Below are 57,671 nucleotides of genomic sequence, written 5' to 3'. Positions count from 1 at the left end.
GCGACGATGTCATCGGCCACGTCCATGGCCTCGTCGAGCGGGATGCGGTTGCCCGCGGCACGCATCAGACCGATGCCGTGCAGGATGTTCTCCTCGGACTTCGGCCCGAAGCCCTTGAGATCGCGCAACTGGTGGTCCTCGATGGCCTGGGCCAGCTGGTCGATCGAGGAGATCTCCAGCTCCTCGTAGAGGATCATGGCCTTCTTCGGCCCGAGCGCCGGGATCGCGGTCAGCTCCCGCACCCCGGCCGGGATCGCGGCGCGGGCCTCCTCGACGGCGGGCATGGTCCCGGTGTGCAGGTACTCGACCACCTTGTCGGCGATCGACCGGCCCACATTGGGGATGTCCCGCAGCGCCTTCGCGTCGAACTGCGAGATGTCGGCCGCGTGGCCGCCGATCGCCCGGGCGGCCTTCTCGTACGCACGCGCTCGGTACGCGTCCCCGCCCGTGATCAGGAGCAGATCGGCGTATTCGCGCAGGAGGGCTTCGACCTCCTCGTTGGAGCGAGCCATGACAGCGATTTTAGTCGGCTCTGGCGATCCCGGTGAGGTGGAGGGATCCTGGTGGCAGGAGCGAAACGGCGATCCGCGCGAGGCGGGTCGACCGGTTTCTGCCGTGTGTTTCCCCGGGTTTGGGGGAGGTCATGGACGTTGGATTCCTGAAGCCGTTGTTCGACCGCCCCGGTCCATGGGCGGGCGTGTACATGGACACTTCCCGCAGTACGGAGGACGCGCCCAGGCGGCGCAGGCTGCGGGAGCGGTTCGTGGCGGATCAGCTGACCGGCCAGGGCGCCGACCGCGCCACCTGTGACGCGGTGATCGAGCGGCTGGCCGGTGAGCAATGGGCCAGGGCGTCCGCGGGGCGGGCGCTGTTCGCGGCGGGCGGCGAGGTGGTGCTCGACCTGCCGCTGGCCACGTCCCCGATCGACGTGGTGACGTCCTGGTCGATGCTGCCGCGAGTGGCGCCGCTGGCCGCGTTCCGCGGTGAGTGGCCGGCCTGTCTGGTGGCCTTCGTCGACCAGGCGGGGGCCGATCTGGAGCTGCGGGACGACACCGGTGCCCGCCCGGCGGGGCGCGCCGGGGGTCGCAGAGCGCATGGCCGGGGCCACCGGTCGGTGCCCGCCGACCGCTTCGAGTGGCACTACCGCAACCGGGTCGGGAACACCTGGGAGCAGACCGCCGACCGCGTTGCCGACGAGCTGGTGCGGCAGTGGACGGACGGCGACGTCGACCTGCTGATCCTGGCCGGTGACCCGCGCGAGCGCCGGGCCGTACGCGACCGGCTGCCCGAGCCGCTGCGGGCCAAGACGGAGGAGACGCGCCACGGCAGCAGGGCCGCCGGCTGCTCCGAGCGACTGAACGCGGAGATCGACCACGCCCGCGCGGAGTACGCCCGCGCCCACCTGGAGACGGTCCTCGATCTCTTCCGCGCCGGGCGGGGCCGCCCCGGCGGACCGGCCCTGGGCGGACACGACGGCACCGGGCCGCCGAGCAGCGGGGCGGCGGAGGGCGTACCGGCGGTGGTGGAGGCCATGCGCCGCCATCAGGCGGCCACGCTGCTGCTGGGGCACGCGGGGGGCGATATGCGCCATGAGGTGTGGATCGGGCCGGACGCCGATCAGGTGGCCGTGCAGCGCTCCCAGGCGCGCGCCATGGGCGTCAGAACACCCGAGCCCGCCCGTGCGGACGACGCGCTGATGCGGTCCGCGACAGTGGCCGACACCGAGGTGCTGGTGGTGCCCGAGGGGCTCCAGGGACCGGCCGGGGGCCTGGGCGCGGTGCTGCGCTGGCACGCCTGACGAGGCGCGAGCGGCCAGCCACGGAGCGCTGGCGCCCCGTGCCCCGCGCTGTCCGCGCCACGCCTGGCCGTTTGGCCGGTCTGACCGTGCCGCGCGTGTCCGTGCCACACCGGCCGCGCCGGTCAGGCGGCGCCGGTCTGGCCCCGGCCACGCCGCGCTGGCCACGCTGCGCTTGGCTGTGCCGGTCTTGCCGTGCCGAGCCGGGCGTGTCCGTGTCGGGCTGGCTGTGCCGCGCCTGGCCGCGCCTGGCCGTGCCGGGCCGACCGTGCCGCGCGTGACCGTGCCGCGCTGGCCGGTCTGGCCGTGCCGCGTTGGCTGCTCCGCGCTGGCTGCGCTGGTCTGGCCGTGCCGTGCTTGGCCGCGCCGGTCTGGCTGCGTCGGGCCGACCGTGCCGGGCCGACCGTGCCGCGCGTGACCGTGCCGCGCTGGCCGGTCTGGCCGTGCCGCGTTGGCTGCTCCGCGCTGGCTGTGCTGGCCGTGCTGGCCGCGCTGGTCTGGCCGTGCCGTGCTTGGCCGTGCCGTGCTTGGCCGCGCCGGTCTGGCTGCGTCGGACTGGCCGTGCCGGGCCGGCCGCGCCGCGCGTGACCGTGCCGCTGGCCGGGTTGATCGCGCCGCGCTGGCGCGCTGGGCTGTGCCGCGCTGGCTGCGCTGGTCTGGCTGTGCCGGACTGGCTGCGCCGACCGCGCTGCGCGTGTCCGCGCCGCGCCTGGCCGCGCCTGACCGTGCCGCGCCCGACCGCTCCGCGCTGGGCCCGCGCCGTGCCAGTCCGGCCGTGCCGGGGGCACCGTGCCGGGGTGCGGCGCCGCGCGTTACCGCGGCGCCGCACCCCACCGCGCTATCCGCCGGAAGGGCATTCCTCGGCGGGGCTGGTTGACATGGCTCGCTCAGCTCTCTACCGTCCGTTGGTTGTTAGGAAACCTACTTAACCAATGCTCTGCCTGCCCTCAGGGAGACATCCGTGGTCCTCCGTCCGGCACCATTCCGGCGGCGGGCGCGAGCCCGCGTCCGACGCGCTCTGACCGCCTCGCTCGCCGTCGGCGGCCTGCTCCTCACCGTCTCCCTCACTACGGGCGCCGCACCCCCGCGCGGCGGACCGGCGGCGGGCGGCCCGACCCCGGTGACCCGGGTGGGCGCGGCCCCCGGCACCGCGACCCCGCTCGCGGGCTTCGCCACGCAGTCCTCGGCCAAGGTGCCGGACACCCCCGCGGCCATCTCCACCCCCGGCTACCCCGCGTCCGGCTGGCATCCGGTGGGGCCCCGGTCGACGGTGCTCGCCGGGCTGCTCGCGGCCGGTACGTACCCGGATCCGTTCTACTCGACCAACCTCGAGAAGATCCCCGCGGCCGACTTCACCGTCCCCTGGTGGTACCGCGGCGACTTCACCGTGGCCGACTCCTCCCGCCGCACCTATCTGGACGTCAGCGGTGTGGTGTCCGCGGCCGATGTGTACGTCAACGGCGTCCAGGTGGCCACCAAGGAGCGGATCGCCGGTGCGTACACCCGGCATGAGCTGGATGTCACCGACCTGGTCAGGGCGGGGACCAATACGGTGGCGTTCCGTGTCCAGCCCAATGATCCGCGCAAGAACCTCACGATGGGCTGGATCGACTGGCTGCAGCCCCCGCCCGACCAGAACATGGGCATCGTCCGCGACGTGCTGGTGCGCCGCGGCGGCCCGGTGGCCCTGCGCGACGCGCATGTGACGACCCGGCTGGACACCGACTCGCTCGCCTCCGCCGAGCTCACCGTCAAGGCGCGGGTCCGCAACGACTCCGCCTCGTCGGTCACCGCCACGGTCTCCGGCACGGCCGGCCCCGCGGCCATCAGCCGCACGGTCCCGCTCGCCCCGCACGAGACCAAGTCCGTCACCTTCACCCCCGCCGACTTCCCCCAACTGCGCCTGGACCGGCCCAAGGTGTGGTGGCCCGCCGGGATGGGCGACCAGCCGCTGTACGACCTCGACCTCACCGCCACCGTCTCGGGCACCCCCTCCGACACCGCCCACCACAGCTTCGGTATCCGTGACGTCAAGGCGCCGCTCAACGCCGACGGTGCCCGCCAGTACCGCGTCAACGGACGCCCGCTGCTGATCAAGGCGGGCGGCTGGTCCCCCGATGTGTTTCTGCGCTGGGACACCCGCTCGGTGGAGGACCGGCTGAAGTACACGCTCGACCTGGGGCTGAACACCGTCCGCCTCGAAGGCCATATCGAGCCGGACGAGTTCTTCGACCTCGCCGACCGCTACGGCGTCCTGACCCTTCCCGGCTGGGAGTGCTGCGACAAGTGGGAGGGCCAGGTCAACGGCGATGAGACGGGGGAGAAGTGGAACCCCGCCGACTACCCGGTCGCCGAGGACTCGATGGCCGCCGAGGCCGCGCGGCTGCGCGACCACCCCAGCGTCATCTCCTTCCTCATCGGCAGCGACTTCGCCCCCGACGCCACCATCGAGAAGAACTACCTCGACGCGCTCGAGGCCGCCGACTGGCCGAACCCGGTGATCCCCGCCGCCTCCGCCAAGTCCTCCCCGCGACTCGGGAAGTCCGGCATGAAGATGACCGGTCCCTACGACTGGGTCCCGCCGGACTACTGGTACGCCAAGCGGGAGGGCGGCGCCACCGGCTTCAACTCCGAGACCAGCGCCGGACCCGACATCCCCACCCTGGACACGCTCCGCCGCATGATGTCCCCGAGTGAACTGGAAACCCTGTGGCGGGACCCGTCGGCCAAGCAGTACCACCGGTCCCCGTCCGCCACCTTCGGTGACCTGAAGCTGTTCGACAACGCGCTGATCGGCCGCTACGGAAAGCCGACCGGGCTGACGGACTACGTGCGCAAGGCGGGGCTGGCGCGGTACGAGGCGGTGCGCGCCCAGTTCGAGGCGTACGCGCGCAACTTCTCCGACGCCTCCCGGCCCGCCACCGGCGTCGTCCACTGGATGCTGAACAGCGGCTGGACCTCGCTCCACTGGCAGCTCTTCGACCGCTACCTGGACCAGGGCGGGGCCTACTACGGCGCCAAGAAGGCCAATGAGCCCCTGCACATCCAGTACTCGTACGACTCCCGCTCGGTGGTCGTGGTCAACAGCGAGCACACCGCCGCCACCGGTCTCACCGCCCGGGTCAGCCTCTACACCCCCGACGGCACCCGGAAGTTCGACAAGAGCGCCACCGGCCTCCGGGTGCCGGGCGACGGCGGCAAGGCCACCGCGCTCACGGTCCCGGCCGACGTGAGCGGGCTGTCCGGCGCCTATCTGGTCAAGCTCCAGCTCACCGATGGCGCGGGCAAGGAGGTCAGCCGCAATGTGTACTGGCTCTCCACCGAGAAGGACGTACTGGACTGGGACAACACCGACTGGTACTACACCCCCACCACCTCGTACGCGGATCTGACCGGGCTCGACGACATGGCCGAGGCGCCGGTGTCCGCCACCGCCACCACGACCGGCGGGCCGGACTCCACCACCACGACCGTCACCCTGCGCAACACCGGGAGCGGGCGCACACCGGCACTGCTCGTGGACGCCCATCTGGTGAACGGCTCGGGCAAGCCGGTCCTGCCCGTTCGCTGGTCGGACAACGAGGTGAGCCTGTGGCCGGGCGAGTCGGTGACGCTCACCGCCACCTATCGCACGGCGGACCTCGGTGGTTCGGCCCCCTCGGTGCGGATCTCGGGCTGGAACACCGCCACCCGCACCGTCCCCGCGGCCGCCAAGGCCCGCTGACCACCCACGTCCTGAAATCGTGTCGAAAGGAATTTTTTCGGCGAGTCCGATGCATGGGGCAAGTTCACACTTTTGTATGCTTTCTCCAGCGCGTCGTTCCCCCGTGTCGGACAGTCACTGTCCGTACGCTCACGAAAGGGGCTCCATATGCACACCATGGAGGTTCGCCCGCCGGTACCCAGCCGTTCCAGCAGCAGATGGCGTCGATACGGTCGACTCGCCGCCGCCAACTTCGTCCGGGGCGCCTCGTACGCGTGCGGCACCGCGGCCATCGGTCTGATGGCGTGGTGGGTGCAGACCCGCTGACACACCCCACCCCGCCACCCCGTCCCGAGCCGGAGCCCCTGACCCCGATCGTCCGCGGTCCGCCGCGACGGCCACGCACGGCCGTCGCGGCGGCCGGATTACGCCTGAGGGTGCGGCTGCGAGCGGAAGCGGGGGAAGTGCATCCCCCGGTGCTCGGCGCGCGGGGCGCCGGGTCCGCCCAGACTGGTGCGCAGCTGGACGCCGTGCATGATCTCGATGATGCCCAGCGCGAGCAGCCAGATCCCGGCCACCACGGTGAGCGCCGTGATCGAGCCGAAGGGCGCCACGATCAGGATGATCCCGCCCAGGATGGTGAGCAGACCGAGGAACACCTGCCAGCCCCGGGCGGGCATGCCCTCACCGGAGATCGCCATGGCGGTCTGCATCACGCCCCGGATCAGCCAGGCGAAGCCGATCCACAGCGCGAGCAGCAGGATCGACTGGGCCGGACCCCGGAAGCAGAGCAGTCCCAGCAGCACGCTCAGCGCGCCGGTGACGAAGCTCATCACCCGCAGCTGCCTCGGGATATGCGAACCGAAGGCCCCGGCCAACTGGAAGATCCCGCTGATCAGCAGATACGCCCCGAACAGGGCGCCGATCACCACCAGGGAGGGACCCGGCCATGCCAGCACCATGATGCCGAGCGCGATCGCCACCAGACCCGCGGTCACCAGGACCTGCCAGGCGGCGTTGGACAGCATGTTCTGCATCGCGGCGTACGGGCTGCCCTCATCGGAGGGCCGCTCTCCCGGCCGGCCGTAGGGTTCCTCTCTCGGCTGCCCGGCGCCATGCGGACTGTCGGAGGAGTAAGTCATGGTCGTCCACCTCCTCGGGGGAACAAGATGGCCGTAACCCACAGATCCATCGTCCCTCCGTGCCCGTTCCAGCGCCTCGCGGGCGGTGGACCCGCATGGCAAGGTGGTGGTGAGGCCGTGTCCTGGTGCGCGTCATAGGGAGGCCCGCATGGACGACCGGGAGTTCTTCCAGACGGTGGCGGACCGCACCCAGCTGTCGCGGCAGGAGGCGGCCGATGTCACCCGCGCCACGCTCGAGACCCTGGCGGCCCGCCTGAGCGCGGGCGAGGCCCGCGAGCTCGCCCAGGAGCTGCCCGGACACCTCCGGGAGTCCCTTCGGCGCGGGCCGGGGGAGATGGAGGTCTTCGACCCCGAGGAGTCGGTCCGCAGGGTGCACGAGCGCACCGGGCTGTCCGAGCCGGAGGCCGACCGAGGTGTCCGGGCGGTCCTCGCCACGCTCCGGGAGGCCGTCTCCGCCGAGGAGTACGGCCACGCCATGTCCCAGCTCGGCAGCGAGTTCGCGAGGATGGCGGAGTCCGCGCGCTGACCCGCCCACGGGCGCTCGGCTCATCCGGCCCGCCAGCCGCTCCACCGCCCGACGGTGATCTCCACGACCGGCCCGCGCGGCGGCCGGTCCCCGTACTGGGCCGGGTAGGTGTCCACGAGCAGCCGGACGTAGTCCGAGGACACCGTCGACTCGTCCGCCGACGGCAGGACGCGGGCCGTGCCATCGGCGCGCGCCCACCACAGGTGGTCCCAGTTCTCGTCGTAGTCGTCCACCAGGAGGGATACGGCGGGGTGGGCGCGGATGTTGTCCAGGCGCTTCAGCCGTGTCGTCCGCTTCGGCTTGTGGTCGACGGCCGTCACCACGGTGTCACCGGCCAGTGCGAAGACCACCGGCACCAGATGCGGGCGGTCCTCGGCGCCGACCGTGGCCAGCCGGGCCAGCCGGGCCCGTGCGAAGCGCTCCCGCGCCTGCGCGCTCGTCAGCCGTGGCATCGCGACCCCCGGCGGCTCACTGGAACCGGGCGGCGATGCGGGCCATCGAGTCCAGCCGTGCGATCGTCTCCGCCTCCGGCATCGTCGGCAGGTAGAACAGCACCCGCTCCACCCCGATGCGCTGGTACCCCTCGGCCGCGTCGGCGTCCTCGGGCATCGCGTACAACGTCACCGGCACCTCGCGGCCGGCCACCTCGCGCAGCCGCTCCATCTGCGGGCGCAGCTCCTCGGGGGATCCGCTGTTGGCCAGCCAGGCGTCGCCGACGGCGGCGATACGGCGGAACGCGGCATCGCCGCCACCACCCACATAGATCGGCGGATGCGGCCGCTGGACCGGCTTGGGCCACTGGAAGACGGGGTCGAAGTTCACGAACTCCCCGTGGAACTCGGCCTTCTCCTTCGTCCACAGCTCGCGGATGGCCCGCAGCCGCTCGTCCATCAGCCGGCCCCGGGTGGACGGATCGGTCCCGTGGTTCTCCATCTCCTCGCGGTTCCAGCCGGCGCCGACCCCGAAGACGGCCCGTCCGTCCGAGATCAGGTCGAGGGAGGCCACTTCGCCGGCGGTGTGGATCGGGTCCCGCTGCACCACCAGGGCGATACCGGTCCCCAGCAGCAGACGCCGGGTGACTGTGGCGATCGCGGCCAGCGCCACGAACGGGTCGAGGGTGTGGTAGTAGACCTCCGGCAGGTCCCCGCCACCCGGATACGGGGTACGGCGCTCCACCGGGATATGGCTGTGCTCCGCGATGAAGAGCGCGTCGAAACCGCGCTCCTCCAGGGCCCGCCCCAAGGGGGCGGGCCGGATGCCCTGGTCGGTGACGAACGTGGATACGCCGAACTTCACTGCGGCTCCCTGGGACGGTGCGTGGACGATCTACGGGAACCACATGGGTACCCGGCTGCGCGGAAACCGCAACGGCGCGCACGAGTGACACGGCCGGGCGGCGGGCGGACCGGGCGGCGCGAGCCCTACGACCGGCGCTCGCCCGGACCTAGGGACCGGCCCTCGCCCGGACCGAGCAGGACACCACGCCCCGCGTAGAACCGCCCGAGGTCGCCCCAGGGGACCTCGGCGAAGCGCTGGGAGCCGTCCGGGAAGCCCGACGGGTTGTGCACGAGGAGATGGTCCGGGGTGGCGCCGACGGCCAGCACCAGATGGCCGCCCCGGTGCGGCGGCCGCGGGTCCAGGGTGCGGAGGGAGGGGTGGACGGACAGCATCGCGAGCCGCCCGGCCGCGAGATGTCCCGGCAGCTCCTCGGCCGGCAGCCGCGGCCGCGACTCGGCGAACAGCTCCCAGCGGCGCCGCGCGTAGGCGGCGAACGGGGCGTAGACGAGCCCGTCCACCCGGTCCGGGTGGCGCACATACGCCCCCGCCTCGACACACTCCTCGGCGAGTGTCACCGCGGGTGGCGCGGTGCCGCGCCAGTGGTCCAGCGCCATGCGCAGACACGCCATCCCGCACAGCCGCCACGACCAGAACGCGTACTCCTCCGGGCTCGCGGCCCCGGACTTCTGCCACAGCGGATCGTCGGCCGCCGACAGGGTGCCCGCGATGATGTCGGGCACCAGGCCGGGCGACTCCCACTGGGCGTAGTAGGGCACGGGGTGGATGAGGGAAACCGGGGTCTCGGGCATGTGCGCCAGTCTTCCCGAACTCCGCCCGCCGCGCCCCGGTCTCCGCTCAGCCACCCGTGGCGAAGCCCGGGAAGAGGGTCATGCCGCCGTCGACGTAGAGGGTGGTGCCCACCACGTAGTCGCACAGGTCCGAGGCCAGGACGACGGCGGCGTTGGCGATGTCCAGGGGGTCGCCGACGCGGCCGTAAGGGATGAGCTCCAGGAGGGAGTCGCGCGCCTCGGGGGTCTGCCAGGCGCTGCGGTTGATCGGGGTCTTGATGGCGCCCGGCGCGATCGCGTTCACCCGGATTTTGCGGGGTGCGAACTCCTGGGCCAGGGTCTGCGTCAGCATCGCCACGCCGCCCTTGGACGACGCGTAGTTCACATGGCCGGCCCAGGGGATGACCTGGTGCACCGAGCTCATGCAGATGACTTTCCCGGCCGCCCGCGACACCTCCGGGACCACGCCGCGCCGCAGGAACTCCTTGATGGCCTCCCGGGCGCACAGGAACTGGCCGGTGAGATTGACGGAGAGGACCTTCTGCCACTGCTCGAGCGTCATCTCGGTGGTGGGCGCGTCCCGCTGGAGCCCCGCGTTGGCGACCAGGATGTCGATGGTGCCCAGGCGGTCGACCATGGTGGACACCATGTCGACGACCTGGTCCTCCTGGGACACATCCGTCTGATGGGCGTAGGCGCGCACCCCGTGGCTCTGGATCTCGGCGACGACGGCCTCGGCGGCCGGCCGGTCGCTGGCGTAGTTGACCACCACATCGGCGCCGGACCGGCCCAGGGCGATCGCGGTGGCCTTTCCGATCCCCGAGTTCGCCCCGGTCACCAGCGCCTTCTGCCCCTTGAGGAGTTCCGGGACACGCACCGGAGGAGGACGATCGGGATTGCTGTTCACTGGCTCGGTCTCCTTCGTTGGTCCGTCACCCGCCGCCCCGACCCTCGCAGCCCGCCGGGGGAGCCGTAGCCCCCCACGGCGCCACGGTCACCCGCTAAGGCGACGCACATCGTTCCAGCGGCGCAATGTGGCGGCCGGCTCAGTTCGCCTCCGCGAGCGCCTGCGCGCGCAGGGTGGAGCAGGTGCGGTTGATGAGCCGTGAGACGTGCATCTGGGAGATGCCCAGCTGCTCGGCGATCCGGCCCTGTGTCATATCGCAGAAGAAGCGCATGTACAGGATCTGCCGCTCCCGGTCCGGGAGCCGGCTGAGGCCGGGGCGCACGGCCTCGCGGTCCACCACCCGATCGTACGCGGGCTCCTGGGCGCCGAGCGTGTCGGCCAGCGAGTAGCCGTCGTCGGCGCCGGTCAACTGGGCGTCCAGGGAGAGCGGGGTGAAGCTGCCCATGGCCTCCATGCCGGCGCGCACCTCCTTCTCGGTCAGCCCGGTGCGCTCGGCGATCTCCTGGGCCCGCGGCGGCCGGTCGTCCGCCGAGTGGGACAGCTCACGGTGGGCGGCCCGCACCCGGTTGCGCAGGTCCTGGACCCGGCGGGGGACGTGCAGCACCCACAGGTGGTCCCGGAAGTGGCGCTTGATCTCGCCGACGATGGTGGGCACCGCGAACCCGGCGAAGGCGGTGCCGTGTTCCGGGTCGTACCGCTTGACGGCCTTCACCAGGCCGAGCGCGGCCACCTGCTGGAGGTCCTCCAGGGATTCGCCGCGGTTGCGGTACTGCCGGGCCAGCCGCTCGGCCATCGGCATCCATGCCTCCACCACCCGACGGCGCAGCGCCTCCTTCTCCGGGCCGTCGGGGAGCCGGGCCATTTCCGCGAACTCGGCGCTGGTGTCCGGCGCGTCGTCATGCGGGTGCTTGGTGCGGCCGGTCTGGGGCCGTGTCATGTGCTGCGTCGCGGTCGTCACGGAACACACCTCCTGCGATGGGCTGACGGGTCACCTGGGACCGGGGGCGCATCGCGGGAGGTTCACGGGGACGTGCGGACGGGCGCGCCGCCGCGGTCTGGAGCGTCGCAGACTGCTCCCGCGGTGCGTGCCTACGGTCCGAAGCACGAATATCCGCCTGCCCTGGGCCTCCAGGGGCAAACAAAGTTCTTCCCGACCGGTTGACGACGTGGCACACCGGTGCGAACGCCCGTTTCGTAGGTCCGCCGTGGGGCAGGTCTCAGCCCAGCAGCGCGGCCACCGTCATCAGCACCGGCGGCGCGAGCAGGGTGGACAGCAGGATCGACTCACGGGCCAGGACGGTGGCGGTCTGATACCGGGAGGCGTAGGTGAACAGGTTCTGGGCCGCCGGTAGCGCGGAGGTGACGACGGCGGCGAACAGCGCCGGGCCGCTCAGTTGGAACACACCCGCCGCGATGGCCCACGCCACCACCGGCTGGGCGAAGGACTTCAGCGCCACCGACAGCAGCACCGGCCCGCGCTCCTCGCCGCGCCCGGGGAGCTGACTGCCCGGCAGCGAGATCCCGAAGGCCAGCAGTACGGCGGGCACGGCCATGCCGCCCAGCAGCGAGAGCGGTTCCACGACGGGCCCGGGGAGCCGCCAGCCCGCGGCGGACACCAGGACACCGGACAGCGAGCCGATCACGATGGGGTTCCGGAACGGGCTGGTCAGCCTGCGGATCAGCGAGGGGCGGGTATCGGGGCGGGAGAGGTCGATGACGGTCAGGGCGATCGGGGTCATGACGAGCTGCTGGAAGAGCAGCACCGGGGCGATCAGGCTCGCGTCGCCCAGGACGTACATCGCGATGGGGATGCCGAGGTTGCCCGCGTTCACATAGCTCGCGCACAGCGCGCCGATCGTCGTCCGGCCGACGCTCCACCGCCGTACGGCGCCGACGGCCACGAACGTGCCCGCGACCACGAAGGTGCTCAGGGCCGTCACCAGCAGCGGCGTGGAGACGACGACGGAGAGGTCGGCCTTGGAGAGCGTGGTGAACAGCAGCGCGGGGGAGGCCACATCGAAGGAGAGCTTGGTGAGCACCTCGCGGCCGTGGTCGCCCAAGGAGCGGCGGCGCCCGATGACATAGCCGGTGACGATGATGGTCGCGATGACACCGAAGCCGGTGATCACACCGCCCACTGGGCCTCCACCCCACCGTGGCCGGAGCGGCCCGCGCGGGGTGCCGCGGGGTCTCGTCCGCTCGTCGTGGTGGTCGAGGTCCAGGGCGCGGCGGTCATCAAGGGCGTCTTCCGGGGTGCGTAGGGTCAGCATGCACCCTACAAGTAATTCGGCGGCCGCGCTGTGACGTCGCTGACGAGCGGGGGTATCCGGGATCAGGTGATGGTGAGGGTGCGGCCCCGCTCGGCCAGGGAGCTGTTGCCCGCGAAGACCCGGATCTCGCCCTTCTGCAGCAGGAACCGGCCGTGCGGATCCTGGGTCCAGAAGCCCAGCTCCTCGGCGCTCAGCCGGAAGCGGACCGTGGTGGCCTTCCCGGGGCCGAGGCTGACCCGGCGGAAGCCACTGAGTCTGCGCACCGGTTGCACGATGCTCGCCACCGGATCGCGGATGTACAGCTGCACCACCTCATCGCCCTTGCGGCGCCCGGTGTTGCGCACCGATACCGCGACCTCGACGGTGTCGCCCTTGCGCAGCGCCTCGGCCCGGACGCGGCTGACGCTGAGCCGGGGTTCGCCGATGTCGAAGGTGGTGTAGCTGAGGCCGTGGCCGAAGGGGAACCGCGGTCCGTGGGCCAGGTCGAGGTACTTGGAGGTGTAGTGGTTGGCCCGGTCGTAGGGGCGTCCGGTGTTCTCGTGGTTGTAGTAGAGGGGGATCTGGCCGACCGTGCGCGGGAAGGTCACGGGCAGCTTGCCACCGGGGTTCACGGTGCCGAAGAGCACATCCGCGATGGCGTTGCCGCCCTCGATCCCCGGATGCCACGCCTGCAGCACGGCGGGTGTGCGGTCCAGCCAGCCCTCCATCGTCAGCGGACGTCCGCTGAGCAGCACCACCACGAACGGCGCGCCGGTGTCCGCGATCGCGGAGATCAGCCGCTCCTGCCGGCCGGGCAGGCCGAGGTCGCTGCGCACGGACGCCTCCCCGCTGAGCGTCGCCGCCTCCCCGACCACCACCACGGTCACATCGGTCGCCCTGGCCGCCGAGGCCGCGCGTGCGATGCCCCGGGTGTTCCGGCCGGACGCGTCCACGCCCTCGACATGGCTGATCCGGGCCTTCGGCGCCGCGTCCTTGACCGCGTCCAGCACGGTGACCGGGCGGAACTTCTCGGCCCAGGGCCCGGCCCAGGAGCCGCGCAGATCGGTGGAGTCGGCGAAGGGACCGACGACGGCGATGGAGCCCGATCGGTCCAGCGGGAGCGTGGACTTCTCGTTCTTGAGCAGCACCATGGTGCGCCCGGCCGCCTCGCGGGCCGCCGCCCGGGACGCCTTCGTGGGTCCCGCGATCGCCGTGTCCTCGTCCGTGTAGGGGTGCTCGAAGAGCCCGAGCCGGAACTTCAGCCGCAGGATGCGGGCCACCGCGTCGTCCAGCCGCTCGGTGGTGATCTCACCGCTGCGCAGCAGCCGCTTGCCGTACTCGTTGATGGTGGTGCTGGCCATCTCCATGTCGATCCCGGCGTCGAAGGCCAGCCGGGCCGCGTCGGAGCGGTCGGCGGCGTAGCCGTGGACGATCATTTCCTGAACGCCGTTGTAGTCGCTGACGACGAAGCCGCCGAAGTCCCACTCCTCCTTGAGGATCTCGGTCAGCGCATGCCGGTAGCCGTGGGCGGGGACCCCGCTGACGGTGTTGAAGCTCGCCATGACGGTGGCCACCCCGGCGTCCAGGGCCGCCCGGAACGGGGGGAGGTAGAAGTTGCGCAGCCGGGCCTCGGAGACGTCCACCGTGTTGTAGTCGCGGCCGCCCTCGACGCCCCCGTAGGCGATCAGGTGCTTGGCGCAGGCCGCGAGGCGGTGCCGGGAGCGGAGGTCGTCGCCCTGGTAGGCGCGGGTCTTGGCGGCCGCGAGCCGGGCCGCCAGATACGGGTCCTCGCCGTCGCCCTCGGCGATCCGTCCCCAGCGCGGTTCATGGGTGACGTCCATCATCGGCGAGAACGCCCAGTGCACCCCGTTGGAGCGGGCCTCCCGCGCCGACACCTCCGCGTCCCACTCGGCCACCGCGGGATCGAAGGCGGCGGCCTGGGCGAGGGGGATGGGGAAGGTGGTCCACATGCCATGGATGACATCGAGCCCGAAGATCAGCGGAATGCCCAGCCGGGACTCCTCGACGGCCATCCGCTGGAGTGTGTTGGTGGTACGGGCCCCGTAGATGTTGAGCACGGAGCCGAGCCTGCCCCTGCGGGCCGCCTTCTCCGCGGCGGCGGTCTGCCCACCGCCGGGCCCGGTGGCGCCGGTCCAGGCGAGCTGCTGGAGCTGGCCGAGCTTCTCGTCGACGGACATCCGCGCCATCAGCGCCTGGATCCTGGTCTCGTACGGACCGGGCTCCCGCCCCGGCCGGGCCTGGCCGGGGGAGGGGGCGGGCGGGGCCTGGGCACGGGCGGCAGCGGCCTTGCCCGCGATGGCCGTCCCCCCGGCCGCGGCGAGCACCGTACGTCTGCGCACATCGTTCATGGTCTTCGTCCTGGTCTTCGGCGATCGGTTCTCCCCGAGCCCGGCTTCCTCACGACCATGCCGGTCACGACCCCGCGCGGGATGTGGGCCGCCACCTGGGTCTTCAGCCAACGTACGACAGGATCGGCGTCCGGGCTCCCCGGTACGTCCGGGGCCGCGGCCCGTGGCGCCCCGGTCGCGCGGGAGCCGCGTGTGCTCATCGTGTCCGGACGGCTGCGCTCCGCGCTCCGCGGCCGGTCACGGGTGAACCGTCCCGTCAGGCCCGGCGCTCGTCCATGCCCGCCATCAGGGCCTGGTGGCTCATCCGCACGTGCTCCCGCATCACCCGCTCCGCGCCGTCGCCGTCCTTGGCCTGGATCAGATTGAGGACGCGATGGTGCTCATCGTCGGACTCGTCCAGCCGGCCGGGCCGGGACAGGGAGGTGCGCACCAGCCGGGCGTAGGCCAGCTGGTTCATCAGGGTGCGGTAGTGCGCCTCCAGCTTGCTGTTGTCCGCGCCCACCACGATCAGATCGTGGAACTCGTGGACCAGCGCCGCGTATTGCTCGGTGTCGCCGTCCCGGACGGCCGCGTCGGCCGCCTTCATATTGGCCTCCAGCCGCTCCACTTCCGGTACGTTCCCGCGGAAGGCGAGCAGCCGGGCGGCGGCGCCCTCCAGCAGCTCCTTCATCTGGAACAGCTCGGTGAGCTCGCGCCGGGACGGTACGGCGACGAACGTTCCGACCCGTGGCCGCACCTCGACAAGACCCTCGATCTGGAGCTGTTTGAGGGCCTCGCGGATGGGCGTCCGGCTGACGCCGAAGGTCTCGGACAGCGCCATCTCGGAGAGGCTGGAGCGGGGCGGCAGTTCACCACTGATGATCATCTGCCGCAGCTCTTCGGCGACCCTCGCCTGCATGCTGGTCTGCTGAAGCCGCTTCCCTGTGGGTCGTTGCATGGCACGTGACCCTAGGTGTGGCCATTGCTTCCCGTCAACTGTGGGAACGCAGGTGTGCTGTGCCATACAACAACCCTTCCTCGGTCCAGGGGCCGGGGACCTCAGGACCGCCTGACCTCAGGACCTCAGGACCTCAGGACCTCAGGACCTCAGAATGAAGGGATCCCCGGCGGGCTCCTCACTGGTGTTGATCCAGACGCTCTTCAGCCGGGTGTACTCCCGGATCACCTCCGTGCCGTGCTCGGTCCCCATCCCGCTGGTCTTGAACCCGGCCCGGGGCGACATCGGCGACATCGAGCGATAGGTGTTGGCCCACACCGTCCCGGCCTCCAGCCGCGCGGCCATCCGGTGCACCCGGTTCACATCCCGGGTCCACACGCCCGCCGCCAGGCCGTACGCGGAGTCGTTGGCGATCGCCAGGGCCTCCTCCTCGGAGCCGAAGGGCATGACGGTCGCGACCGGCCCGAAGATCTCCTCCTGGCAGATCCGCATCCCGTTGTCGGTGCCGGTGAAGACGGTGGGGGAGTAGAAGTACCCGTCGAGACCGGTCTTGGGCCGCCGGCCGCCGCAGACCACCTTTCCGCCCTCGGCCTGCCCCAGCTCGACGTACGACTCGACCTTCTCCAGCTGCTCGGCGATGGCGAGCGGGCCGAGCTCGGTGGTCTCCGCCAGCGGATCGCCGATGCGGATCGTGGCCGCCCGCGCCGTCACCCGCTCCAGGATCTCGTCGTACACCTCCCGGTGCACCAGCACCCGGCTGCCCGCCACACAGGTCTGGCCGGCGGCCGCGAAGATGCCCGCGATCACGCCCATGGCGGCCGAGCCCAGGTCGGCGTCCGGGAAGATGATGTTGGGCGACTTCCCGCCCAGCTCCAGGGTGCAGCCGATCAGCCGGTCGGCGCAGGTGCGGGCGATCCGGCGGCCGGTCCCGCTGGAGCCGGTGAAGGTCACCTTGGACACGCCGTCGTGCTCGGTCAGCGGCCCGCCCGCCTCCGGGCCGTACCCGGTGACCACGTTGACCACCCCCGGCGGGAACCCCGCCTCCTCGAAGAGCGGTGCGAGCGCCAGCAGCGAGGCAGACGTGTGTTCCGAGGGCTTGACCACCACCGTGTTCCCCGCGGCCAGGGCCGGGGCCAGCTTGGTGGTGGTGAGCAGCAGCGGGGAGTTCCAGGGGGTGATGGCGCCGACCACGCCCACCGGTTCGCGCAGGGTGTAGTTGAGCAGCTCGCGGCTCGCCCCGGGGATCACCTCGCCCTGGATCTTGTCCGCGAGTCCCGCGTAGTAGAAGAAGTACTCCGGCAGTCCGGCGAGTTGGGCCCGCATCTCGCGCAGCAGCTTGCCGTTGTCGAGGGTCTCGGTACGGGCCAGCCGCTCCGCGTGCTCACCGATCAGATCGCCCAGGTTCCGCAGCAGCCGACCGCGCCGGGTCTGGCTCAGATCGCGCCAGCGCGGATCCGCGAAGGCGGTGCGGGCGGCGCCCACCGCACGGTCCACATCGGCGGCGGTGCCGCGCGCCGCCTCGTACCAGGGCTCGCCGGTGGCCGGGTTGACGCTCGCGAAGTAGCCGCCGTCGGCGGGGGCGGTCCACTCGCCCGCGATGTAGTGGTCATGGCGCGGCAGGGGGTTCATGAGCGTGGGACTCCTGTCCGGTGGGGATTCCGGGGTGGGTTCCGGTATGGCTTCCGTGGGTTCCGCTGTGGCTTCCGTGGCTTCCGGTGCGGCGTCCGTGGGCTCCGGTGTGGGTGAGGATCACGTCGGCGAGTTCCTCGGGGCACTCCAGCGGCAGCAGGTGGCGGGCGCCGGGCACGATCACCGCCCGGGCGCCGGGGATCCGCTCGGCCAGCCGGTGCGACATGGCCGGGGTCGAGCCGGGGTCCCGCTCGCCGGTCACCGCCACGGTGGGCGCGGCGATCCGGGGCAGCCACCGCCACAGCCCGGTGTCGGCGGTCGCGAAGACCCGGTAACACGCCAGGTAGGAGGCCCGGTCGTTGGCCAGCAGCGTATCGAGCACCTGCCGCGCCAGCTCGGGGTCCTGGGCCCGCCAGGCGGGCGAGAACCAACGGTCGACCGCCGCCCACGCGGACGCCCCGAAGTCCTGGGCGGCCAGCTCCTGGCGGCGGGCCACCGCCGCCCGCTCCTCCTCCGACCGGCCCGCGACCGAGCTGACCAGGGTGAGCGAGGCGGTGAGCTCCGGCCGGTCCAGGCCCAGCCGCTGGGCGACCAGGGCGCCGAGCGAGAAGCCGACCACATGCGTGGGGCCGCTCAGCAGCGCCCCGACATCGGCGGCCAGCTCGGCGAGCGACACCCCGGCCGCCGCGGCCGGGGAGGCGCCGTGGCCGCGCAGATCGACCAGCGTCACCCGGTGCCGGGCCGCGAGGGCCGGGAGGCACCGGTCCCACATGCGGCGGTCGAGGCCGACGCCGTGCAGCAGCACCAGCTCCGGGCCGTCGCCGTGCGCTTCGTGGCTCAGCGCCACCGGGGCACCGGCCCGGGAGGCAGGGACGCGCGCCCGCGCATCCGCGTCGGGCCTGCCCATGTCACTCACCGCCTGCTCACCGCTCCGTCGACAGCGGCGCCAGCCGGGCCTGGGGACGGCCCTGGGCGGCCGCCGCGAGCCCGACGACGATCTCGTCGGCGCGTGGCCCGTCCGCCACCCGGACCTCGATGCTCTGGTGGTGCGAGCGGATGGTGGCGTCGGTGATGTGCTTGAGCGGGATGTCGAAGACCGTGCCCGCGGCGGCGCGCTTCTCCACGGCGGGGAGCAGCGTGGTGGCGTTCGCCGCGCGGCGGAAGTGGTCGCCGAACTTGAGGGTGTGGATCAGCGCGGAGCCGTGCTCGACCTCCCCGTCCAGACCCACGATCGCGGCCTTCCCGTACGCCTCCACCGGCGCGCCCAGCGCCTCGACCACGCGCGGCGCCAGCAGCTCGCCCAGCTTCGGCGCCACCTCGTCGATCCCCGGCAGCAGATCCGCCACGAAGCCCTGACCCGCCCAGGGGTTCTCGATGACGGCGAGCACCACGGCCGTACGGGCGGGCGGGTCCACCGGGCGGCCGCCCTCGCTGTGGATGTCCTCGGTGAAGGTGATGATCTTGCGGATGTTCACGTCACGGTCTCCAGGTCGTCGTCCAGATCGGCGAGGCGGATGAGGGGGTCGGTGGCGCGGTCCCCGATCCGGGCGTTCGGGCGGGGGCCGGACGCCCCGGCCGCGATGACGACGATCTCGTCCGGGCGGGGCGCGTCGGGGATGCGGATCTGGCAGGTCTGGTAGTGCGAGCGGGTCGCGGCCGCGGTCTTGTGCCACAGCGGCACGGTCAGCGGCTCACCGGCCGGAAGCCGGTCGTCGCTGAAGACGATGATCGAGGTGCCCTCGGTCAGCTCGCGGAAGACATTGCCGAAGAACGGGGTGTGGATCAGCGCGCCGCCGTGCTCGATCTCCCCGTCCAGACCCACGATCGCGGCCTTGCCGAAGGACTCGATCCGGTCGACCCCGCCCAGCGCCTCGCTGATCCGGTCGGTGAGCAGCCGGGCCAGCCCCGGTGCGATCCGCTCGACCTCGGGCCCCAGGTCGGCGACGAAGCCGCCGCCGGCCCAGGGATTGCTGATCACCGCGGCCGCCGCGACCCGGCGCACCGGTGCCGCGACCGGGCGGCCGAGCTCCAGCAGCAGCTCATCGGCGACGGTGACGACCTTGCGCAGCAGTGCCTCAGCCATGACCGCCACCGGTGGTGAACCGCGGCATGACCTTCTCGGCGAACAGCTCCAGGCTGCGCATCGCGTTGCGGTGCGGCAGACCGGGGTGGGTGGTCCACAGCAGCAGGTGCTCCAGGCCCACCTCGTCGCGCAGTTCAGCGATCTTCTCCGAGACGTACTCGGGGGTGCCGACCAGCAGATTGCGCCCCTGGAGGAAGTCGAAGGACAGCTCGTGGGCGCCCGAGAGCTCCTCGCCGGCCTCCATGAGGTTGGACAGCCCCCGCCAGTGCATGATCCACCGGTAGGTGGTCATCAGCGCCTCTTCGAACTCGGCGCGGGCCTGCTCCATGGTGTCGGCGACATACACATCGCGCACCAGGCCGATGCCCTCGCCCAGCGCGTACTCACGCCCGGACGCCTGGCTCGCGGTGTCCCGGTAGAGCTCGAACCGCTCCTTGAGCGCGGAGACCGGAGGCAGCCAGAAGAGCCCTTGGACACCGTCGGCCGCGGCGGACTTGATCGAGCGGGGGCTGTCGATCACCTGCCACAGCGGAGGGTGCGGCCGCTGCAGCGGATACGGCGTGACCTGCATCCTGGTGATGACACCGGCGTCGGTGTACTCCGGTGTGGCGGGGGAGAGGGGGTGGTTCCACTTCACCCCGGGGGCGGGGAACTCGTAGAACCGGCCCCGGTGCGAGAAGAATTCGCCGCTCCACGCCTTGCGCAGCACCTCCACGGTCTCGTCGTACAGGGCGCGGTTCTGCTCCTGGTCGCGCGGGTCGGCCAGGGCGTTGAGGTTGAGCGCCTCGCGGCCGTACAGCCCCCGGCCGAGGCCGACCTCGACCCGGCCCCCCGAGAGCTGGTCGAGCATCGCGATGTCCTCGGCGAGCCGCAGCGGATGCCAGAAGGTGGCGATCGAGGCCGCCTGGCCGATCCGGATGTGTTCGGTACGGGCGGCGATGTCCGCCCCCATCAGCACCGGGTTCGGGGTGATCTCGATCGCCTCGTGCCCGAAGTGGTGTTCGGTGTACCAGGTGGACCAGAAGCCCGCCCGGTCCGCGGTGACCGCGAACTCCCGGGCCTCGTTCATGACGTCGGCGTACTCGCCGAGACGGCCCGGGGCACCCAGGTTGTGGAATATCGAAAAGCGCATGCAGCGTCCGTCCTGTTCTTCCGGCTCACGCTGTGCCATGGCAGGGAGGCTAGGAGTCCGTATCGGGGCCGTCAAGGGTCAACGCCAGGAAAACAACCTTGACCTGTGCCTTTAGTGAGCGCTCGGAACTTTCTCGGCTCATCTGTCCCAAGGTGTTGACAGTCGCCGACGGCCTTTCTACGGTCCTCTGCCATACAAGAGCTGACTGAGGGAAGACGTCATGACGCACACTCTTGACCGCACCGCCCGCATCCGCTCCACCTGGCAGGCGGTCTGGGACCGGGGCGAGGTCGACGCGCTCGACCAGTTGCTCGGCCCCGCCTATGTACGCCGTCGCGGGCCCGCCGCGGCCCCCCAGGACCGAGAGCAGTTCAAGGAGTCCATCCGCGCCATCCGCCGGGCATTTCCCGATCTCCGCACCGAGATCGAGGAGATCGTCGAGGACGGCGAATCGCTGGCGATCCGCTGGCGCAGCACCGGCAGTCACACCGGCGACTTCCTCGGGGTCCCGGCCACCGGCAGGCCGGTCGAGGTCTCCGGCGCCACCTTCACCCGCTTCGCCCACGGTGTGGTCAGCGAGGAGTGGGTGACCTGGGACCCGCGCCAGTTGCTGGAGGCGCTCGGGATCGTCACCACCACCCAGCAGGCGGCCGTCGACGCCGATGTGGTCCGTGGCGTGCACCGCAAGTTCATCACCGGTGTCACCGTCGTGACCTGCGACGACGACGGCAAGCCCCGGGGGCTCGCGGTGAACGCGTTCGCCAGCATCTCACTGGATCCGCCGATGGTGCTGGTCTGCGTGCAGCGCACCTCCACGACCCATCCCGCGCTGCACCGGGCGAGCCATCTGGGGATCAACATCCTCGCCGCCGGCCAGCTCGATGTGGCCAAGACCTTCGCCTCCAAGGCGGACGACAAGTTCGCCGGGCTGTCCTGGACCCCCGGTGAGTTCGGCGTTCCGCTGATCGACCGGTCCTGCGCCCAGCTCGAAGTGGAGATCGGCGAGCGGCTGGAGGCCGGCAGCCACACCGTCTTCACCGGCCGGGTGGTGTCCGCCCGCCATGAGGAGCTGGCCCCGCTGGTCTACAGCGGCGGCGGTTTCTTCGACATCTCCCACACCGCGCCGCTGCCGTGGTGAGACACCGCCACCCCGATCCGCGGCGCCACCGGCCCCCCGCCACCCCCTGACGCCCACCCCTCCCGTCCCAGGAGCACGCCCATGACCCACGACGACACGGCGCCGGTGTACGGCAGCGCGGTCACCAAGGTGGAGCCCTTCGGGGTCGACCACATCCCCGACAACGAGCGGCACGGCAAGCCCAGTTCGCAGTTCTTCGTCTGGTTCGCCGCCGGTCTCAACTTCCCCATCATCCTGCTCGGGTTCAGCGCGGTCGGGCTCGGCCTCAGCTTCGGCGCCGCCGTCGCGGCCATCGTGGTCGGCGCGGGTCTCGGCTCGCTGCTGATGGCCGTGATGTCCCGGATGGGCGTACGGCTGGGGGTGCCCCAGCAGATCCAGGCGCGGGGTCCGCTCGGCTTCTTCGGCAACTTCCTGCCGGTGGCGTACATCAATGTGTTCGCCGGGGTCGGCTGGGCCGCCGTGACCGTGATCCTCGGCGGCAAGGCCATCGCCGAGCTGACCCATCTGCCCTTCTGGGTCTGCGGGTTGGCGCTCACCCTGGTCGAGCTGGTGGTGTCCATCTACGGCTACAACATGATCAATTTCCTGCAGCGGGTGCTGACCTACGTCCTCACCCCGCTGTTCGTGATGATCACGGTGGTGGCCCTGGTGCGGGGCGCGGGCACCTTCGACGCCGATCCGAAGGCGGCGGACTACGTCGGCTCCACCGGCGGCTGGATCACCTTCGGCGGCTGGTTCCTCTCCTTCCTCGTCGCCTGGGCGCCGTTCGCCTCGGACTACTCGCGCTATCTGCCCGACTCGCCACGCGTGGTCAAGCGCACCGCCTGGTACACCGGGCTCGGCAACTTCGTCACCATCTGCTGGCTCGGCATCCTCGGCGTGCTCCTCGGCTCCAACGCCACCAGCACCGACTCCATCACCGCCCTGCATCAGTTGACCGGGCCGTTCGCCGTCCCCGCCCTGATCGCGATCGGACTCTCGGCGCTCGCGCAGAACTTCCTCAACGTCTACGGCGGCGCGATCTCCGTCCAGACGCTGAAGGTGCCGGTCACCCGGACCCAGGCCGTCACCCTCATCTGTGCGCTGGCGTATGTGATCAGCCTGTGGGGGCACTCCGGGACCGAGGACAAGTTCTCGGTGTTCCTCAACCTCACCGCGTACTTCATCGCGCCGTTCGCCACCGTGCTGCTGCTCGACTACCACCTGGGCGGCCGCTCCGACCCCAGCCGGATCGCCGAGCTGTACGACCGCGGACGGGTGCTCTCCTGGGGCTTCGTCGCCTGGGTCGGCGGGGTGCTGGCCTCGGTGCCGTTCTGGCAGTCCGACCTCTACACCGGGGCGTTCGCCTCGGCGTATCCGCACGCGGGCGATCTGAGCATGTTCGTCGCGGCGGGCGCCTCGGCGGTGCTCTATCTGCTGACCTACCGGCTGCGGCCGCTGTGGACGCGGGACGCCGCCGCCACGGCCGAGCCGCGGCCGGAGAAGACGGCGGCGGTGGCGGGCTCCTGACGGGACGGGCGTCAATGAACTGGGGCGGGCGGTGTCGCGAACGGCGACACCGCCCGCCCTTCGGCGGTACCCCGCACCACCGGCCCCTCCCCGCTACCGCCTCCGGCGGGAGGGTGCGGGGCGCTCGGCGGGGGCGGGGTCGATACAGCGCGACTGGGCGTGTTCGTACACCATCGTGCTCTGCACATCCGCCACCTCACGGCGCTCGGTGAGGCGGTCGATGACGAACGCGTACAGCCCATTGGTGTCCGGCACTGCCACATGGATGAGGAAGTCATGGGCGCCGGAGGTGACGAACAGCCCGATGGTCTCCGGTAGCTGGGCGGCCCATTCCCGGAACCCCTCGATGACCGGCCGGGACGGCGGGCGGATCCGCACCGAGATCAGCGCCTGCACGGGGCGGCCGACCGCCTCCAGGTCGACGGCGGCGTGATAGCCGCTGATGATGCCGCGCTCCCGCAGCGCCCGGACCCGCTCCAGCGAGGTCGACGGCGAGACGCCCGTGCGCAGGGCCAGCTCGCGATTGGTCCGGCGTGCATCGTTCTGCAGCTCCCGCAGAAGAGCACGGTCGAGTGCATCAAGTTCCACGAAAGCGCTCCCTTGCCTGAGGAAATTCGGCGAGCCGTGCTCCGGCTCGGATGGATGGGTACCGTCCACCACATTAGCCATCGACAAGGAGTAGCGCTCGTGTCCGTTCCCCAGCTGTCCGACGAGGATGTACGCACCGATCAGTCCACCCGGCAGGCGAAGCTGAAGTGGGTGATCGTCGTGGACGAGGAGCTGCCCGCGGGCCGGGCGGTGAACGCGGCCGCCTGCATGGCCGCCGCCGTCGGCCGGGCGATGCCGGAGCTGCTGGGGCCGGACGGCAGGGACGGCTCCGGCGCCGGCCACCCGGGGCTGCCGTGGGCCGGCTGCTCGATCCTGGCCGCCGGCCCGGCGGCGCTGCGCGAGCTGCGGGCCAAGGCCGCCGAGAAGGACGATCTGTTCCTCGTCGACATGCCCGGGCAGGCCCAGACCTCACGGGTCTACGACGAGTACCTCGACAGCCTGGCCGGCACCAAGACCGAGGATCTCGACTACCTCGCGGTCAGCCTCGTCGGCCCGCGGAACAAGGTGAGCAGGCTCATCGGGAAGCTCCCGCTGCTGCGCTGACCTCCGCGCCGCCCGTCGCGGCCGGATCGCCCAGCGCGTAGGGGGCGAGGATGTCGGCGATGGCCCGGTTGCGCGGGGTGGCGACCCCCAGCTCGGCGCCGAGTTCCGCCACGGCCCCGCTGAGCCAGCTCAGTTCGAGGCGGTTGCCGTGCAGGAGGTCGTTGTGCATCGAGGACGTCATGGTGGCGGGCAGCGTGTCGCAGAAGGCGAGCCGGTCGTCGGCGAAACCGGGGTCGAGGTCCACCCCCTTGGCCCGGCCCACGGCGACCACCTCGTGCATCACGTCACGCAGCAGGTCCCGTGACCCCGGATTCCCGCGGACCATCCCGATCGGCTGCCGCACCGCCGACGTCGTCCCGGAAAGGCCCACCAGGAAGACGAACTTCTCCCAGATGGTGCGCTCGATGTCCCCGCTGATCTCCGCGTCGACACCGGCCGCGAGGCAGCGGTCGAGGAAGTGGCGGGCGCGCGGGGACTCCTCGCGGTCGTACTCCCCGAACACCAGCCGCTGCAGGGTGCCGTTGTGCACCACCACCCCCGGCTCCTCGATGAACGCCGAGATGTAGCCGACCCCGCCGAGGACGGATCCCGCGGGCAGGTGGTTCCGCAGCACCGTGTCCTTCTGGACCCCGTTCTGGAACGACACGACGGCGGCGCCGCTCTCGGCGAGAGGTGCCAGCTGCCGGGCGACGTCCTCGGTGTCCCACAGCTTCACCGCCACCATGACGAGGTCCGGGGCCTCGAGGTCGGAGACCGTCGGCACGACCGCCTCGGACGGCACCCGCAGATCCCCCAGCGGGCTGCGCACCGTCAGCCCCTTCTCCCGGATCGCCGCGAGATGGCGGCCCCGGGCCACGAAGGTGACCTCGTCCCCCGCGGCGGCGAGCCGCGCGCCGAAATATCCGCCGACGCCGCCCGCGCCGATGATCGCGATCCGCATGATGTCCCCTCGTCCTCAGCCACTTAGTAACCCTTCAGGCGGTTACTATATGCGCATGGATTCCTCGACGGAGCAGGTCCCGCGGCCGCGGGTCACCGCTCGGCTACGGGCACTGCGCTTCGACGCGGGCAGCCTCGCCCTGAACCTCGTCGCGTCCCTCGGGCGGCGCGGCAGCACCCCGATCGAGCGCCTCGGCACCCTCGACCGGCTGCGGGAGTGGTGCGACGGCGTCGGGCTGCGGCTCCACGACGAGGCCGTCACCGTGGAGCTCCTCACCGAGCTGCGGACGCTGCGCGAGGCGGCGTACGACGTGGTGGCGGCGGTCGTCCACGGCCGGGCCCCGGCCGCCGAGTCCGTGGCGCTGCTCAACGACCAGGCCCGCACCGCCCCGCCGCAGCCGCTGCTGAGGGCCACCGGTACCGGGGTCGAAGTGGACGGCGCCGATCGTCCGCTGACCGGGCGGGAGCTGCGGTCGGTCGTCGTCCGCGACCTCATCGCGGTGCTCGGGGACCCGGAGCGGCGCGGGGCGCTGCGGGCCTGCGACTCCTCGCTGTGCACCATGATCTACCTCGACCCCACACCGGGCAGAAGGCGCCGGTGGTGCTCCATGCGGCTGTGCGGCAACAGCGCCAAGGCCGCGAAGCACCGGCAGCGGCAGGCATCCGCCGCACCGACCGGGTCCTGACGCCCAGGCGCTTCGGCCGAGTCGGGCGCATCGGCCGGGTCCTGAAGCCCCGGCGCTCCCAGGGCCGCTGTTTCCGGTGGGCCGCCCGGGGCACCCGAGGTGGCCGGAGGGTTGCCGATGGCCGAAGAGAGCGACACCGACCCCGCACCGAAAGCACGACACCCGGGCCGGGCCTGCGGTTCCGGGGGAGCGGTGGCCGCCGTCGCGCTGACCGTGGCGACCGGGGCGATGGACGCGATCAGCTTTCTGGCCCTGGGTGGCGTCTTCACCAGCGTCATGACCGCCAACCTCTCCCTGCTCGGCATGTCCACCGCGTCCCTGGACGCGGCCCTCGCCCGGGACTCCGCGGTCGCCATGGGCGGATACATCCTGGGCGCGCTGGTCAGCGGCCGCATCGTCCGCGGCTCCCGGCCGGCCCTGCGGGCCCGGTGCGCGCTCACGGTGGAACTGCTCGCGCTCGGCGGGCTCTGGGCGGTGTGGGCGTCCGCCGACGGCCACCCCGCCGGTGGCCGGCAGCTCGGACTGCTGGCGGTGGCCGCGCTCGCCATGGGAGGCCAGAGCGGTCTGGTGCGCGCCGTCGGGCCGCCCGGCTTCTCCACCACCTATCTCACCGGCACCCTGACCGGGGTGCTGGTCGACGCGGTACGCAGCGGAACGGTGCGCCGGCTCAGCATCGCGCTGCTGGGCGGCCTGGTGGTGGGCGCCGCGGCCGGCGGGCTGCTGGTGGCCCACGCCGCGCGGGCCGCGCCCGCCCTGCCGACCGGGCTGGTCGGCCTCGTTCTGCTGGCGTCCCTGACCTCCCTGGCCCGGGATGCCCAGGGCCATCTCTGGCCCCATCCCGAGTAGCCCGCCCCAAGTCGGCCCGCGCCGGGGTGGGTTGACCGGTGATTCACTCTTCCAGCGGGGCGTCATCCGATGTCAGACTCGGCCCGTGACCGACTTTGACATGCTTGTGATCGGATCCGGGCCGGGTGGCCAGAAGGCTGCCATCGCAGCCGCGAAGCTCGGTCGCCGGGTAGCCGTCGTCGACCGTAAGGAGATGGTGGGCGGGGTCTCCCTGCATACCGGAACCGTTCCGTCCAAGACCCTGCGCGAGGCGGTGCTCTATCTCACCGGACTGACCCAGCGGGATCTCTACGGCCAGAGCTACCGGCTCAAGGAGGAGATCACCGTCGCCGACCTGACGGCCCGCACCCAGCATGTGGTCGGCCGTGAGGTGGACGTCGTCCGCAACCAGCTCTCCCGCAACCGGGTCGCGATGTTCTCCGGCACCGGGCGGTTCGTGGACGACCACACCGTGGCCGTCACGGACGCCACCGGCCAGGAGCAGCTGCTCACCGCCCGGCACATCGTGATCGCCACCGGCACCCGCCCGGCCCGTCCCGCGAGCGTGGAGTTCGACGAACGGACGATCATGGACTCCGACAGCGTCCTCAACATGGAGCGGGTGCCGCGCTCCATGGTCATCGTGGGCGCCGGGGTGATCGGCATCGAGTACGCCTCGATGTTCGCCGCCCTGGGCAGCAAGGTCACCGTGGTCGAGCAGCGCGAGGGGATGCTGGACTTCTGCGACGTCGAGATCGTCGAGGCGCTGAAGTACCGGCTGCGCGACCTGGCCGTCACCTTCCGCTTCGGCGAGACCGTGGCAGCCGTCGAGCGCCATCCGCGGGGCGCCCTGACCATCCTGGAGAGCGGTAAGAAGATCCCCGCCGACGCGGTGATGTACTCCGCGGGACGCCAGGGGCTCACCGACGCGCTGGACCTCGCCAAGGCCGGGCTCACCGCCGACCGGCGGGGCCGGATCTCGGTCGACGAGCACTACCGCACCGCCGTGCCGCACATCTACGCCGTCGGCGATGTCATCGGCTTCCCGGCTCTGGCCGCGACCTCCATGGAGCAGGGGCGGAGCGCGGCGTACCACGCGTGCGAGGAGCCGGTGAACCCGATCCACCACCTCCAGCCGATCGGGATCTACAGCATCCCCGAGATCAGCTTCATCGGCCGCACCGAGGACCAGCTCACGGACGAGAAGGTGCCCTTCGAGGTCGGGGTCTCGCGCTATCGCGAGCTGGCCCGGGGCCAGATCGTCGGCGACGCCCACGGCATGCTGAAACTGCTGGTCTCCCCGGAGGACCGGCGGCTGCTCGGGGTGCACTGCTTCGGTACCGGCGCCACCGAGCTGATCCACATCGGCCAGGCGGTGATGGGCTGCGGCGGCACCGTCGACTATCTGGTGGACGCGGTGTTCAACTATCCGACCTTCGCCGAGTCCTACAAGGTCGCCGCGCTCGACGCCACCAACAAGATGCGCGAGGTCGACCACCTGCGGGACTGACCCCCGGCCCCCGCCCTCCTCCGCACCCCACTCCCGAATATCCCTTTTGGGATACTGGGAGACAGATCGGGAGGAGGGCTGAGATGACTCGCGCAGTCGGTATTGACCTGGGTACGACGAACTCGGTCGTATCGGTCCTGGAGGGCGGCGAGCCGACCGTCATCACCAACACCGAGGGCACCCGGACCACCCCCTCGGTGGTGGCCTTCGCCAAGAACGGCGAGGTGCTGGTCGGGGAGGTCGCCAAGCGCCAGGCGGTGACGAACGTGGAGCGCACCGCGCGATCGGTCAAGCGCCACATGGGCGAGGACCGGTGGCGGTTCCCGGCCACCGGCGATGTGGACGGCAAGCGCTACACCGCGCAGGAGATCTCCGCGCGGGTGCTCCAGAAGCTCAAGCGCGACGGCGAGGCGTACCTCGGCGAGGACGTCACCGACGCCGTGATCACCGTCCCCGCGTACTTCAACGACTCCCAGCGCACCGCCACCAAGGAGGCGGGCGAGATCGCCGGGCTGAAGGTGCTGCGGATCATCAACGAGCCGACGGCCGCAGCCCTGGCGTACGGGCTGGACAAGGAGAACGACCAGACCATCCTCGTCTTCGACCTCGGCGGCGGCACCTTCGACGTCTCGCTGCTGGAGATCGGCGAGGGGGTGGTGGAGGTCAAGGCCACCAACGGCGACACCCACCTCGGCGGGGACGACTGGGACCAGCGGATCGTGGACCATCTGGTCTCCCGATTCAAGAACGGTTACGGCGTCGATCTGGCCCAGGACAAGATGGCGGTCCAGCGGCTGCGCGAGGCGTCCGAGAAGGCCAAGATCGAGCTCTCCGCGGCCAGCGAGACCACGATCAACCTGCCGTACATCACCGCGTCCGACCAGGGCCCGCTGCACCTGGACGAGAAGCTCACCCGCTCGCAGTTCCAGCAGCTGACCGAGGACCTCCTGGAGCGCTGCAAGGCCCCCTTCCACCAGGCGATCAAGGACGCCGGGATCAAGACGTCCGACATCGACCATGTGATCCTGGTCGGCGGCTCCACCCGGATGCCCGCCGTGACCGGCCTGGTCAAGGAGCTGACCGGCAAGGAGCCGCACAAGGGCGTCAACCCGGACGAGGTCGTGGCGATCGGCGCCTCCCTCCAGGCCGGTGTCCTCAAGGGCGAGGTCAAGGACGTGCTGCTGCTGGATGTCACCCCGCTGTCCCTCGGCATCGAGACCAAGGGCGGCATCATGACCAAGCTGATCGAGCGGAACACCACGATCCCGACCAAGCGCTCGGAGGTCTTCACCACGGCCGAGGACAACCAGCCGTCGGTGCAGATCCAGGTCTTCCAGGGCGAGCGCGAGATGGCCGCGTACAACAAGAAGCTCGGGATGTTCGAGCTGACCGGACTGCCGCCCGCGCCGCGCGGGGTGCCGCAGATCGAGGTGGCCTTCGACATCGACGCCAACGGCATCATGCATGTCTCCGCCAAGGACCTCGGCACCGGCCGGGAGCAGCGGATGACCGTCACCGGTGGCTCCGCGCTGCCGAAGGACGACATCGACCGCATGATGCGCGAGGCCGAGAGTTACGCGGAGGAGGACCACAGGCGCCGCGAGGCCGCCGAGACCCGCAACCAGGCCGAGTCGCTCGTCTACCAGACCGAGAGGCTGCTGCGGGACCAGGCCGACAAGGTGCCCGGGGACGTCCGGCAGGAGGCCGAGGCGGCGGTCGCGGATCTGAAGAGGGCGCTCGAGGGCGAGGACACCAACGCGATCCGCGAGGCCACCGAGCGCACCGCCGCCGTCGGGCAGAAGATCGGCACCGCGATCTACGCCCAGGCCCAGCCGTCCTCCCCGTCCGAGGGCGGCGGAGCGAGTGGCTCCGGCGCCCCTGGGGACGGCGGGAGCCAGGGCCACCCGTCCGAGGAGGACGTCGTGGACGCGGAGATCGTCGACGACGAGAAGCCCAAGGACGGCACCGGCTGACCCGTCACCGCTTCCTGGCCGGCTCGCCCCGCGGCGCCGAGACCTCCACGAGTTCCGCCTGCCCCTTGGCGGTGAGGCGCAGGATGGGAATCGCCTTGTTGCGCGGATTGCCGTCGTTCTCGAACGAGATGAACCCGCTCGCCCCCGGCACCTGCTGACGCGTGTTCATATGGTGGAACATCCGCGCCACCGATTCCCCGGTCACCTTGCCCAGCGCCGCCATCTGGATGCCCTGGGCGGCGGTGAGCACCGCGTCATGCGCCATGATGGCCTGGCCGTCCTGGCGCTGGTCGTCGGGGAACCACTCGTCCAGCGACCCGCCCGGCTGGAAGTGGCGGGACGAGGGACCGGAGACGGAGTGGGAGTCCTCTTTCCACATATCGGGGTGCGCCAGACCCGTGTAGAGAACCCGCACCTTGTTCTCGGCGGCGTGGGCGAGGTCCTCGGCGGTGAGGTTGGAGGTGTCGTCACCGGTGATCACCATGAACTGCCGCTCCTGACAGGGCCGGTTGGCGATCGCGTCCAGGAACCGGGTGAGGTGCTTGCCGCGGCCCGCGAAGAAGACCGCCTGCGGCTTCTGGTCGCACAGCTGCCCCGGCATGATGCCCAGCTCGTTCTGCCAGGTGCCGGGCACCGAGGAGTCATAGGGCATCCGGTCCGCCACCAGCCGGTGGCCCTTCATGTCCTGGAAGACCTTGGTGAAGGCGTCACCCAGCGTCTTGGCGTAGTCATTTTCCGCCGAGTCGTCCTGGACCACCACCGCCGTCCTGACCTTTTCCTTCTTCAGATAGGCGGCGGCGGCGTACGCCTCGTCCACATTGGTCGGGGAAACCCGGACGAATCCCTTGATGCCCTGGAAGTTGGTGGCCGTCATGGTGCTGGCGACCAGGGCGAGACCGTTCTTGGACAGCTTCCTCAGCGCGTCGAGATTCTGAGTGTCGCTGGGGCCGAGCCCGGTGACCGCTACCAGCTTGTCGCCTGAGGTCTTCCGGTCGATCAGCTCGTCGACGGTGTGTTCCCAGTGGGCCGCGCTGCTGCCCATATTGGCGATCAGCAGCTTGATCTTGGGGGAGGAGGAGAGGTCTCCGCGGTTGTGCCGGACCTGTGCCAGATACGCCCCCTCCAACTCGTGCCGGACCGACTCCTCGGAGTTGCTGTCGTCGTGAGTCAGCGTGAAGGAGGTCATATAGGCGACGCTGACGTACTGCTCCTTGCCGGCGTTCCTCTCCACCTGGTCGTTCTCCTCCTTGATCTTCTCCTCCACGCGCTTCAGATGTCCGGCGAAAACGTACGAGCCGTCGGTGACGCCCACGCACTCGCGGTCGTCGCCCATCTTGACGACGCCGTCGCCGCACCGCGCCCGCTTCTCCTCGAACCAGTTCACGGTGAGCGGGACCGCCACCGCGAGCACGGCGACGACGATCACGCCGATCACCACTCGGCGCACGATGTGCAGCGGCCATTCCAGTCTCGGCACCGGTCTCACCCCTCGCCCGCGCGCGTCAGCGGATGGCGCCAGTGGCGGTACCGCTCCGCCTCGTTGAACAGGGCCACGATGTCGTTCCTCCGCAGTCGTGAGAGCTGGTTGAAACCGTCGGCGATCATGTCGTTCAGCCGCATCCCGGGGTCGGCGAGCGGATCGCTCCACACCCAGCGCACCGTGATCAGCTCCCGGATCACCGAGGCGGTGGTGACCGCCTCCGGGGGCTCGTCCGGGGCGAGGTCGGCGAGCAGCTCCAGCGGTCCGCCGGCCTGGCCCAGCCGGTTGGGGGCGGCCGTGATGGTGTTGAACTCAGCTATCCACTGCGCCGCGGGCACTGCCGGGAAGCGCTCCACCAGATACCCGGTCACCTCGTCGATCCGCTCCGCCGCCAGCCGGTGGTACATCTCCTGGACCGGGCGGCCCTCGGACCTGAAGTGCTCGGCCAGCAGTTCGTGCACCGCGTCCCAGTCGTCCGGACGCCCGGCCAGCCGCCACAGCAACAGCCGCCGCAGCCAGGGGTGGAGGGCCGGGGTCATCGTGCCCGGGCTGTCCAGCAGCCAGCGGGCGCGGACCTCGCCGAACAGCGAGTCGCCCGAGCCCAGCAGCCGGGTGCCGATGGACAGGTCGCGCGCCGCGGCGCACTCCTCCAGCGCCGCCCGCCGCGCGGGGTCGAAACCGCGCAGCAGATGGTCCAGCGCGGCCTCCGCCAGCGTCCGGGTGTCCTCGCCCTCCCGCGGCGTACGGTCCGGCAGGGTGCGCAGCCAGCGGTCCTGCTCGGCACCGTCCTCGACGGGCACGGACGAGTGCCGGAGCAGCTCCAGGACCAGGCTGACCGCCCGGGGGAGCCCCGCGGTCAGCCGGTGGACGAAGGGCGCGAGCCGGGTGAACGGCGCGAGGTCGGGGTGGTGGCGCAGCTCCAGCTCGATCCGGATGCGCACCTCGTCCAGATTGAGGTCGCGCAGCCGCAGCGGATACCACCAGGTGTCATCGCTGTCCCGGCCCGGCCGGTGCTCGCTCCAGTCCGCCAGGGAGGCCCGGTCCGGGCCGCGCAGCCGCCACGGCCACTGATCGCCGGTGGCCGGGCCCCAGCGGGGCAGCCACCGGTTGGAGCTCGCCACGACGGTGAGCGGATCGCAGTCGGCGCCCGCCACCACGGCGTCGTCATGGCGGGCCCGGATCAGCAGATCGAGGAAGCGACGGCCGTACTCGGTATGGGAGTTGTCGAGCAGCAGCAGATACGAGCGGGGCATGAACGAGTGGCGGACATTGCCGCGCATGTCCTCGAGCAGGGCCGAGAACAGCACCCGGTCCAGCCGCTCCTGATCGTCCTCGTCCCCGTCGTGGCGCCACAGGTTGAGCTCGACCAGCGCCTCCCACGGATCCCGGCTCTGCAGCAGCGGATGGCCGCCGTACCAGGCCGCGCTGCTGGTGAACTTGCGGCCCGGCAGCCGCCTCCGGCCGCGCCGCAGCGCGTCCCGCAGCAGCGCGAGCGCCGCCGTGGAGGCGCCGTCGGGAGCGCCCACGGCGCCTCCGGCCACCTCGAAGAAGGCGGCGAGATAGTCGCCGTAGCGCGCCTCCGCCTGCTCCTGGAACGCGTCCAGCTCCCGCCGGATGTTGCGCCGCCCCTCCGCCAGGCTCGTCATCCGCAGCTGATGGTCCGAGGCGAGCAGACCGAGCGTCAGCCGCGGGAAGTGCGAGCGGCGGTAGCGCGGCAGCTTGCGCTCCAGCTGGCGCGCGAGCAGCGCCAGGGCGTACCGCGGCAGCAGGGACTGCTCACCGCCGAGATTGACATACGCGAACGGCGTCTCGGGGCCCAACTGCTCCATCAGCGCGCCATGAGCGTCGCTGGCCCCACTGCCGCGCGGCCCCAACAGCATGATCACCGGCCGCTCGGCCGTGGGTTCCAGCCTGAGACACTCCCCGACCAGGCTGATGATCCCGCTGCGGCCTCTTAAGCCCACACCCATTCCGGATTCCGCCACGTGCCCCCGTCCCCCCGTTCAGGCCCCCCGTCGGCAACTAGGGGTCCTTTACCCACATTCACCCCTTCGATAGCGGGCCTTTCCCCAACGTACTCCGACTACGGGCGGCGCCGACATCCCTTTCCCCGCGTTGGGTTCGACCGGGCGCCAGGCGCCGCCCCCTGCTCAGCGCCCCCTGCCCAGCGCCCCCGGCTCAGCGGCGGAAGATCTCCAGCCGGGTGGGCGCGGGCCGCCCCGGCGCGGGCAGGCCGAGGCCGCGGCGCCCCGGGGTGATCGACCCCAGCACGCTGGCATGGCGGGCGCCGGTGCAGCTCGGCACCGTACCGGCCAGCCCATGGGCGGTCAGGAAGGCGAGGACGGCGAAGGCGTACGCCTCCTTGGCCGCCGCCGGAAGGCCGAGGTCATCGGAGGTCCGCAGCGCGATGGGACCCAGCTCCCGGCGCAGCGCCCCCATCAGGGTGGGGTTGCGGGTGCCGCCGCCCGAGGCGATCACCTCGGTGGCATGCACCGACCGCACCGCGTCGGCCACCGTCCGGGCCGTCAGCTCGGTGACGGTGGCGACCACGTCATCGTCCGGCACCGGGCCCGTGGCGGCCAGGGCCGCCCGCAGATAGGGCGCGTGGAACAGCTCCTTGCCGGTGGTCTTCGGCGCGGGCAGCGCATAGTACGGCTCGGCGAGCAGCCGCTCCAGCAGCGGCTCGTGGACGGTGCCGCGCGCCGCCATGGCGCCGTCCGCGTCATGGTCCAGCCGGCCGCCCGTCAGATCGCCGACCGCCGCGTCGATGAGCGCGTTCGCCGGGCCGGTGTCGAAGGCCACCGGATCGCCGGCGCCGGCGACCGCCGTGATGTTGGCGATCCCGCCCAGGTTCAGGGCGGCACACACACCGGGCCGCCCGCGCAGCCACAGGGCGTCCACCAGGCTGACCAGGGGAGCGCCCTGGCCGCCCGCGGCCACATCGCGGGTGCGCAGATCGGAGACCACCGGGCAGCCGGTGGCCTCGGCGATCCAGGCGGGCCGGCCGAGCTGGAGCGTCCCGTGCACCCGCCCGCCCTCGGCCCAGTGGTACACCGTCTGGCCGTGGGAGCCGATGAGGTCCGTACGCCCCTCGCACAGCTCCCGGTCGGCGCGGACGGCGAGCGCGGCGAACGCCTGGCCGATCCGGGTGTCGAGCGCGCACACGTCCCGCATGGTGGTGGCCGCCGGGGGCAGCGCGGCGCTCAGCGCCGACCGCAGCGCCTCCGGATACGCCGCGCTGACCAGCCCCAGGGGCGCCAGCACCACGGTGTCTCCGTCGAGCACCAGATCGGCTGCCGCGGCGTCCACCGCGTCATGGGACGTGCCCGACATCAGACCGATCACCCGCATGATGTCTCCTCCTCCCGCTCGGCCGCCGTCGTGGCCCGCGCCGCGTCGGGCAGCGCGCCGCGGTGGTTCTCCCCGCGCAGGGTGAACAGGGCGACCACGCTGACGGCGCAGGTCACCGCCACGTAGTAGGCCGGGATGTCGACCTCGCCGGTGTGCTTGATCACCTCGGTGATGATGAGCCCCGCGCATCCGGAGAACACGGCGTTGGACAGCGCGTACGCCAGTCCCAGACCCGTGTAGCGGACCCGGGTCGGGAACATCTCGGCGAGCATGGCCGGACCGGGCCCCGCCATCAGGCCCACCACCACGCCCGCCACGAAGACCGCCGCCCCTTGACCCCATGCCGAAATGCCCGGCTCCTGCAGGACATTGAGCAGCGGGAAGGCCAGCACCACCACCAGCGCGGCCCCGGTCAGCATCACCGGCCGCCGCCCGATCCGGTCGCTGAGCAGCCCCGCCGGGAGGATGGAGAGCGCGAAACCCGCGTTGGCCACCACGGTGGCGACCAGCGCCTGCTGGAAGGTGGCGTTCAAGGTGGCCTGGAGATACGAGGGCATGACGACCAGGAAGGTGTAACCGGCCGCCGCCCAGCCCATGATGCGCGCGGCCCCCATGACGATGGCCCCGGCCACCTCACGCGGGTCCGCCACCCGCTCCGGCCCGGCGGCTGATGCTGTGCTGGTGTCCCCGTCCGCCGCCACGCGGAAGAACGGGGTCTCCTCCAGCCTCAGCCGCAGCCACAGGGCGACCAGCCCGATCGGCAGGGTCAGCAGGAACGGCAGCCGCCACCCCCAGTCGCCCAGCGAAGCCTCGCTCATCACGGTGGCCAGCACCGCCGCCACCCCGGCCCCGGCCAGCAGCCCCAGCGCCACGGTGAACGACTGCCACGCCCCGTACAGCCCGCGCCGGCCCGGCGGAGCGAACTCCGTCATGATCGCCACCGCACCGCCGAACTCCCCGCCCGCGGACAGACCTTGGACGATCCGCAAAAGGGTGAGCAGCCAGGGCGCGGCCGCGCCCAGCGTGTCGTACGTGGGCAGCGCTCCGATGAGCGTCGTGGCGCCGGTCATCAGCAGCAGCACCAGGATCAGCGTGGGCCGGCGCCCGATCCGGTCGCCGACCCGGCCGAAGACGGCGGCGCCGATGGGGCGGAAGAAGAAGGCGATCCCGAAGGAGGCGTAGGTCTTGACCAGGCCCTCGAGCTCGCTGCCGCCGTCGGGGGTGAAGAAGTTCGCGGCGATGATCGTCGCGAAGAAGCCGTAGACACCGAACTCGTACCACTCGATGAAGTTGCCGACCGAACCGGCCACCAGCGCACGGCGCGGGGCCCGCCCGGCAAGGCGCTCGCTGGGATCCGTTGGGGACGTCGTCACATCCGGGCCCTTTCAGCCGTCACCGCCAGGGGGATGTGATGTCCGTACCCGTCAGGGAGCGCGGTTACCGGTGCGAGTGGGGCCCCAGCGGCGCTCGAGGTCTGAGCAGCTCCCGTACGCCCCGATGTGCTGGTCGGCCGTGTCAGCCGCGCAGCACCGCGTTGCACTCCCGCTGGAGCGCGATGTCCTGCCACATCGGGTGCTGGGGCGCCGCGTTGGAGCACACCACCGCGCCCCACGCGCCCACCCGCGCCGACTCCTCGACGGCGCGGCGGCAGAACGCGGCCCCCACCGGGCCCTCCTCGAAGGTCCCGTGCAGCGGGGTGTAGCCGATCCAGCCCTCGCCGAAGACCAGCGGGACCCCGCTTCCGGCGGCCCAGTCCGCGGCCGCCTCGATCCAGGTGACCAGCCGCTGGTCCATCGCCAGCCGGTGCACGGCGTAGCGGTCGTACAGCCAGGCGTCCCAGCGCCCGGGGTCGCACCAGTCGTGGACGTAGATCTCCCGGGGACCGACCGTGGTGGCCTCCAGCCGCCAGCGATCGCCGGGCGGAGGAGCCCAGTCGGCCAGATCGGGGGCGCCGGGGCGCAGCAGCTCCCGGCGGACCGCCTCCTGGGGGAAGGGGCGGGCCCGGTCGCGGATGGCGAAGGTGGTCAGCAGCTCGTCCAGCACCCCGTAGACATAGGGGTGGAAGACCGCCACATCCACCTCGCGGGGGACCCCGCGCAGCGAACCGACCGGCACCTTGGCGTAGTTGACCGTGACCGGCCGGTTGGGGTGGCGCTCCTTGAACCGGGCGATCCCCCGCTCCAGCCGCGGCCGCAGGGCGACGACCTTGTCCTGGCCCTCCAGCCCTTCGGTGAGCCGGCTGCCCTGGACCTCGTTGTGCAGCTCGGTGAAGGCGATCCGGTCGTCCAGACCGTGGATCACCAGGAAGTCGATCAGATCGGCCAGCGCGTCCGCGAGCGCCTCGGCGCGCCGCTCGGGATCGACGGCCATCAGCGCGTCGAACCAGGCGCGGTCCTCGCCGAACGACGGGCTCTGCTGGTACTCCCAACTGGAGAGGATGACGAAGCAGTCATGGCGCAGGGCCGCCTCGAACAGCTCGCGCAGCCACGCCCGTCCGTCGATCTCGCCCCCGCCGCCCAGGTCGTACCAGCGCATCCGCTGCCCGTACGCGCCGCCCAGTGCCGACGGCCGCAGCTTGGTCGTGTCCAGCCGGGAGCCGAAGAGCAGGAACGGCATGGCGCAGATGCGCACCGTGTTGTAGCCGCGCGTCACGGCCTCCTCGAAGGCGCGGTCGAGATCGGCGAACGGCTCATCCGGGCCGGTGCGGGTGTACCAGCTGAAGTCCCACAGCGAGATGGTCAGTTTGTCGGGCAGATGCGGCGACAGCGTCACAGGGGGCTCCCCGCGGTCGGCGGCTCGGCGGTGACAAAGACGAGAGATCGGTTCATCGTCCGGGGGTGCCAACGGGCTGTCAAGATGTATTCATAAATAATGGCCGGCGCTGATCCGGGAGTCCGGGGTGCGGCCGGGCCCGCCCGGCGCTGGGCGTGACTCCCCTCCGCGCGACCCGTACGGCGGTCGCGCCGACTGTGTGGGGGCGGTCCCTCAGGCGATCCAGCCGTAGCCGGGCCGTGGCCTGCGCGAGGCCGGGGGCGCGCCCACGCTCTCCAGGTCGTGCTCGGCGGCCCGCACCAGCTGCTGCCCCAGATCGCTGAGCGCCCGCCCGGCCGCGAGCTCATCGCCGATCACGGGCACGTCCTCGTCGTCCGGGTTGCACCGGGCCAGTCCCCGGCCGGTGAGCGCCGTGGACCCGGTGTCCAGCTCCACCCGCGCCCTGGTCCGCCCCTCGTCCTCGGAGAGGTAGAGATGGACCTTCCACTCCACTGTGTGCGACATGATCTGCTCCTCACCTTCCGGCGGCCGCCTCTGGCGCCAGAGGCGGCCGGGCCCCGCGGCGGCGGCCGGAACCCGCTCAGCGGCGGTTCCTGCCGGACCACGCGGGTTCCACCACCTTCCACTCTGCCTCCCATCGTGCGTACCGCCGGCGGTCCAGGGCCCGCCGGACCCGGGCCCGCCCCGTGAACGTGAGCGCGGCCACCGTCGCCGCGGTGATACAGCCCGTGAACCAGCCCATGGTCCGCGCGGTCGAGGGGGAGGAGGGCGGCTGCGCCAGGGCGCCCTCGCGGTTCACCCAGACCCGTACCTCGTCCCCCGAGCCGCCGTCGCCCGCCACCGTGGCGGTGCCCGTACGGCGCTCACCGTCGTCGGCGACCCAGCGCACCCGCGCCTGCCGTGGCTCCCGCACATCGCTGTGGGCCGGGCCGGGTGTGGCATCGGCGAGCCGTGCGGTGATCTGGTGCCGGGCCGAGGTCTCGGCGGCCACGACGCGCATCTGGGAGGCGTGTGCCGCGTACCCCGCGCTGATCGCGGCGGCCGGCAGCCCGACCACGAGGATCAGCACGAACAGCACCGTGCACCAGGTCTGGATCCGGTCCGTCCGGCGGCGCAGCGGGTTGGGCCCCCTGGCCGGACGCTTGAGCAGGGGCGGACGCGGCCCGAATACGCGTCGCGGTCCGTGGGTGTTCATGGTCTGGCCTCCAGCGAGTGCTGACGTCGGCGCGCGGTCGCGCGAGCGTCGGGGTCAGGTGCGCGGGGCGGGCTGATAGGCACCGGGCACCATCCGCGCGCTGATCGCCGTGCGGTTGTAGGCGTTGATCACGACGGCGGCCCAGATCACGGCCGCCACCTGCGGTTCGTCGAAGACCTCGCGGACGGCCGCGTAGACCTCGTCCGGCACGTGGCCGTCCTGGATCGAGGTCACCGCCTCGGTCAGCGCGAGCGCGGCCCGCTCCCGCTCGGTGAAGAACGGGGTCTCCCGCCAGGCGGCGAGGGTGTGGATCCGCTGCTCGGTCTCGCCCTGGGCGCGGGCGTCCTTGGTGTGCATGTCCAGGCAGAAGGCGCAGCCGTTGAGCTGCGAGGCACGGATCCTGACCAGCTCCAGCAGCTCGGGCTCGACCCCCGCCGCCCGGGCGGCCCGCACCGCCGCCCGGTGCAGCTCGCCCATCGCGGCGGACACCTCGGGGGCGAGGCCCTTCAGGTCCAGCCGGGCGGTGGTGCGGGCCGGGGTGGTCGTCGTCATCGGTGAACTCCGTTCGTCGCGATCACGGGATCGGGGCAATCAGGGGATCGGGGCAGTCAGGGGATCGGGGCAGTCAGGGGGTCGGGGCAGTCAGGGGGTCGGGAACGCCGTCGAGCCAGGTCTGCCAGGAGGCGGCGCGCAGCGCCGGGCCCGCCCGCAGCGGGCGGCCCAGCCACGCGGTCACCGGGCGGATCCCGTGCACCGCGTTGACCAGCCACACCTCACGGCCGTCCAGCTCCTGCACGGTGCGGCGGCGGTGCTCGGTGCGGACGCCCAGCTCGGCCGCCCGGTCCTGGATCAGGGCCGAGGTCACACCCGCCAGCAGCGGAAGCTCCGGGGGCGGCAGGCACAGCACGTCGTCCTCCCACCACAGGACGCTCGCCGCCGTGCCCTCCAGCACCAGCCCGGAGGGGGTGGTGAGCAGCAGCTCCTGTGCGCCGCGGGCGGCCGCCCGCTCCCGCAGATGCGCCAGGAGGGAGAGGTCGGGGCCGGTGCGGCGGGGATGCGACCGCGGGTCGAACTCCTCGGTCAGGCACACGGTCACATTGACCGTCCGCGGCGGCGCGGGCCGGACCCGCAGGAACAGCCGGGCCGGTTCCGGACCGGCCAGCTCGACCCGTGGGAACCAGCGCTCGGTGCGGGGCAGGGCGGCGACCGCGTCGCGCCAGAAGCTCTCGATCCGGGCGGGGGAGTCGCCGCTCGCCTCGACGCACGCGGCGACGAACCGGCGGCGGTGGCGGTCGAGACCGCGCACCCGCCCGTCGTCGACCAGCCAGGAGTCGGCGGCCAGCAGCGCGCTGTCCGGCACCGCCCGGGAGGGCATCAGCCCGCCGTCCTCGCGCCACATCAGCGTCCACTGCTTCTGGTCCGAGGCGTCGGCGTGACCGATGTTCTGTGTGGCGACCATGTCCGCTTCCACGTCTCCGTCCCGATGCGCTCGATGTCCCGATGTCCGATGCCGTGCTGCCCCGATGTCTTACGTCCGCGTTCCGCTGTTCCGCTGTTCCGTTGTCCGGCCGGATTCCTAGCCGCGCTCGCTGGATTGCCGGTCAATAGCCGCGCGCCGGGCCACCACGGGGGCCGTAGGGGGCGCGTTCCAGCCACTCCCCGCAGCGGGGGACCACCGGGGACAGGGCGGCCGCCGCGCGCTGGGTCGCCCGCTTCCACGGCCGGGGCCGCAGATGGTCCAGGGCCGCTCCGGCGGCCTCGCTGTTGTAGAGGGCCGCGCTCCGGCGGGCGGAGGCGTACCCGGCCACCGTTGCGGGTCCCCGCGATGGCTCGGAGCATGCCGCCGACACCGCCTCCGCCGCCGCGACGGCGTCCGCGATCCCGCTGTTCATCCCGCGGGCCCCGAAGGGCGGGAACAGATGCGCCGCCTCGCCCGCCAGCAGCACCCGGCCGGACGGGTCCGCGAACGACGCGGCGACCTTGCGCAGGAAGTGGTACCGCGACACCCACAGCACCCGGTGGGCGCAGTCCTCGCCCACCAGCCGGGGCAGCCAGCGGCGCGCCGCCTTCTCGGTGCCGAAGGACTCCGGGGGATCGTCCGCGCAGCACTGCAGATCGATCTGGAAGCCCCCGGTGAACGGCACCCGCAGCACGGTGCGGCCGCCGGTGCCCGGGTGCTCGTAGTGGAAGACCCGCTCGACCGGCAGGTCCCCGCCGGGCGGATCCGCCACGTCCACGACCACGTGGTAGCCATCGGACCGGGTGCCCTCCAGCGGGATGCCCAGCGCCGTGCGCACCCCCGAACGGGCCCCGTCGGCGGCGATGACATGGCCGGCCGTCCAGCTCGCGCCGGCCCTGTCGGTCACCGTCACCTCGTCGCCCTCCGCGCGCACCTCGTTCACCTCGGCGTCGAAGCGGAACTCCACGCCGGCCTCCGCACACGCCTCGTGGAGGAACCGCTCGGTGTCCACCTGACGCAGGCTGGTGAACGCGGGCAGGGCCGCGGCCCCGTCCCCGGAGGCCCGCGGAAAGGTCTGCGCGAACACCTCGCGGCCGCGGTAGAGGGTGCGCCGGGTGCGCCAGGTGGTTCCGTACGCCGCGATCCGCGCGCCCAGCCCCGGGCGGGCCCGCTCCAGCAGCCGCAGCGACCGCCGGTGGACGAACAGCGCGCGGCTCCCCGGCCGCACCCGGTCCCGCGCCCCGGCCTCCAGCACCAGGACCGGCAGCCCGGCGGCGCGCAGGGCGAGCGCCGCCGTCATCCCGACCGGCCCGGCGCCCACCACCAGAACCGGGCCGCCGTCCTTACCCGCCGCCATGTCAGCCACCGACCGGTGCGGTGGACAGGGTGGGCAGCTCACCCGCGGCGAGCTGCCGGGCGATCTCCAGCCGCTTGATCTTCCAGGTGGCGGTGCGCGGCAGATCCTCGAAGCGGCACTGCACCGGCTCGGCCAGCGCCGGGAGATCCTCGGTCGCCCGCCGCCAGCTGTCGGGGTCCAGCGGCTGGTTCCCCCGGGTGCACACCACCGGTACCGGCTCGCGCCCCGGGCCGTGGACGATGATCACTTCCCGCAGGTCGGCGAACCGCGACAGCAGCTCGTCCTCCACCTCCAGCGTGCTGTCCACGGTGGAGATCTGGTCCACCTCGCGGTCCAGCAGATACAGCGCGCCCCACCGGTCGCGGTAACCCATGTCGCCCATCCGCCACCAGCCCCGGTCCACCTGCCGGGCGTAACTCTCCGGCGCGCCGAGATAGGTGAGGATCCGGCCGCGGGTGCGGGCCTCGATGGCCCCCGTCGCACCCGGCGGGCACGTGCGGCCCCGCTCGTCCACCACCCGGATCCGGGTGAACCCCGGGATGCCGGTGCCCACCCGCCGGGCCGCCACCCGGTCCGCGCCCCGCCGGGTGTACCAGCCGAAGGCGATGGGCCCGGTCTCGCTCTGCCCGTACAACTGCATCAGCCGGGGGTCGCGGCGCCGGGACGCGGCGAGCAGCCGCCGCACCGTCCGGGGGTGAATGGCGTCGAACGTGGAGCCGTACGCCCGGACGTTGGACAGCGGGCCGTTCGGCGCGTCGGCCAGGTCCTCCCACAGCACATAGGTGTTGGGATGCGTCTCCACGATGCCGGGGCGGTGCGCCGCCAGCAGCGGGCCGGCGTGGGCCGGGTCGGGGTCGACGAGCAGCAGCAGCGGGCTGCCGAAGTGCAGCAGTACGCCCAGCAGATGGTAGAAGCGGGAGTGGACGAACGACATGTGCAGCGCGGCCGCCTCCCCGCGGGTGGCCCGGCCGAGCGCCTGCTGGGGCACCAGCCGGTTCCACATGGTGTGCGGGCAGTGCACGGCCAGCTTCGGTAGGCCGGTGGTCCCCGAGCTGTGGGTGATCAGCGAGGGCTCCCGGGGGTGGAGCCGGATGGCCGGGCGGCGCGGCACCCCGGCGAGGGCGGCCAGCGCGATGGTGTTCCCGGGCCCCTCGTCCACCGTCAGCACGCCCCTGGCCAGGGTGGTGTCCACCGTGCTCAGCGTGGACGTGAGCGTCGCCCGGTCGGTGATCAGCCAGGGGGCGTGCAGCCGGTCCAGCAGCACCGCGGCCACCTGCCCGTCCAGTGAGGGCGACAGCAGCGCCGGGACGGCGCCGATCCGGGAGACGGCACAGGTCAGCAGCACGATGTCGACGTTGTCGCCCTTGAGGATCGCCACATGCTCACTCGGGCGGACCCCCGCCGACCACAGCCGGGCGGCCAGGTCGTCGATCAGATCGGCCAGTTCGGTGTAGCAGAGGTCGGTACCGGCGTCGGGGGCGACGTCCAGTGGCCGGTCCAGGGTCACCCTGACCCTGCCGTGCCGGGCCGCAGCCTCCTGGAACATCAGCCCCAGATAGAACCCGCGCTCGGGGAGAAGCCGCTGCAACATATCGAGGTCCTCATCGTTCGAAGTCGGTCAGGGGGCCGCGCGCTCGGGCGCGGCCGGCAAGCCGGTTTGACCCGTCACCAGCGGCCGGTGCGGACGACATGGCGCCGCAGCTTTCCCGTCGGGGTGCGCGGCAGCGAGGCCACCAGGCGCACGGTGCGCGGCGCCTTGTAGGCGGCGAGACGCCGCCGGGCCAGCGCGATCAGATCGGCCGTCAGCATCTCCTGGTCCACCGCCGGGCCGCCCGGGTCGCCCGAGCCGTCCGGGTGGGCCGCCCGGCCACCCGGGTGCGCCGCCGGTACGACATAGGCGCGCAGCCGGGTCGCGCCCCGCTCGTCGGGGACGGCCGCCACCGCCACCTCCCGCACCGACGGGTGCTGCCGCAGCACCTCCTCGACCTCCAGCGGCGACACGGTGATCCCACCGACCATCTCCAGGTCGTCCACCCGGCCCAGATGGCGATAGGTCCCGTCGCGCTCGCGCCGGGCCCGGTCCCGGGTGGCGAGCCAACCGCCGTCCTCCGGGCGGCCGGTGACCACCGTCGGGCCCCGCACCCACAGCTCGCCCTCGGCCGAGCCGTCCGCGCCGTCCGCCACCACCGCGCCCCCGCCGTCCCGCAGCTCCAGCTCGAAGTGGGGCACCGGACGGCCGAGGGTGCCGGGGACGTTGTCCCACACCGTGTTGGCGCAGAAGGCGTGGCCCGCCTCGGTGGAGCCGATCTGCTCCAGCACCGGTGCGCCGAGCAGCTCACCGACTCGCTCGCCGAGGGCGGGCGGCAGCCCCTCGCCGGCGCTGACCGCGGCGCGGACGGTGGCGAAGCAGGCCGTGTGGCCGGTGCCGCGCTCGTCCACCAGGGCGGCGTACGAGGACGGCACCGAGTACAGCAGGGTCACCCGGTGCCGGGCCACGAGGTCGTCGATGAGGGCAGGGCCGGGGCGGTCCGCGGTGAGCACCGCGGCCGACCCCGAGAAGAGGGGGAAGGCGAAGGCGTTCCCGAAGCCGTAGGCGTAGAACAGTTTGGACACCGAGAACGACACGTCCGCCGGGCCGACGTCCAGCACCTCCTGCCCGACCAGGTCGTGATAGGCGGCCACATCGCCATGGCTGTGGACTACCGCCTTGGGGCGGCCGGTGGTCCCGGAGGTGTACTGGACGTACAGCGGGGTGGCGGCCGTCACCGGCTCGGCCGCCGGGGCCGGGGCCGCCGAGCCCAGCGTGGCGGGCGGGCCGGTCAGGGCCGACAACTGGTCGGCGCCCAGCCAGGGGACGCCGTCGAAGTGGTCCTGGAGATCGGGGCCGGAGACGGCCAGCGCGGCGCGCGAGTCCTCGGCCATGTAGCGGTGGTCGTCCGCGGTGAGCGCGGGGTTGACCAGCACCGCCACGGCGCCCAGCCGGGCGGCGGCCAGAAACGTGGTCACCCACATGATGCCGTCGGGCAGAGCCAGCAGCACCCGGTCACCGGCCGCCACCCCCCGGCCCGCCAGCACGGTGGCCGCGCGCTCGGCGCGGTCGTGGACCTCGCCGTGGGTCCAGACCCGGTGGCCCTCGAGGAAGGCGGTCCGGACGGACCAGCCGCGGCGGTCCGCGAGCGCCGCGAGATGCGCGGCCACATTGGCCGCGACCGTGGGCCCGGCGGGCAGGGGCGGGGCGGACACCGACACGGCCGTCACCGGCCGAGCTCCTTCGCCGCGGGAGCGGGCGGCGCCACGGCGGCGGCCACCAGCAGATCGCCGATCTCCCCGCCGGACGCGGGCTCCACGGCCTGGTAGGCGCGCATGGTGGCGGCGGTCTTCAGCAGCATCTCCTCGTACTCCTCGGCCGGATCGGAATCGAGAACGATGGCGCCGCCCGCGCCGATGTGCATCCGGCCGCCGGTGAACACGGCCGTGCGGATGACGATGTTGAGGTCGGCCGCGCCATTGCAGCTGAGGTAGCCGAGCGCGCCGGAGTACACACCGCGGGCCTCGGTCTCCAGCGAGTCGATGATCTCCAGGGTGCGGGTCTTGGGCGCGCCGGTCATGGAGCCGCCCGGGAAGCAGGCCCGGACGCAGTCGACGGAGGTGGTCTCCGGGCGCAGCCGGCCGCGCACGGTGGAGACCAACTGGTGGACGGTGGCGTAGGTCTCGGTGTTCATCAGCCGCGGCACATACACACTGCCCGACGCGCACACCCGCCCCAGGTCGTTGCGGAGCAGGTCCACGATCATCAGGTTCTCCGCGCGGGCCTTGGGGCTGGAGGCGAGGGCGGCCAGCGCCCGCGCGTCCTTCTCCGGGTTCTGGCCGCGCGGGGCGGTGCCCTTGATCGGCTTGGCCTCGGCGGTGCCCTCGGAGGTGATGCGCAGAAAGCGCTCGGGGGAGGCGCAGGCCACATCGGTGCCGTCGAACCGCAGATAGGCGGCGTACGGCGCCGGGTTGAACCGCCGCAGGGCCCGGTAGAAGGCGTAGGAGTCGCTCGGGGCGGGCAGCCAGGCGGAGTTGGTCAGGCAGATCTCGTAGCTGACCCCGGCGCGCAGCTCCCGCAGACATGCCTCGATCGAGGCCAGATACCGCTCCCGGTCCCGCACCAGCCAGGGCTCCACGGCGGCCGTGGTGGGGAGGGCGGGCGGTTGCGGGGCGGGCCCGGTGAGCGTCGGCACCCCGCTGAGCACGGTCACGGTGGTGTCCAGCCAGTCCTTCGCCTCCCGGTGGCCGTCGGGGGTGTCCTCGGCGAGGCAGCAGATGTAGGTGACGCCCTCCTGGTGGTCGACGGCGACGAACCGGTCGGCGAAGAGCCAGCAGGCGTCCGGGGTGGAGGCCCGGTGGCGGTTGGGGAAGCCGCAGTCGGCCTTGAGTTCGTAGCCGAAGTAGCCCACATAGCCGCCGGTGAAGTCGAAGGGCAGGTCGGGGGCCTTGATCCGGCGGCGGGTCAGCTCCCGCTTGAGGTAGTCGAAGACGCTGCCCTCGACCCGGACGGCGGGCCCTCCCGACCGCTCGACCTCGCACACGCCGGTGTCGGTGTCGTAGCGGACGAACTCGGCGAGCGGGCCCGTGCCGTCCCCGAGGAAGGAGAAGCGGGCCTCGCCGGACTCGGCGCGCGAGCTGTCGAGCCAGAACGCGTGCGGCGCCTCGGCGTACAGCCGGGTGAAGGCCGCCTCGGTGTCGGTGGCGTCGGCCAGCCACCGGGCGTGCAGCCGGTAGACGGGGCCGTCCGGGGGCGTCTGCGCCGGGACCCGCTTCTCGGGGGCGGGTCGCGCGAGCTCCGTTCGGGGGTCTCGGGAGTCCGCTTCGCGGGTGGGCGGGGAGTCCGGCGCGGTGCCCGCCGCGGTCACCTTGGCCTTGGCCGCCGCGGTCGTCTTGGCCTTGGCCGCCGTACGGGCGCGGCGCGGCTCCTCGGCGGAGGCGGGGGTCACGGTGGAGGTCACCGACTCGCCGTTGGCGTGCTCGACGGTCAGATCGCGGAAGTTGCTGAGCATGCGGTGGCCGTATCCGGTCAGCACCGACTCCGGGTGGAACTGGACGCCCCACAGCGGACGGGCCCGGTGCCGCAGCCCCATCAGCACACCGTCCTCGGACCAGGCGATGCCCTGGAGCCCCAGCGGCAGCGGCTCGGCCACGCACAGCGAGTGATAGCGCACGGCCGTGAAGTCCTGCGGAAGGCCGCGGAACAGCCCGCGCCCGCCGTGTTTGATCCGCGACAGATGCCCGTGCTTGGGCTCGGGCGCGGACACCACCCGCGCCTGCGCGCCGAGCGCGATCCCCTGGTGCCCCAGGCACACCCCCAGCACGGGGATGGGCGACCGCTCGATCAGCCGGGCGGTGGCGCCGAAGTCCCGGGGATCCGCCGGATGGCCGGGGCCGGGGGAGAGCACGATGTTGTCGAATGCGGAGAGATCGATGTCCGCGCACTCCGGCGCGTCATGCAGAAGCACCTCCGGTTCCTCGCCGTTGACCTCGGTCAGCAGATGAAAGAGGTTGTACGTGTACGAGTCGTAATGATCGACGAGGAGTGTCCTCAGCGATTCCATCCGGATTTGCCTCCTTGCGATGAGAAAACCGACCGGGTATCACCCGTCCCGGTCCTCGGGCCGCGGCGCCCGCTCACCTACCGGCGAGCCCGTGGGCCGTCGGCCGCCATCCGCCTGTGACGTCCTCGTATCGACTGAAGTGGCGGGTAGAGCCACTTCTTCAGAAGCCGCTGCAGCCGTGGCATGACCAGCCAGGTCACCATCGCGGTCACACCGAGACACAAGGCCAGGGTCCGCAGCAGGAAATTGGCGTCCTTGATGAACGGGATCACCAGCACATTGAAGATGAGAACCGGAGGGAAGACCGCGCTCAGATTCACCAGCCACAGCTTCCATTTGGGCGGTGGCGGCAGCGGCCGCACCGGCCCTTTGAACCAGTTCTCCAGTCCCGAGGTGCGCTGTGTTCCCTTTTCCTGGACGAAGGACCCGGTACGGGACGCCAATCGTGCGCGCTCCAGCGAGGAATCCCATGCCCGAGCCGGGCCTTCCGCCTCGAACCGGTAGAGGACGTGCCACTCCGAGGAGGTCGAACCGGATCCCATCACCCCGCCTCCGAGATATCCCGGAAGGCTTGCCGCGGCATTGAGCATCTCGATCGCCCAGGCATAGAACTCGCTTTCGCGGCCGGGGTCCACCCGGTATGCGGCAGTCACCGTGACCGGTTCACTGTCCACTCCAGCCGCAACTCCTTTCCGCGCCGTTACCTTCGCCTGTTGTGTCCGGCGAGATGACACGAAGTGTTCCACACCGTGCGATCGGGAACAGTGGAATGCTCAACAACGTACATAAAAACTCGGAAAGGTCGCCGTGACCTGGGCGTTACCTACGGTTCGGGGTTCTGGCGGGGCCGCGGCGGGGCCGCCGATAAAGAATCTCCGAGCGGGATTGAACATGAGGAAGCGCCGGGCCGTATGAAACGTAATGCGGTCCGGCGCTTCGTGGTTTCGATGAGCTCGATCGCTCGATCAGCTCGGTGAGCTTCGGTCAGCCGAGTACCTTCTCCAGCGCCGCCAGCGCCCCCTCCAGCTCCTCACCGGTGATGGTCAGCGGCGGTGCCAGACGGATCGTCGAGCCATGGGTGTCCTTGACCAGGATCCCCTCGGCCATCAGCCGCTCGCTCACCTGCCGGCCGGTGCCGAGCGAGGGGTCCACATCGACGCCCGCCCACAGCCCGCGGCAGCGGTAGCCCACGACGCCCTTGCCGGTCAGCGCGGCCAGCCCGTCCTTCAGCACCTCGCCCAACTCCCGTGCACGGCACTGGAATTCACCGGTCCGCAGCAGATCGACCACGGCCGAGCCGACCGCCGCGGCCAGTGGATTGCCGCCGAAGGTGGAGCCGTGCTCACCGGGGCGCAGCACCCCGAGCACCGCACGGTCGGCCACCACCGCCGACACCGGCACGATGCCGCCGCCCAGCGCCTTGCCGAGCAGCAGCACATCCGGCATCACCGACTCGTGCTCGACGGCCAGGGTGGTGCCGGTGCGGCCCAGACCGGACTGGATCTCATCGGCGATGAACAGCGTCCCAGTGCGCCGGGTCAGCTCGCGCACCCCGCGCAGATAGCCGTCATCGGGGATGACCACGCCCGCCTCGCCCTGGATGGGCTCGATGAGGACCGCCGCCGTGGTCTCGTCGACGGCGGCCTCCAGCGCCGCGAGGTCGTTGTACGGCACGACGCGGAAGCCCGGGGAATAGGGGCCGAAGCCGTCGCGGGCCACGGGGTCGGTGGAGAATCCGACGATCGTCGTCGTACGGCCGTGGAAGTTGTCGGCCGCCACCACGATGGTGGCCTGGTCCGGGGCGACGCCCTTCACCTCGTACGCCCACTTGCGGGCCACCTTGATGCCGCTCTCCACCGCCTCCGCGCCGGTGTTCATCGGCAGCACCATGGAGAGCCCGGTGAGCTCCGCCACCCCCTCGGCGAACCCGGCCAGCCGGTCGTTGTGGAAGGCCCGCGAGGTCAGCGTGAGCTGGTCGAGCTGGCGGTGCGCGGCCTCGATCAGCGCCGGGTGGCGGTGGCCGAAGTTGAGGGCGGAGTACCCGGCCAGCATGTCCAGATAGCGGCGCCCCTCGACGTCCCGGACCCAGCAGCCCTCGGCGCGGGCGACGACCACGGGCAGCGGGTGGTAGTTGTGCGCGAGCGAGGTCTCCTCGGCGCGGATCAGCTCCCGCGAGGAGCGAGCGGCGCCCTTCGCCGCGGCCGAGCCGGAACCGGAGGCGGTGGAGTCGGGGGCGGTGGCACCGGAGGCGGTGGGGGTGGTGGCGGTCATCAGCGGATCTCCTGTGTGCAGCACTTGATGCCCCCGCCGGCCTTGTGCAGTTCCGACAGGTCGACGGGGACGGGGACGTAACCGCGGTCGGTGAGCTGGTCGATGAGCCCGGTGGCCCGGGGCGCGACGAAGACGTGGCGGCCGTCGGAGACGGAGTTGAGCCCGAAGGCCATGGCGTCGTCGCGGGTGGCGATCAGCGCGTCGGGGTAGAGCCGCCCCAGCACCTCACGGCTGCCGGGGGAGAACGCCTCCGGGTAGTACGCGATGTTCCGGTCGTCGAGGACGAACAGCGCGGTGTCCAGGTGGTAGAAGTACGGGTCCACCAGCAGCAGGCTGATGGTCGGCACCCCGAAGAACTCCTGCACCTCCTGATGGGCCGCCCGGGTGGTGCGGAAGCCGGTCCCGGCCAGGACGTAGGGCCCGGCCGGCACCAGGTCGCCCTCGCCCTCGCACACCGACTCCGGCGGATGGACGTCGAACCCCGCCGCCTTGAACCACCGTTCGTAGGCGAGCTGTTCCGGCCGGCGCTGCGGTGCGTGGAATCGCGAGCCGAAGACCCGGCCCTCCAGGACGAGGGCCGAGTTCGCCGCGAACACCATATCCGGCAGTCCCGCCACCGGCTCGATGAATTCGACCCGATGGCCGTGGTCGCGGTAGGCGCGGATCAGCGTCTCCCATTGCGCCTGGGCGAGGTCGGTGTCGACCTCCGTGTCCTCACGCATCCAGGGATTGATGGCATACCGCACATCGAAATATCTGGGGGCACAGGTCAGGAAGCGCCTGGGGCGCGGCACACGCGTAAGGGGCAACGGAGGATTCCTCTCGCTTCCGCGGGCGACCGGGGGGATGAATCAACGGTAGAAAGCGGAGGAGAGGGGAGACAAGGAAAGAAAACTGCGTGTCGGCGCACCGATGCTGCGTGCGGAGGCCGGTTCGCGGCGGTTCATTGCGCAGCGGTCGCGGGAGGGGCCGCGCCGGCCTCCGCACTGCCCGTGAGCAGGTGCGACAGCACCATGTAGCTGATCGTCTGGCGGACGAAGGGCTCGGCCCGGATGCGCTCCAGCACCTCCTCGAAATGCTCTACGTCGGTGGCCATGACATGCAGCAGGGCGTCCGCGCCGCCGGTCACCGTCATGGCCGCGATGATCTCCGGATAGTTGCGCACGACCTCCGCGAGGCGCCGGGGTGGCGCGGCGCTGTCGCAGTACACCTCCACATACGCCTCGGTCCGCCAGCCGAGGGCGGCCGGGCGCACGGTGGTGGTGAAGCCGGTGATCACATCGGTCTCCCGCATCCGGTCGACGCGGCGCTTGACCGCGGAGGCCGAGAGCCCGATCGTGGCGCCGATCTCCGTGAAGCTGGTCCTGGCGTTGGCGACCAGCGCCGCAACGATTTTGCGGTCCAGGTCGTCGAACGGTACGGACTGATGTGTCATCGTCTATCATCCTTTGCGTCTTTCGCCCCCTGTGTGGAGGGGCCTCTTCCCCGCGCTCAAAACCGCCCCGTACTCATTGAGTGTTGCCTGAGGCGTCTTTTTCTCTACGCTCTTTCAGAAAGATTCCACAAGAGGGGGCGTGAACCGGGGCACGAGCCCCCTTTTCTCCGGGGTCGCGCGGTATGGGCTCCGGGGGTACAAGGGCGGTGCGCCGGAACGGCCCAATCCACCGCGGTGATACGACACCACCTACCGGCCCGGTCCTCCCAGGCGTAGCGTCAACTATTCCACCTGTCCTTTCCGGACGATGAGTGGCTCTCCCGACGGAGACGACTCACCAGCCAACGGGAAAGGCTTCGAGTACGTCCAACGCCGCGCCGCCCGCGCCGAATTCACCATGAACCGATTCCGGAACACCGGCGGTCCACCGTGCATTCGGCGACTCGCCCGACCGGCGGCCCCGTACTCCGGTGTGAGCGAAAGGGACCACCGTCATGACCCTCCTCAGATCCGGCAGGGCGTCGTGAGCCCGCGCCGGCACCCACCCCGCCCGGCCCCCGGGGGCCGCGGAAACCCACGGGACGCCGTCGTCACCGGCCTGGGTTTCTGCCTCCCGGGCGGCGCCGAACCCGTCTTCACCGCGGCCCAGGTGTGGGACATCGCCTCCCACGGCCGCACCGTCCTCGACCGCCAGGACATCCACTTCGGCTCGGTCTGCCTCAGTGCCGAGCAGTTCGAGGAACGACTCCCCGACATCCCCGAATTCTTCTCCCGCCACTACACCAACGCCCATCGCTACGGTCTGGTCTCCCTCGTCGAGGCGTGTGCCGACGCCGAACTGGACGTGGCCGCGGGTGATCTGGGCGAGGCGGCCGTGCTCGTCGGCCGCGGCAGCGTGGACGCCAATGTGGACAGCTATCTCACCCTGCTCGGCGTCGACCCCGACTCCGCCACCGCCCTCGACATCCTGGAGATGCTCGTCGCGGTCGAACAGGCCGCGTCGCCCTCCGACGTCGCCGTCGTCCAGGGCGCGCTGACCCGCACCGTCGGCCCCTGCTTCACCGTGTCCTGCGGATGCTCGTCCGGCGCCGTGCAGATCGCCAACGCCCGTCGGCTCATCGCGACCGGCGAGACCGACCTCGCGGTGGTGACCGGCGTCGACGTCTTCAGCGTCGACATCATCCAGAAGGGTCAGCGGCTGCTGCACGGCGCCAAGCACGCCTTCGAGGCGATGGGCGCCGTCGGAATGCCAGAACCGCTGCCGTCCTTCGACTCCCTGATGCGGCCCTACGATCGGCACGCGGACTGCATCAACCACGGGGAGGGATCCGCCACCGTCATCCTGGAGAGCAGGGAACACGCCCAACGGCGCGGCGCCCACGTCTACGGCCAGGTGCTCGCGACCGCCATGACCCGGGACGGCCTGGCCAATCCGCTCACCGCCGACGACTCCGGCGCTCAGCTTGTCAGGGCCGTACGCCTGTGCCTCGGCGACCGTTGGCGGATCGAGCAGGTGCCGTACGTCAACGGCTCGAGCGACGGCGACGCGGTCGTCACCGCTCTGGAGGCCAACGCCATCCGTGAGCTGTACGGCCCCGACTCCACCGTGCTGATGTCCTCCCAGGAGGGATGCTTCGGCCACCACGGATCAGCCTCCGGCTGCCTCGGCCTCGCCCTGACCCTGATGATGTTGGAGTTCGGCGAGGTGTGCCCCACCGCCAACTGCGAACAGCCCGCGGACGGGCTCCCCTTCGACCCTGTCCCCGGCACCCGCACCCGTCCCCTGGATTTCGACTACGCGCTCAGCTTCAACTACCAGATCGGTGGTGTGAAGCACGCGATGCTGCTGGGCGGCCCGGACGCCACCTGAGTCCGTACCCCCGCGGCGATCTCCACCCCACGGCCCCTCACGGCCCCCACCCCGGGCCGGGCACCACCCACGGAGACCCCGATGCGTCAGCACACTCCTGCCCCCGGCCGTTCCCCCGGCCGCATCGCCATCGTCGGCATGGGCTGCCGGCTCCCCGGTGACATCGACTCACCCGCCGCCCTGTGGCGGCTGCTGGCCGACGGACGCGACGCCGTCGGCGAACCGTCTGCCGAGCGCGCCGCCCTCTGGGCGGCCGACCCCGCCACGACCGCCCGGACCGCGTCCGCGCCGCCCGTCCGCGGCGGATATCTGCGCGATGTATCCGGATTCGACGCCGACTTCTTCGGCGTCTCCGGACGCGAGGCCGACGTCCTCGACCCCCAGCACCGGCTGCTGCTGGAAGTGGCCTGGGAGGCCCTGGAACACGCCGGAATGCCACCGGACCGGCTCGGCTCCACCGCCACCGGCGTCTTCGCCGGGCTCAGCTACAACGACTACATGAACCGGCTCGACCGGCACCCCCGCGAGCTGGAGGGCTCCGCCCTGGCCAACGGGCACTGCGTCGCCACCGGCCGGATCTCCTACCTCCTCGGCCTCCACGGCCCGTCGGTGGCCCTGGACACCGCGTGCTCGTCGTCCCTGGTCGCCGTCCACCTGGCCGTCCAGGCGCTGCGCGCGGGGGAGTGCGATCTGGCCCTGGCCGGCGGGGTCACCCTGATGTTCGAGCCGCGGATCACCCGCTCGTTCGACCGGATGGGCATGCTCTCGCACACCGGCCACTGCCACGCCTTCGACGCCGCCGCCGACGGCTTCGTCCGCGGCGAGGGCTGCGGCATCGTCGTCCTCAAACGCCTCACCGACGCCCTGCGCGACGGGGACCGGATCCTGGCCGTGCTGCGCGGCTCGGCCGTCAACCAGGACGGCCACTCCGACGGGCTCGCCGCGCCCTCGGCCGCCGCCCAGCGCGCCCTGTACGAGGAGGCGCTCGCCCGCGCCGGGGTGGATCCCGCCGACGTCGGCATGGTCGAGGCCCACGGCACCGGCACCCCCGTCGGCGACCCGGTCGAATTCACCAGTCTCGCCCAGGTCTACGGCACCGGCCGCGACCGCTGCGCCCTGGCTTCGGTCAAGACCAACCTGGGCCATCTGGAGCCCGCCGCCGGTGTCACCGGGCTGATCAAGGCCGTGCTGTGCCTGGGCCGTGGACACATCCCGCCCAATCTGCACTTCACCCGGTGGAATCCGGCCATCGCCGCCGAGGGAACCCGCTTCTTCATCCCCCGCGAGCTCACCCGCTGGCCGGTGCGGACCGGCCCCCGGCTGGCCGCCGTGTCCTCCTTCGGCTTCTCCGGGACCAACGCCCATGTGGTCCTGGAACAACCGCCCGCACCCGCGCCCCGCCCCACACCGGCCCCGCCCCGGCCCGCCGCCCGCGCCGTTCCACAGGTGTTCCTCGTCCCCGCCGGCTCCCCGGCCGCGCTGCCCGGCGCCGCCCGCCGGATGGCGGACTGGCTGGAGGGCGACGGCGCGGACACCCCGCTGCGCGACATCGCCCACACCCTGGCGCTGCGCCGGGGCGCCGGACGCGGGCGGCTCGGCGTCACCACCGCCTCGCGCGCCGAACTCGTCGGCGCCTTGCGGGCGTTCGCCGACGGTCAGACCCACCCCGCCGTGGTCACCGGCGCCGTGGGGGCCGCGGTCTCCCGCCGGCCGATCTGGGTGTTCTCCGGACAGGGCTCCCAGTGGCCCGGCATGGGACGGCGGCTGCTGGAGACCGAACCGGCCTTCGCCGAGGCGCTCGCCGAGGCCGACACCCTCATCGCCGCCGAGTCCGGATTCTCCGTGCTCGACATCGTCCGCCGCGGTGCGCCGGTGACCGGCTGCGGCCGGGTGCAGCCCGTGCTGTTCGCCCTCCAGACCGCGCTCGCCGCCACCTGGCGCGCCCACGGCGTGGAGCCCGCCGGGGTCATCGGCCACTCCATGGGCGAGGTCGCCGCCGCCGTGGCGGCGGGGGCGCTCTCCCTTGCCGACGGGGCCAAGGTGATCTGCCGCCGCTCCGCGCTGCTCACCCGCGTCGCCGGAAACGGCGCCATGGCCACGGTCGGTCTCGGCGCCGACGAGGTACAGGCCGAACTCGACAGCGGCGGCGCCGCCGAAGCCGTCACCGTGGCCGTCGTGGCCGCACCCGGCTCCACCGTGGTGGCCGGGGACACCGCACACGTCGAACGGCTCGTCGCCGGCTGGCAGGCCCGCTCCGTCCCCGCCGCGCTGATCGCCGTGGACGTCGCCTCGCACTCGCCCCAGGTGGACCCGCTCCTGGCCGATCTGCGCACCGCCCTCGCCGACCTCGAACCCCGGCGCCCGGAGGTGCCCTTCTACACCACCGTCCTGGACGATCCGCACACCCCGCCCGCCTTCGACGCCGACTACTGGTGCGCCAATCTTCGCCACCCGGTCCGGTTCTCCGCGGCCGTCGCCGCCGCCGCGGCCGACCGCCACCTGGTGTACGTCGAGATCTCCCCCCACCCGGTCATCACCCACCCCGTCCTGGCCGGTCTCGCCGGTCTGGTGGAGGACCCCGTCGTCCTGCCCACACTCCGCCGCGAGGCGGACGAGCCGACCACCTTGAGGACCCATCTGGCCGCGCTGCACTGCGCGGGCGTGCCCGTCGACTGGTCCGTGCTGTACGCGGACGCCGCACTCGCCGACGTACCACCCATCACCTTCGACCGCACCCGCCACTGGGCCGATGCCCCGCTCCCCGCACCCACTGACACCGCCTCGGCCGCCGGGCTGCCCGGCGCGCACCTCGAAGTGCCCGGCGAACCCGTCCGCCACTTCTGGCGCGCCCGCACCGGCACCGCGGCCCTGCCCTGGCTCGACGACCACCGGGTGCACGGTGCCCCCGTCCTGCCCGGCGCGGCCTCCTACGCCCTCGCGCTCACCGCCGCCTGTGAGGTGTTCGGCGCCGGGCCCGAGGAGGTCGAGGTCACCGATCTGCGCTTCCGCGAACTGCTGCGGCTCGCCGACCACACCGACCTGTCCACCACGGTGACCCTCGCCGCCACCGACCGCGCCGAATGCGAGATCTTCGGACGCGACGAGGACGGCGCCTGGGCGCGGCAGGCCACCGCGGTGCTCCGCAGACTCGCCGTACCGCCCCGCTCCCGCGCCGCCTCGATCCGTACCCTCGCCCTGCGCCACCCCGCGCCCATCGAGGCCGAAGCGCTCTACGCCAATCTGCGGGGCCGTGGCGTGGCACACGGACCGGCGTTCCAGGGCATCACCGAGATGTCCGCCTCCCGCCACGGCGACAGCTTCTGGGCCCGGGTGCGGATCCCCGAGGCCGCCCGCGAGCCCGGGCACGGGCTGCGCGTCCACCCCGTCCTGGTCGACCTGTGCGCGCAACTCCTCACCGCCGGACTGCTCGACGAGGGCGACCGGCGGCTGCTGCTGCCCGCGCGGATGCGATGCGTACGCGTCCTCGGCGACCCCGAGACCGCCGTGTACTGCCACGCCCGCCTGGCCGAGACCACCCCCGGCGCCACCGTCGGCCACGTCCGCCTGCTCGACGCGGACGGCCGGCCGGTCCTGGCCGTCGACGGGCTGCGCATCGTCCACCGGGCCGCGGAGCGGACGGCCGAGGTCGACCAGTGGTTCCTCGAGGTCGGCTGGCGGCGCGCCGCCCGGCCCCCGGCCACCCGGCCCCCGGGACGGTGGCTGGTCGTCGGAGAGGGGGACGGCACCGCCCGCCCGGTGGCCGCCGCCCTGCGCGCCGCCGGCGCCACCGCCCGGGTGTGGGACGTGCCGCTGGCCGACCAGGGGCTCGACGCGTTCCGCGACGCCCTCACCAACCGGCTCACCCGCCCCGGGGAACCGCCGCGCGCCGTGGTGTTCGTCTGCGGCCCGCACCCCGCCCAGGGCGGCGCGGAGGACGGACTGCGCCGCACCCGCCGGCTGCTCGCCGCCGCCCAGGCACTCACCGCCCGCTTCCCCGAACCGCCCCGCCTCTACGCCGCCACCTCAGGCGCCCGCACCGTGACCCCCGGCGACCTGGCCGACCCCGGACAGAGCGCGCTCCGCGGACTCCTGCGGGTGCTCGCCCTGGAACACCCCGAGCTGCGGGCCACCTCGGTGGACACCGACCCGGCCGCCCCGGACCAGCTCGCGGACACTCTCGCCGCCGAACTCCTCGCCGACGGCCCCGAGGACGAGATCGCGCTGCGCGACGGAGCCCGCTACACCGCCGAACTGGACCACGCGCCCCTCACCGACACCGAGCGCACCACCGCCGCCGCCCGCACCGTGCGCTGCGGCACCGACGGCTTCCGGCTGCGCGCCGGCCGCCTCGGCGACCTCGGCAGCCTGGAGCTCACCACCACCCCCCGCCGCCCGCCCGGACCCGGTGAGGTGGAACTGCGGGTGCTCGCCGCGGGCCTGAACTTCCGTGACGTCCTCACCGCCATGGGCCTGCTCCCCGGTGACGAGGACATCCGCTACCGGCTCGGCTTCGAATGCGCGGGCGAGGTGAGCGCGGTGGGGCCCGGTGTCGACCACCTCCGCGCCGGTGACCGGGTGGTGGCCGCCGATGTGCACGGCGGCGCCTTCGGATCGTTCACC

Annotated in this window: 46 protein-coding genes (2 of these 46 only partly in view); 12 read left to right on the top strand and 34 right to left on the bottom strand. The window is 72.1% G+C overall.

Annotated elements, in window-relative coordinates; all coding sequences use genetic code 11:
• Positions 1-512 carry the beginning of a DNA polymerase/3'-5' exonuclease PolX gene (gene polX, locus ACZ6TD_RS06345; protein WP_471351479.1) on the bottom strand. Its footprint begins 1,234 nt before the window's first position, so only the first 512 of its 1,746 coding nucleotides appear in the window; its start codon is at positions 510-512; its stop codon lies off the left edge, out of view.
• Positions 513-643: 131 nt separating this feature from the next.
• Here polX and ACZ6TD_RS06340 point away from each other — a divergent pair, with 131 nt between their 5' ends.
• Both ACZ6TD_RS06340 and ACZ6TD_RS06335 read left to right on the top strand, forming a co-directional pair.
• A complete protein-coding gene (locus tag ACZ6TD_RS06340) occupies positions 644-1,798 on the top strand; it encodes a baeRF2 domain-containing protein (protein ID WP_471351477.1) in 1,155 nt (384 codons plus the stop codon).
• Positions 1,799-2,756: 958 nt separating this feature from the next.
• Entirely contained in the window at positions 2,757-5,519 is a 2,763-nt protein-coding gene (locus ACZ6TD_RS06335; RefSeq protein WP_471351476.1) for a glycoside hydrolase family 2 protein, read from the top strand.
• Between the two features lie 404 nt (positions 5,520-5,923).
• Here ACZ6TD_RS06335 and ACZ6TD_RS06330 read toward each other — a convergent pair whose 3' ends face one another.
• Positions 5,924-6,640, bottom strand: coding sequence for an HdeD family acid-resistance protein (locus ACZ6TD_RS06330; RefSeq protein WP_471351474.1), 717 nt, complete (start codon positions 6,638-6,640; stop codon positions 5,924-5,926).
• A gap of 148 nt (positions 6,641-6,788) precedes the next feature.
• Between ACZ6TD_RS06330 and ACZ6TD_RS06325 the strand changes: the two genes are divergently transcribed.
• A complete protein-coding gene (locus ACZ6TD_RS06325) occupies positions 6,789-7,166 on the top strand; it encodes a DUF2267 domain-containing protein (protein ID WP_471351473.1) in 378 nt (125 codons plus the stop codon).
• Between the two features lie 20 nt (positions 7,167-7,186).
• Here the strand turns inward: ACZ6TD_RS06325 and ACZ6TD_RS06320 are convergent, their stop codons facing one another.
• The 13 genes from ACZ6TD_RS06320 to ACZ6TD_RS06260 form a co-directional block, all read right to left on the bottom strand.
• Entirely contained in the window at positions 7,187-7,618 is a 432-nt protein-coding gene (locus ACZ6TD_RS06320) for a TIGR03668 family PPOX class F420-dependent oxidoreductase (protein ID WP_471351471.1), read from the bottom strand.
• A 16-nt stretch (positions 7,619-7,634) separates the two neighbouring features.
• Positions 7,635-8,462, bottom strand: coding sequence for an LLM class F420-dependent oxidoreductase (locus ACZ6TD_RS06315; protein ID WP_471351469.1), 828 nt, complete (start codon positions 8,460-8,462; stop codon positions 7,635-7,637).
• 125 nt (positions 8,463-8,587) lie between these two features.
• A complete protein-coding gene (locus ACZ6TD_RS06310; protein WP_471351467.1) occupies positions 8,588-9,253 on the bottom strand; it encodes a C39 family peptidase in 666 nt (221 codons plus the stop codon).
• Between the two features lie 46 nt (positions 9,254-9,299).
• Positions 9,300-10,139 (bottom strand): SDR family oxidoreductase, encoded by an 840-nt coding sequence (locus tag ACZ6TD_RS06305; RefSeq protein ID WP_471351466.1) that lies wholly within the window; start codon positions 10,137-10,139, stop codon positions 9,300-9,302.
• Between the two features lie 139 nt (positions 10,140-10,278).
• Complete coding sequence (locus ACZ6TD_RS06300) at positions 10,279-11,097, bottom strand: SigB/SigF/SigG family RNA polymerase sigma factor (RefSeq protein WP_471351465.1); 819 nt, start codon at positions 11,095-11,097, stop codon at positions 10,279-10,281.
• A 259-nt stretch (positions 11,098-11,356) separates the two neighbouring features.
• Entirely contained in the window at positions 11,357-12,277 is a 921-nt protein-coding gene (locus ACZ6TD_RS06295; protein ID WP_471351464.1) for an AEC family transporter, read from the bottom strand.
• 194 nt (positions 12,278-12,471) lie between these two features.
• A complete protein-coding gene (gene bglX / locus ACZ6TD_RS06290; RefSeq protein WP_471351462.1) occupies positions 12,472-14,757 on the bottom strand; it encodes a beta-glucosidase BglX in 2,286 nt (761 codons plus the stop codon).
• 256 nt (positions 14,758-15,013) lie between these two features.
• Entirely contained in the window at positions 15,014-15,694 is a 681-nt protein-coding gene (locus ACZ6TD_RS06285; RefSeq protein ID WP_471351460.1) for a GntR family transcriptional regulator, read from the bottom strand.
• Positions 15,695-15,835: 141 nt separating this feature from the next.
• The gene (locus tag ACZ6TD_RS06280; RefSeq protein ID WP_471351459.1) at positions 15,836-17,323 is read right to left on the bottom strand and encodes an aldehyde dehydrogenase; all 1,488 of its coding nucleotides are present in this window, start codon (positions 17,321-17,323) and stop codon (positions 15,836-15,838) included.
• Positions 17,301-18,230 carry an alpha/beta fold hydrolase gene (locus ACZ6TD_RS06275; RefSeq protein ID WP_471351457.1) on the bottom strand — a complete coding sequence of 310 codons (930 nt, stop codon included), beginning with the start codon at positions 18,228-18,230 and terminating at the stop codon, positions 17,301-17,303. Before ACZ6TD_RS06275 ends, ACZ6TD_RS06280 begins: the two co-directional genes overlap by 23 nt.
• Before the next feature lie 16 nt (positions 18,231-18,246).
• The gene (locus ACZ6TD_RS06270; RefSeq protein WP_020866230.1) at positions 18,247-18,798 is read right to left on the bottom strand and encodes an amino acid synthesis family protein; all 552 of its coding nucleotides are present in this window, start codon (positions 18,796-18,798) and stop codon (positions 18,247-18,249) included.
• Positions 18,795-19,406, bottom strand: coding sequence for an amino acid synthesis family protein (locus tag ACZ6TD_RS06265; protein WP_471351454.1), 612 nt, complete (start codon positions 19,404-19,406; stop codon positions 18,795-18,797). The genes ACZ6TD_RS06270 and ACZ6TD_RS06265 overlap by 4 nt, the downstream gene beginning before the upstream one ends.
• Complete coding sequence (locus tag ACZ6TD_RS06260) at positions 19,399-20,538, bottom strand: LLM class flavin-dependent oxidoreductase (RefSeq protein ID WP_471351453.1); 1,140 nt, start codon at positions 20,536-20,538, stop codon at positions 19,399-19,401. The genes ACZ6TD_RS06265 and ACZ6TD_RS06260 overlap by 8 nt, the downstream gene beginning before the upstream one ends.
• A 220-nt stretch (positions 20,539-20,758) precedes the next feature.
• Here ACZ6TD_RS06260 and ACZ6TD_RS06255 point away from each other — a divergent pair, with 220 nt between their 5' ends.
• Positions 20,759-21,676, top strand: a complete 918-nt coding sequence (locus ACZ6TD_RS06255; RefSeq protein ID WP_471351451.1) for a flavin reductase — start codon at positions 20,759-20,761, stop codon at positions 21,674-21,676.
• Positions 21,677-21,757: 81 nt separating this feature from the next.
• The gene (locus ACZ6TD_RS06250) at positions 21,758-23,185 is read left to right on the top strand and encodes a purine-cytosine permease family protein (RefSeq protein ID WP_471351450.1); all 1,428 of its coding nucleotides are present in this window, start codon (positions 21,758-21,760) and stop codon (positions 23,183-23,185) included.
• Positions 23,186-23,278: 93 nt separating this feature from the next.
• Here the strand turns inward: ACZ6TD_RS06250 and ACZ6TD_RS06245 are convergent, their stop codons facing one another.
• Positions 23,279-23,773, bottom strand: a complete 495-nt coding sequence (locus ACZ6TD_RS06245) for an Lrp/AsnC family transcriptional regulator (RefSeq protein ID WP_471351448.1) — start codon at positions 23,771-23,773, stop codon at positions 23,279-23,281.
• A 99-nt stretch (positions 23,774-23,872) separates the two neighbouring features.
• Between ACZ6TD_RS06245 and ACZ6TD_RS06240 the strand changes: the two genes are divergently transcribed.
• Entirely contained in the window at positions 23,873-24,337 is a 465-nt protein-coding gene (locus ACZ6TD_RS06240) for a DUF2000 domain-containing protein (protein WP_471351447.1), read from the top strand.
• Here ACZ6TD_RS06240 and ACZ6TD_RS06235 read toward each other — a convergent pair.
• The gene (locus ACZ6TD_RS06235) at positions 24,309-25,277 is read right to left on the bottom strand and encodes a ketopantoate reductase family protein (protein WP_471351446.1); all 969 of its coding nucleotides are present in this window, start codon (positions 25,275-25,277) and stop codon (positions 24,309-24,311) included. The genes ACZ6TD_RS06240 and ACZ6TD_RS06235 overlap by 29 nt on opposite strands.
• A gap of 55 nt (positions 25,278-25,332) precedes the next feature.
• Between ACZ6TD_RS06235 and ACZ6TD_RS06230 the strand changes: the two genes are divergently transcribed.
• The 4 genes from ACZ6TD_RS06230 (at position 25,333) to dnaK (ending at position 30,270) form a co-directional block, all read left to right on the top strand.
• Positions 25,333-25,962, top strand: a complete 630-nt coding sequence (locus ACZ6TD_RS06230) for a CGNR zinc finger domain-containing protein (RefSeq protein WP_471351444.1) — start codon at positions 25,333-25,335, stop codon at positions 25,960-25,962.
• A gap of 117 nt (positions 25,963-26,079) precedes the next feature.
• Positions 26,080-26,808, top strand: a complete 729-nt coding sequence (locus tag ACZ6TD_RS06225; protein WP_471351443.1) for a YoaK family protein — start codon at positions 26,080-26,082, stop codon at positions 26,806-26,808.
• Positions 26,809-26,893: 85 nt separating this feature from the next.
• Entirely contained in the window at positions 26,894-28,297 is a 1,404-nt protein-coding gene (gene sthA / locus ACZ6TD_RS06220; protein WP_471351441.1) for a Si-specific NAD(P)(+) transhydrogenase, read from the top strand.
• Positions 28,298-28,380: 83 nt separating this feature from the next.
• On the top strand, positions 28,381-30,270 hold the full coding sequence (dnaK, locus tag ACZ6TD_RS06215) for a molecular chaperone DnaK (protein ID WP_471351439.1): 1,890 nt from the start codon (positions 28,381-28,383) through the stop codon (positions 30,268-30,270).
• A 4-nt stretch (positions 30,271-30,274) separates the two neighbouring features.
• Here dnaK and ACZ6TD_RS06210 read toward each other — a convergent pair whose 3' ends face one another.
• The 17 genes from ACZ6TD_RS06210 to ACZ6TD_RS06130 form a co-directional block, all read right to left on the bottom strand.
• Positions 30,275-31,747 carry an ABC transporter substrate-binding protein gene (locus ACZ6TD_RS06210; RefSeq protein ID WP_471351437.1) on the bottom strand — a complete coding sequence of 491 codons (1,473 nt, stop codon included), beginning with the start codon at positions 31,745-31,747 and terminating at the stop codon, positions 30,275-30,277.
• 5 nt (positions 31,748-31,752) lie between these two features.
• Positions 31,753-33,735, bottom strand: a complete 1,983-nt coding sequence (locus ACZ6TD_RS06205; protein WP_471351436.1) for a hypothetical protein — start codon at positions 33,733-33,735, stop codon at positions 31,753-31,755.
• A 193-nt stretch (positions 33,736-33,928) separates the two neighbouring features.
• A complete protein-coding gene (locus ACZ6TD_RS06200) occupies positions 33,929-35,101 on the bottom strand; it encodes an anhydro-N-acetylmuramic acid kinase (RefSeq protein ID WP_471351434.1) in 1,173 nt (390 codons plus the stop codon).
• A complete protein-coding gene (locus tag ACZ6TD_RS06195; RefSeq protein WP_471351433.1) occupies positions 35,092-36,474 on the bottom strand; it encodes an MFS transporter in 1,383 nt (460 codons plus the stop codon). The genes ACZ6TD_RS06200 and ACZ6TD_RS06195 overlap by 10 nt, the downstream gene beginning before the upstream one ends.
• 142 nt (positions 36,475-36,616) lie before the next feature.
• Positions 36,617-37,873: a cellulase-like family protein gene (locus ACZ6TD_RS06190; protein WP_471351431.1), complete on the bottom strand. Its 1,257-nt coding sequence runs from the start codon at positions 37,871-37,873 to the stop codon at positions 36,617-36,619.
• A gap of 213 nt (positions 37,874-38,086) precedes the next feature.
• Positions 38,087-38,377, bottom strand: a complete 291-nt coding sequence (locus ACZ6TD_RS06185; RefSeq protein ID WP_470006922.1) for a DUF1876 domain-containing protein — start codon at positions 38,375-38,377, stop codon at positions 38,087-38,089.
• 76 nt (positions 38,378-38,453) lie between these two features.
• Positions 38,454-39,068 carry an Rv1733c family protein gene (locus ACZ6TD_RS06180; RefSeq protein ID WP_471351430.1) on the bottom strand — a complete coding sequence of 205 codons (615 nt, stop codon included), beginning with the start codon at positions 39,066-39,068 and terminating at the stop codon, positions 38,454-38,456.
• Between the two features lie 54 nt (positions 39,069-39,122).
• Positions 39,123-39,620, bottom strand: coding sequence for a carboxymuconolactone decarboxylase family protein (locus ACZ6TD_RS06175; protein WP_164430651.1), 498 nt, complete (start codon positions 39,618-39,620; stop codon positions 39,123-39,125).
• 73 nt (positions 39,621-39,693) lie between these two features.
• Positions 39,694-40,527, bottom strand: coding sequence for an aminotransferase class IV (locus tag ACZ6TD_RS06170; protein WP_471351428.1), 834 nt, complete (start codon positions 40,525-40,527; stop codon positions 39,694-39,696).
• Between the two features lie 142 nt (positions 40,528-40,669).
• Positions 40,670-41,884, bottom strand: coding sequence for an FAD-dependent monooxygenase (locus ACZ6TD_RS06165; RefSeq protein WP_471351427.1), 1,215 nt, complete (start codon positions 41,882-41,884; stop codon positions 40,670-40,672).
• A gap of 1 nt (position 41,885) precedes the next feature.
• Positions 41,886-43,475, bottom strand: a complete 1,590-nt coding sequence (locus ACZ6TD_RS06160) for a class I adenylate-forming enzyme family protein (protein WP_471351426.1) — start codon at positions 43,473-43,475, stop codon at positions 41,886-41,888.
• A gap of 74 nt (positions 43,476-43,549) precedes the next feature.
• Complete coding sequence (locus ACZ6TD_RS06155) at positions 43,550-45,142, bottom strand: AMP-binding protein (RefSeq protein ID WP_471351424.1); 1,593 nt, start codon at positions 45,140-45,142, stop codon at positions 43,550-43,552.
• On the bottom strand, positions 45,139-47,475 hold the full coding sequence (gene pabB / locus ACZ6TD_RS06150) for an aminodeoxychorismate synthase component I (protein WP_471351422.1): 2,337 nt from the start codon (positions 47,473-47,475) through the stop codon (positions 45,139-45,141). Before pabB ends, ACZ6TD_RS06155 begins: the two co-directional genes overlap by 4 nt.
• Before the next feature lie 77 nt (positions 47,476-47,552).
• Complete coding sequence (locus ACZ6TD_RS06145; protein WP_471351421.1) at positions 47,553-48,149, bottom strand: hypothetical protein; 597 nt, start codon at positions 48,147-48,149, stop codon at positions 47,553-47,555.
• 310 nt (positions 48,150-48,459) lie between these two features.
• On the bottom strand, positions 48,460-49,746 hold the full coding sequence (gene rocD, locus ACZ6TD_RS06140) for an ornithine--oxo-acid transaminase (RefSeq protein ID WP_471351419.1): 1,287 nt from the start codon (positions 49,744-49,746) through the stop codon (positions 48,460-48,462).
• Positions 49,746-50,555: a dimethylargininase gene (ddaH, locus tag ACZ6TD_RS06135; protein WP_137981510.1), complete on the bottom strand. Its 810-nt coding sequence runs from the start codon at positions 50,553-50,555 to the stop codon at positions 49,746-49,748. Before ddaH ends, rocD begins: the two co-directional genes overlap by 1 nt.
• A 134-nt stretch (positions 50,556-50,689) precedes the next feature.
• Positions 50,690-51,181, bottom strand: a complete 492-nt coding sequence (locus tag ACZ6TD_RS06130) for an Lrp/AsnC family transcriptional regulator (protein WP_471351418.1) — start codon at positions 51,179-51,181, stop codon at positions 50,690-50,692.
• 523 nt (positions 51,182-51,704) lie between these two features.
• Here ACZ6TD_RS06130 and ACZ6TD_RS06125 point away from each other — a divergent pair.
• Positions 51,705-53,051, top strand: coding sequence for a beta-ketoacyl-[acyl-carrier-protein] synthase family protein (locus ACZ6TD_RS06125; protein WP_471351417.1), 1,347 nt, complete (start codon positions 51,705-51,707; stop codon positions 53,049-53,051).
• Between the two features lie 81 nt (positions 53,052-53,132).
• A protein-coding gene (locus ACZ6TD_RS06120) for an SDR family NAD(P)-dependent oxidoreductase (protein ID WP_471351416.1) crosses the window boundary here: on the top strand, positions 53,133-57,671 show its 5' portion. Its footprint extends 1,824 nt past the window's final position; 4,539 of the gene's 6,363 nt are visible here — the first part of the coding sequence; it begins with the start codon at positions 53,133-53,135; its stop codon lies beyond the right edge, outside the window.

This window comes from Streptomyces yongxingensis, assembly GCF_055597465.1.
This window is presented reverse-complemented; position numbering and strand designations above follow the sequence as displayed.

Bases quoted from the DNA above. Each gene is read 5' to 3' on its own strand.
- dnaK (WP_471351439.1), top strand. From the start codon at position 28,381: ATGACTCGCGCAGTCGGTATTGACCTGGGTACGACGAACTCGGTCGTA.
- ACZ6TD_RS06165 (WP_471351427.1), bottom strand. From the start codon at position 41,884: ATGGCGGCGGGTAAGGACGGCGGCCCGGTTCTGGTGGTGGGCGCCGGG.
- ACZ6TD_RS06130 (WP_471351418.1), bottom strand. From the start codon at position 51,181: ATGACACATCAGTCCGTACCGTTCGACGACCTGGACCGCAAAATCGTT.
- ACZ6TD_RS06265 (WP_471351454.1), bottom strand. From the start codon at position 19,406: ATGGCTGAGGCACTGCTGCGCAAGGTCGTCACCGTCGCCGATGAGCTG.
- ACZ6TD_RS06285 (WP_471351460.1), bottom strand. From the start codon at position 15,694: ATGCAACGACCCACAGGGAAGCGGCTTCAGCAGACCAGCATGCAGGCG.
- ACZ6TD_RS06185 (WP_470006922.1), bottom strand. From the start codon at position 38,377: ATGTCGCACACAGTGGAGTGGAAGGTCCATCTCTACCTCTCCGAGGAC.
- ACZ6TD_RS06310 (WP_471351467.1), bottom strand. From the start codon at position 9,253: ATGCCCGAGACCCCGGTTTCCCTCATCCACCCCGTGCCCTACTACGCC.
- ACZ6TD_RS06170 (WP_471351428.1), bottom strand. From the start codon at position 40,527: ATGGTCGCCACACAGAACATCGGTCACGCCGACGCCTCGGACCAGAAG.
- ACZ6TD_RS06175 (WP_164430651.1), bottom strand. From the start codon at position 39,620: ATGACGACGACCACCCCGGCCCGCACCACCGCCCGGCTGGACCTGAAG.
- ACZ6TD_RS06235 (WP_471351446.1), bottom strand. From the start codon at position 25,277: ATGCGGATCGCGATCATCGGCGCGGGCGGCGTCGGCGGATATTTCGGC.
- ACZ6TD_RS06160 (WP_471351426.1), bottom strand. From the start codon at position 43,475: ATGTTGCAGCGGCTTCTCCCCGAGCGCGGGTTCTATCTGGGGCTGATG.
- pabB (WP_471351422.1), bottom strand. From the start codon at position 47,475: ATGGAATCGCTGAGGACACTCCTCGTCGATCATTACGACTCGTACACG.
- ACZ6TD_RS06180 (WP_471351430.1), bottom strand. From the start codon at position 39,068: ATGAACACCCACGGACCGCGACGCGTATTCGGGCCGCGTCCGCCCCTG.
- ACZ6TD_RS06275 (WP_471351457.1), bottom strand. From the start codon at position 18,230: ATGGGCAGGCCCGACGCGGATGCGCGGGCGCGCGTCCCTGCCTCCCGG.
- bglX (WP_471351462.1), bottom strand. From the start codon at position 14,757: ATGAACGATGTGCGCAGACGTACGGTGCTCGCCGCGGCCGGGGGGACG.
- ACZ6TD_RS06280 (WP_471351459.1), bottom strand. From the start codon at position 17,323: ATGAACCCCCTGCCGCGCCATGACCACTACATCGCGGGCGAGTGGACC.
- ACZ6TD_RS06250 (WP_471351450.1), top strand. From the start codon at position 21,758: ATGACCCACGACGACACGGCGCCGGTGTACGGCAGCGCGGTCACCAAG.
- ACZ6TD_RS06200 (WP_471351434.1), bottom strand. From the start codon at position 35,101: ATGCGGGTGATCGGTCTGATGTCGGGCACGTCCCATGACGCGGTGGAC.
- ACZ6TD_RS06330 (WP_471351474.1), bottom strand. From the start codon at position 6,640: ATGACTTACTCCTCCGACAGTCCGCATGGCGCCGGGCAGCCGAGAGAG.
- ACZ6TD_RS06340 (WP_471351477.1), top strand. From the start codon at position 644: ATGGACGTTGGATTCCTGAAGCCGTTGTTCGACCGCCCCGGTCCATGG.
- ACZ6TD_RS06320 (WP_471351471.1), bottom strand. From the start codon at position 7,618: ATGCCACGGCTGACGAGCGCGCAGGCGCGGGAGCGCTTCGCACGGGCC.
- ACZ6TD_RS06325 (WP_471351473.1), top strand. From the start codon at position 6,789: ATGGACGACCGGGAGTTCTTCCAGACGGTGGCGGACCGCACCCAGCTG.
- ACZ6TD_RS06225 (WP_471351443.1), top strand. From the start codon at position 26,080: ATGGCCGAAGAGAGCGACACCGACCCCGCACCGAAAGCACGACACCCG.
- ACZ6TD_RS06260 (WP_471351453.1), bottom strand. From the start codon at position 20,538: ATGCGCTTTTCGATATTCCACAACCTGGGTGCCCCGGGCCGTCTCGGC.
- ACZ6TD_RS06230 (WP_471351444.1), top strand. From the start codon at position 25,333: ATGGATTCCTCGACGGAGCAGGTCCCGCGGCCGCGGGTCACCGCTCGG.
- ACZ6TD_RS06255 (WP_471351451.1), top strand. From the start codon at position 20,759: ATGACGCACACTCTTGACCGCACCGCCCGCATCCGCTCCACCTGGCAG.
- rocD (WP_471351419.1), bottom strand. From the start codon at position 49,746: ATGACCGCCACCACCCCCACCGCCTCCGGTGCCACCGCCCCCGACTCC.